Annotated in this window: 54 protein-coding genes (2 of these 54 running past the window's edge); all 54 read right to left on the bottom strand. The window is 52.6% G+C overall.

The window, feature by feature from the left end:
- Window positions 1-1,437: the 5' portion of a lysine--tRNA ligase gene (gene lysS / locus LOK74_RS21795; protein ID WP_230044067.1), read on the bottom strand. It extends 105 nt beyond the left edge of the window; 1,437 of the gene's 1,542 nt are visible here — the first part of the coding sequence; the start codon lies at window positions 1,435-1,437; its stop codon lies beyond the left edge, outside the window.
- Window positions 1,438-1,525: 88 nt separating this feature from the next.
- Window positions 1,526-2,002: a transcription elongation factor GreA gene (gene greA, locus LOK74_RS21790; RefSeq protein WP_230044066.1), complete on the bottom strand. Its 477-nt coding sequence runs from the start codon at window positions 2,000-2,002 to the stop codon at window positions 1,526-1,528.
- A 203-nt stretch (window positions 2,003-2,205) separates the two neighbouring features.
- The gene (dusB, locus tag LOK74_RS21785; protein WP_230044065.1) at window positions 2,206-3,234 is read right to left on the bottom strand and encodes a tRNA dihydrouridine synthase DusB; all 1,029 of its coding nucleotides are present in this window, start codon (window positions 3,232-3,234) and stop codon (window positions 2,206-2,208) included.
- Window positions 3,235-3,278: 44 nt separating this feature from the next.
- Window positions 3,279-3,500 carry a helix-turn-helix transcriptional regulator gene (locus LOK74_RS21780; protein WP_230044064.1) on the bottom strand — a complete coding sequence of 74 codons (222 nt, stop codon included), beginning with the start codon at window positions 3,498-3,500 and terminating at the stop codon, window positions 3,279-3,281.
- Window positions 3,452-3,982 (bottom strand): 2-amino-4-hydroxy-6-hydroxymethyldihydropteridine diphosphokinase, encoded by a 531-nt coding sequence (gene folK / locus LOK74_RS21775; RefSeq protein WP_230044063.1) that lies wholly within the window; start codon window positions 3,980-3,982, stop codon window positions 3,452-3,454. Before folK ends, LOK74_RS21780 begins: the two co-directional genes overlap by 49 nt.
- Window positions 3,979-4,353 carry a dihydroneopterin aldolase gene (folB, locus tag LOK74_RS21770; protein WP_230044062.1) on the bottom strand — a complete coding sequence of 125 codons (375 nt, stop codon included), beginning with the start codon at window positions 4,351-4,353 and terminating at the stop codon, window positions 3,979-3,981. Before folB ends, folK begins: the two co-directional genes overlap by 4 nt.
- On the bottom strand, window positions 4,334-5,551 hold the full coding sequence (folP, locus tag LOK74_RS21765) for a dihydropteroate synthase (protein WP_230044061.1): 1,218 nt from the start codon (window positions 5,549-5,551) through the stop codon (window positions 4,334-4,336). The genes folB and folP overlap by 20 nt, the downstream gene beginning before the upstream one ends.
- 41 nt (window positions 5,552-5,592) lie before the next feature.
- The gene (gene pabC, locus LOK74_RS21760; RefSeq protein WP_230047095.1) at window positions 5,593-6,438 is read right to left on the bottom strand and encodes an aminodeoxychorismate lyase; all 846 of its coding nucleotides are present in this window, start codon (window positions 6,436-6,438) and stop codon (window positions 5,593-5,595) included.
- A gap of 36 nt (window positions 6,439-6,474) precedes the next feature.
- Window positions 6,475-7,221 (bottom strand): twin-arginine translocase subunit TatC, encoded by a 747-nt coding sequence (tatC, locus tag LOK74_RS21755; RefSeq protein WP_230044060.1) that lies wholly within the window; start codon window positions 7,219-7,221, stop codon window positions 6,475-6,477.
- A gap of 123 nt (window positions 7,222-7,344) precedes the next feature.
- A complete protein-coding gene (gene tatA, locus LOK74_RS21750) occupies window positions 7,345-7,596 on the bottom strand; it encodes a twin-arginine translocase TatA/TatE family subunit (protein WP_230044059.1) in 252 nt (83 codons plus the stop codon).
- Between the two features lie 13 nt (window positions 7,597-7,609).
- Window positions 7,610-9,286 (bottom strand): PhoX family protein, encoded by a 1,677-nt coding sequence (locus tag LOK74_RS21745; protein WP_230044058.1) that lies wholly within the window; start codon window positions 9,284-9,286, stop codon window positions 7,610-7,612.
- A 442-nt stretch (window positions 9,287-9,728) separates the two neighbouring features.
- A complete protein-coding gene (gene pabA, locus LOK74_RS21740; protein ID WP_230044057.1) occupies window positions 9,729-10,319 on the bottom strand; it encodes an aminodeoxychorismate/anthranilate synthase component II in 591 nt (196 codons plus the stop codon).
- A gap of 13 nt (window positions 10,320-10,332) precedes the next feature.
- Window positions 10,333-11,826: an anthranilate synthase component I family protein gene (locus LOK74_RS21735; RefSeq protein ID WP_230047094.1), complete on the bottom strand. Its 1,494-nt coding sequence runs from the start codon at window positions 11,824-11,826 to the stop codon at window positions 10,333-10,335.
- Between the two features lie 102 nt (window positions 11,827-11,928).
- Window positions 11,929-12,861, bottom strand: coding sequence for a cysteine synthase A (gene cysK, locus LOK74_RS21730; protein ID WP_230044056.1), 933 nt, complete (start codon window positions 12,859-12,861; stop codon window positions 11,929-11,931).
- A 70-nt stretch (window positions 12,862-12,931) separates the two neighbouring features.
- Window positions 12,932-13,825 (bottom strand): peptidyl-prolyl cis-trans isomerase, encoded by an 894-nt coding sequence (locus tag LOK74_RS21725; protein ID WP_230044055.1) that lies wholly within the window; start codon window positions 13,823-13,825, stop codon window positions 12,932-12,934.
- 176 nt (window positions 13,826-14,001) lie between these two features.
- Window positions 14,002-14,880 carry an Hsp33 family molecular chaperone HslO gene (gene hslO / locus LOK74_RS21720; RefSeq protein ID WP_230044054.1) on the bottom strand — a complete coding sequence of 293 codons (879 nt, stop codon included), beginning with the start codon at window positions 14,878-14,880 and terminating at the stop codon, window positions 14,002-14,004.
- 234 nt (window positions 14,881-15,114) lie between these two features.
- Window positions 15,115-16,767, bottom strand: coding sequence for a gamma-glutamyltransferase family protein (locus LOK74_RS21715; protein WP_230047093.1), 1,653 nt, complete (start codon window positions 16,765-16,767; stop codon window positions 15,115-15,117).
- A 422-nt stretch (window positions 16,768-17,189) separates the two neighbouring features.
- The gene (locus LOK74_RS21710; protein ID WP_230044053.1) at window positions 17,190-17,639 is read right to left on the bottom strand and encodes an Lrp/AsnC family transcriptional regulator; all 450 of its coding nucleotides are present in this window, start codon (window positions 17,637-17,639) and stop codon (window positions 17,190-17,192) included.
- A gap of 150 nt (window positions 17,640-17,789) precedes the next feature.
- Window positions 17,790-18,320, bottom strand: a complete 531-nt coding sequence (locus LOK74_RS21705; protein WP_230044052.1) for a chromate transporter — start codon at window positions 18,318-18,320, stop codon at window positions 17,790-17,792.
- Window positions 18,317-18,895 carry a chromate transporter gene (locus LOK74_RS21700; RefSeq protein WP_230044051.1) on the bottom strand — a complete coding sequence of 193 codons (579 nt, stop codon included), beginning with the start codon at window positions 18,893-18,895 and terminating at the stop codon, window positions 18,317-18,319. Before LOK74_RS21700 ends, LOK74_RS21705 begins: the two co-directional genes overlap by 4 nt.
- Before the next feature lie 424 nt (window positions 18,896-19,319).
- Window positions 19,320-20,264, bottom strand: a complete 945-nt coding sequence (locus tag LOK74_RS21695; RefSeq protein ID WP_230044050.1) for a sigma-70 family RNA polymerase sigma factor — start codon at window positions 20,262-20,264, stop codon at window positions 19,320-19,322.
- A 246-nt stretch (window positions 20,265-20,510) separates the two neighbouring features.
- Window positions 20,511-21,101, bottom strand: a complete 591-nt coding sequence (locus tag LOK74_RS21690; protein ID WP_338148626.1) for a hypothetical protein — start codon at window positions 21,099-21,101, stop codon at window positions 20,511-20,513.
- An 81-nt stretch (window positions 21,102-21,182) separates the two neighbouring features.
- Window positions 21,183-21,596, bottom strand: a complete 414-nt coding sequence (locus LOK74_RS21685; protein WP_230044049.1) for a hypothetical protein — start codon at window positions 21,594-21,596, stop codon at window positions 21,183-21,185.
- Window positions 21,596-21,748, bottom strand: coding sequence for a hypothetical protein (locus tag LOK74_RS21680; protein WP_230044048.1), 153 nt, complete (start codon window positions 21,746-21,748; stop codon window positions 21,596-21,598). Before LOK74_RS21680 ends, LOK74_RS21685 begins: the two co-directional genes overlap by 1 nt.
- Before the next feature lie 3 nt (window positions 21,749-21,751).
- On the bottom strand, window positions 21,752-22,162 hold the full coding sequence (locus LOK74_RS21675; protein WP_230044047.1) for a hypothetical protein: 411 nt from the start codon (window positions 22,160-22,162) through the stop codon (window positions 21,752-21,754).
- A 40-nt stretch (window positions 22,163-22,202) separates the two neighbouring features.
- Window positions 22,203-22,346, bottom strand: a complete 144-nt coding sequence (locus tag LOK74_RS21670; protein WP_230044046.1) for a hypothetical protein — start codon at window positions 22,344-22,346, stop codon at window positions 22,203-22,205.
- On the bottom strand, window positions 22,347-22,550 hold the full coding sequence (locus LOK74_RS21665) for a hypothetical protein (protein WP_230044045.1): 204 nt from the start codon (window positions 22,548-22,550) through the stop codon (window positions 22,347-22,349).
- Window positions 22,550-22,720, bottom strand: coding sequence for a hypothetical protein (locus LOK74_RS21660; protein WP_230044044.1), 171 nt, complete (start codon window positions 22,718-22,720; stop codon window positions 22,550-22,552). Before LOK74_RS21660 ends, LOK74_RS21665 begins: the two co-directional genes overlap by 1 nt.
- A gap of 10 nt (window positions 22,721-22,730) precedes the next feature.
- Window positions 22,731-23,570: a hypothetical protein gene (locus LOK74_RS21655; protein WP_230044043.1), complete on the bottom strand. Its 840-nt coding sequence runs from the start codon at window positions 23,568-23,570 to the stop codon at window positions 22,731-22,733.
- Window positions 23,571-24,476 (bottom strand): hypothetical protein, encoded by a 906-nt coding sequence (locus LOK74_RS21650; RefSeq protein WP_230044042.1) that lies wholly within the window; start codon window positions 24,474-24,476, stop codon window positions 23,571-23,573.
- On the bottom strand, window positions 24,473-25,822 hold the full coding sequence (locus LOK74_RS21645; RefSeq protein WP_230044041.1) for an ATPase, T2SS/T4P/T4SS family: 1,350 nt from the start codon (window positions 25,820-25,822) through the stop codon (window positions 24,473-24,475). Before LOK74_RS21645 ends, LOK74_RS21650 begins: the two co-directional genes overlap by 4 nt.
- A complete protein-coding gene (locus LOK74_RS21640) occupies window positions 25,822-26,961 on the bottom strand; it encodes a CpaE/TadZ family protein (protein WP_230044040.1) in 1,140 nt (379 codons plus the stop codon). Before LOK74_RS21640 ends, LOK74_RS21645 begins: the two co-directional genes overlap by 1 nt.
- The gene (locus LOK74_RS21635; protein ID WP_230044039.1) at window positions 26,958-27,752 is read right to left on the bottom strand and encodes a CpaB family protein; all 795 of its coding nucleotides are present in this window, start codon (window positions 27,750-27,752) and stop codon (window positions 26,958-26,960) included. The genes LOK74_RS21640 and LOK74_RS21635 overlap by 4 nt, the downstream gene beginning before the upstream one ends.
- 77 nt (window positions 27,753-27,829) lie before the next feature.
- The gene (locus LOK74_RS21630; protein WP_230044038.1) at window positions 27,830-28,732 is read right to left on the bottom strand and encodes a P-loop NTPase family protein; all 903 of its coding nucleotides are present in this window, start codon (window positions 28,730-28,732) and stop codon (window positions 27,830-27,832) included.
- Window positions 28,733-28,737: 5 nt separating this feature from the next.
- Complete coding sequence (locus tag LOK74_RS21625) at window positions 28,738-29,520, bottom strand: hypothetical protein (RefSeq protein ID WP_230044037.1); 783 nt, start codon at window positions 29,518-29,520, stop codon at window positions 28,738-28,740.
- Between the two features lie 183 nt (window positions 29,521-29,703).
- Window positions 29,704-29,985 carry a hypothetical protein gene (locus LOK74_RS21620; RefSeq protein WP_230044036.1) on the bottom strand — a complete coding sequence of 94 codons (282 nt, stop codon included), beginning with the start codon at window positions 29,983-29,985 and terminating at the stop codon, window positions 29,704-29,706.
- A 129-nt stretch (window positions 29,986-30,114) separates the two neighbouring features.
- Complete coding sequence (locus LOK74_RS21615) at window positions 30,115-30,753, bottom strand: DUF4046 domain-containing protein (RefSeq protein WP_230044035.1); 639 nt, start codon at window positions 30,751-30,753, stop codon at window positions 30,115-30,117.
- A gap of 103 nt (window positions 30,754-30,856) precedes the next feature.
- Window positions 30,857-31,354 (bottom strand): DUF2188 domain-containing protein, encoded by a 498-nt coding sequence (locus LOK74_RS21610; protein WP_230044034.1) that lies wholly within the window; start codon window positions 31,352-31,354, stop codon window positions 30,857-30,859.
- Window positions 31,347-31,772, bottom strand: a complete 426-nt coding sequence (locus tag LOK74_RS21605) for a TadE/TadG family type IV pilus assembly protein (protein WP_230044033.1) — start codon at window positions 31,770-31,772, stop codon at window positions 31,347-31,349. The genes LOK74_RS21610 and LOK74_RS21605 overlap by 8 nt, the downstream gene beginning before the upstream one ends.
- A complete protein-coding gene (locus LOK74_RS21600) occupies window positions 31,763-32,260 on the bottom strand; it encodes an A24 family peptidase (protein WP_230044032.1) in 498 nt (165 codons plus the stop codon). The genes LOK74_RS21605 and LOK74_RS21600 overlap by 10 nt, the downstream gene beginning before the upstream one ends.
- On the bottom strand, window positions 32,257-32,436 hold the full coding sequence (locus LOK74_RS21595; RefSeq protein ID WP_230044031.1) for a Flp family type IVb pilin: 180 nt from the start codon (window positions 32,434-32,436) through the stop codon (window positions 32,257-32,259). The genes LOK74_RS21600 and LOK74_RS21595 overlap by 4 nt, the downstream gene beginning before the upstream one ends.
- Before the next feature lie 131 nt (window positions 32,437-32,567).
- Entirely contained in the window at window positions 32,568-33,473 is a 906-nt protein-coding gene (locus LOK74_RS21590; protein ID WP_230044030.1) for a type II secretion system F family protein, read from the bottom strand.
- Window positions 33,473-34,369 (bottom strand): type II secretion system F family protein, encoded by an 897-nt coding sequence (locus LOK74_RS21585; protein WP_230044029.1) that lies wholly within the window; start codon window positions 34,367-34,369, stop codon window positions 33,473-33,475. The genes LOK74_RS21590 and LOK74_RS21585 overlap by 1 nt, the downstream gene beginning before the upstream one ends.
- A gap of 28 nt (window positions 34,370-34,397) precedes the next feature.
- Window positions 34,398-35,894 (bottom strand): TadA family conjugal transfer-associated ATPase, encoded by a 1,497-nt coding sequence (locus LOK74_RS21580; protein WP_230044028.1) that lies wholly within the window; start codon window positions 35,892-35,894, stop codon window positions 34,398-34,400.
- A 10-nt stretch (window positions 35,895-35,904) separates the two neighbouring features.
- Window positions 35,905-37,317, bottom strand: a complete 1,413-nt coding sequence (locus tag LOK74_RS21575; RefSeq protein ID WP_230044027.1) for a CpaE/TadZ family protein — start codon at window positions 37,315-37,317, stop codon at window positions 35,905-35,907.
- A complete protein-coding gene (locus tag LOK74_RS21570) occupies window positions 37,314-38,057 on the bottom strand; it encodes an RcpC/CpaB family pilus assembly protein (RefSeq protein WP_230044026.1) in 744 nt (247 codons plus the stop codon). Before LOK74_RS21570 ends, LOK74_RS21575 begins: the two co-directional genes overlap by 4 nt.
- A 319-nt stretch (window positions 38,058-38,376) precedes the next feature.
- Window positions 38,377-39,915 (bottom strand): esterase/lipase family protein, encoded by a 1,539-nt coding sequence (locus tag LOK74_RS21565; RefSeq protein WP_230044025.1) that lies wholly within the window; start codon window positions 39,913-39,915, stop codon window positions 38,377-38,379.
- Between the two features lie 429 nt (window positions 39,916-40,344).
- Complete coding sequence (gene rsgA, locus LOK74_RS21560) at window positions 40,345-41,415, bottom strand: ribosome small subunit-dependent GTPase A (RefSeq protein WP_230044024.1); 1,071 nt, start codon at window positions 41,413-41,415, stop codon at window positions 40,345-40,347.
- A gap of 584 nt (window positions 41,416-41,999) precedes the next feature.
- Window positions 42,000-43,757: a methyl-accepting chemotaxis protein gene (locus LOK74_RS21555; RefSeq protein ID WP_230044023.1), complete on the bottom strand. Its 1,758-nt coding sequence runs from the start codon at window positions 43,755-43,757 to the stop codon at window positions 42,000-42,002.
- Between the two features lie 173 nt (window positions 43,758-43,930).
- A complete protein-coding gene (locus tag LOK74_RS21550) occupies window positions 43,931-44,698 on the bottom strand; it encodes a type III pantothenate kinase (RefSeq protein WP_230044022.1) in 768 nt (255 codons plus the stop codon).
- Window positions 44,699-44,712: 14 nt separating this feature from the next.
- Window positions 44,713-45,558, bottom strand: coding sequence for a carboxylating nicotinate-nucleotide diphosphorylase (gene nadC, locus LOK74_RS21545; protein ID WP_230044021.1), 846 nt, complete (start codon window positions 45,556-45,558; stop codon window positions 44,713-44,715).
- Window positions 45,548-47,167: an L-aspartate oxidase gene (locus LOK74_RS21540; RefSeq protein ID WP_230047091.1), complete on the bottom strand. Its 1,620-nt coding sequence runs from the start codon at window positions 47,165-47,167 to the stop codon at window positions 45,548-45,550. Before LOK74_RS21540 ends, nadC begins: the two co-directional genes overlap by 11 nt.
- Before the next feature lie 316 nt (window positions 47,168-47,483).
- Window positions 47,484-48,401: a DUF7916 family protein gene (locus tag LOK74_RS21535; protein ID WP_230044020.1), complete on the bottom strand. Its 918-nt coding sequence runs from the start codon at window positions 48,399-48,401 to the stop codon at window positions 47,484-47,486.
- Between the two features lie 62 nt (window positions 48,402-48,463).
- On the bottom strand, window positions 48,464-49,383 hold the 3' portion of the coding sequence (gene nagE / locus LOK74_RS21530) for an N-acetylglucosamine-specific PTS transporter subunit IIBC (RefSeq protein ID WP_230044019.1). Its footprint extends 526 nt past the window's final position; 920 of the gene's 1,446 nt are visible here — the last part of the coding sequence; its start codon lies beyond the right edge, outside the window; its stop codon occupies window positions 48,464-48,466.

Genomic DNA, 49,383 nt, shown 5'->3' with positions numbered 1-49,383 from the left:
CAATCCACCGGTTGGCGGCATCCCATATTCTAGTGCTTCGATAAAATCCTCATCCATCTCATGCGCCTCATCGTTGCCAGCCTCTTTTTCCAGCAGCTGAGCTTCAAACCGTTGACGCTGATCGATCGGATCGTTCAGCTCGGTAAAGGCATTGGCGTGTTCTCGCGCCACGATAAACAATTCAAACCGATCCGTAAAACGAGGATCTTGCTCATTTTTCTTGGCCAGTGGTGAAATCGCTACAGGATGGCCGTAGACAAATGTTGGCTGGATCAATGTTTCTTCTATCTTCTGTTCAAAGAACTCGTTCACCACATGGCCAAAGGTATGATGCGGCTCAACCGTAACTCCATGTTCCTTGGCAAGCTGACGCGCTTGGTCATCCGACATCTCCTGCCAGAAATCAATGCCGACATGTTCCTTGATCAAGTCAACCATGTGAACGCGTCGCCATGGCGGTGTCAGATCAACCTGATGTCCTTGATAGGTAATCACCGTCTTGCCCAAAACCTCTTGCGCGATGTGAGCGATCAGGTTTTCCGTCAGTTTCATGATGTCCTCAAAATCAGCGTATGCTTCGTACAGTTCGATCATTGTAAACTCAGGATTATGGCGCGTGGAAATACCCTCGTTGCGATAAACGCGACCGATTTCATACACTTTTTCCAACCCGCCGACTATTAACCGCTTCAAGTGCAGCTCAATCGCAATGCGCATGTACAACTGCATGTCCAACGCATTATGATGGGTGATAAACGGACGCGCCGATGCACCACCGGCAATGGCGTGCATAGTTGGCGTCTCCACTTCCAGATAGCCCATGTCGTCCAAATAGCGGCGCATCGCCGACACAATCCGGCTGCGCGTAATAAACGTTTTCCTCACCTCAGGGTTTACAATCAGGTCAACGTAACGCTTGCGGTAACGGGTTTCCACGTCTTTCAGTCCGTGGTATTTCTCCGGAAGCGGGCGCAGTGATTTGCTGAGGAAGGTGAGCTCGTTTGCCTTTACGCTCAGCTCTCCCGTCTTGGTCTTAAAAACAGTCCCCGACACGCCAACGATGTCGCCAATGTCGCACAGTTCAAATACTTTGTACGCTTCATCTCCAACCGTATCTTTGCGCACGTAGATCTGAATCTGTCCACTCACATCGAGGAGTTGTCCAAAACTGGCCTTCCCCATCTCCCGCTTGGCCATCAGGCGACCGGCAATGGTCACGGCATTGTTTTCCTCCGCCAACTGCTCTTTTTCCTTGTCTCCGTGCAAAGCGATAATCTCTTCAGCGTGATGGGTCTGTGCAAACTTTCTGCCGAACGGATCAATCTGCCAATTGCGCAGCTGATTCATCTTGTCGTGACGAACCTGCAGAAGTTCGTGCATGCTCTGTTCTTGCTGCTCGCTTTGGTCCTCTTGCTGCAAATCTTCTTCCCGTGCCATGCCAGTCATCCACTCCTTGCAAACAAGTCTAATCCCTCATCTATAACGACAGGGGCGTACCTCCACATGCAGGTACGCCTGGGTCCTGTTACAGGTTGATATCCAAAATCTCGTACTTGATCACACCAGCAGGAACCTGTACGTCGACAACAGCCCCTTTGGTCTTGCCCAGCAGCGCCTGCCCAACAGGAGATTCATTGGAAATCTTGTTGTTCAAAGGATCTGACTCAGCCGAGCCAACGATCGTATATTCGACGATGTCTCCGAACTCCAGATCTTTGAGACGAACGGTGGAACCGACGCTGACCATGCCGGTATCGACATCTTCGTTGGTGATGATGCGGGCATTGCGCAGCATTTTCTCCAGAGTTAAGATTCGACCTTCAATAAATGCCTGTTCGTTTTTTGCTTCTTCGTACTCCGAGTTCTCGCTGATATCTCCATAGCTGATTGCTTCTTTAATCCGTGCGGCTACTTCTTTCCGTTTCACCGTTTTCAGATCTTCCAGTTCCTGTTCCAACTTGGCCAGGCCCTCAGGCGTGAGAATAACTTCTTTTTCCGACATCTTCTGATTCCCCCGTTTATAGTATTTGCTATCCCGGTGCAAAAAGTACACAGGATTATATGTAGATGTCCCCATCATTATACGAAAGGGACGGACAGTTTCCAAACGGTCATAGGGAAAGCTGCCAGGCTACTGGCAGCTCTGATGCGATAATACGACGTATTATAGGATATGAAGGTAGGGTTGTCAATGATTGGATTTGCTTAGTAATTGGCAACCTGAACCTCTTCCTGTTCCGCCGATTCTGCCTGATCATCTGGCCTGCGCTCCACCCATTCGACGTAATCGAGCAAGGCACGGCGCAATGCTTCTTCTGTCTCCACTTGGTTAATCACGTTTTTCGTGTGGGTTGAGCCCGGCAGTCCTTTTAGATACCAGGCTGCGTGCTTGCGCATCTCCAGTACCCCTACGCGCGGTCCTTTTAACTGGATCAGCCGCTCTGCATGCAGCAGACAAATCTCCACTTTCTCGCGCGGCGTCGGCTCCGACGGCAGTTCACCTGTCGTCAGATACTGGATGGTTCGGTACAACATCCACGGGTTTCCGAGTGCGGCGCGTCCGATCATCACACCGTCACACCCCGTTGTGTCCAACATGTTGCGGGCGTCTTCTGGTGTGGCGACATCCCCGTTGCCAATCACGGGTATCTTTACGGCCTCCTTCACCCTGCCAATCCAGTTCCAATCAGCTTTTCCCTTGTACATCTGCACGCGGGTACGGCCGTGTACGGCAATCGCTTGAGCCCCGGCCCGCTCGATCGCCTGTGCGTTTTCAATGGCGTACAGGTGCTCATCATCCCAGCCGAGCCGCATCTTCACCGTTACAGGTTTGTCGACCGCATCGACGACCGCAGAGACGACTTCATAAATCTTATTCGGATCCAGCAAAAGTCGTGCACCCGCTTCACAGTTGACGATTTTCGGCACGGGACATCCCATGTTGATATCGATGATGTCAGCGTTGGTGTGTTGGTCTACATACTTGGCCGCTTCCACCAACGTTTCCCTGTCACCGCCAAAAATCTGCAGGCTGAGCGGTTTCTCCCGTTCGTCCACGAACAACATATCCATCGTCTTCTTGTTTCCGTGCACAATTCCCTTGTCGCTAACCATCTCAGCACAAACCAGACCGGTTCCAAACTCTTTGGCAATCAGACGAAACGCCGGATTGCATACCCCGGCCATCGGTGCTAGAACAACATTGTTTTTCAGTTCAATCGTCCCGATTTTCATCGCAGGTTGCACGCCTCCTTTCCAGAGAATATATCACGTTTTATTTACAAACCCTTTTTATCAGTTATAGCACACAATTCCTCTAGTTCGACCTGTAAAGTGCTGGCGATCTTGCGCAAGACTCTCTCAGATGGTGTTTTGGTTCCCCTTTCCAGCGATCCAACAAGCGCAAGCGAAACACCCATTTCCTCTGCCAACGATTGTTGGGTATATCCTTTCAGCTTGCGGAAGGCCCGGATCCGGTTCCCCAGTCGAGCGTCCCCCATACGTGCACCTCCTTGTCCAGTGCAAGAGTCTCGATATACTCCTGCAGCGGCTTGTCAAAGAACGGCAGTACATCTTCTTCTCCCCATACATCGCGCAGCGGAATCAGGACGAATCCACGTTCCGGCATGCGCGGATGGGGGATCTGCAGATTAGGCGAGTTGACGGTTTCCCGTCCGTACAGCAGGATGTCAATGTCGATCAAGCGCGGCCCCCAACGAATGGTACGGACCCGTCCCATCTGCGTCTCAACGGCGAGCACTGCTTCCAGCAGTTGAGATGGCGTCAGTTCCGTGTCGGCCGCAATCACCATATTAAGAAAGGCGGGTTGTTCCTCGTACCCGACTGGCTCTGTCTCGTAGACGGCTGAGAGTTTTTGTACCGAGATGGTTTCCGTCGCATCAAGCAGTTGAACCGCTCGACGAAGATTTTGTGGGCGGTCTCCGATGTTCGATCCCAAAGCGAGGTAAACACGCACCGTCATTTCGTCTGCCCATCCCCGCGTCTGCGTACCATCTCAATCGCAACCGACTCATAATGGCCGTTAATCGGCGGATTGGGCTTGGTTACAGTTACCTTGGCCTCTGCAAGTGGAAAGGTGGCGAGCAGTTGTTCGGCAATGCGCTGGGTCAGCTTTTCGATCAACTGATAGCGCTCCTCCTCGACGATCGCTCTCACCTGCTCAAAGATCTCGGCATAGTTGACCGTATCCTGCAGATCATCACTGCTGCCCGCCCGAGAGAGGTCGAGCGACAGTTCCAAATCGACATAAAACCGCTGCCCAAGCTGTGCCTCCGCAGCAAACACACCATGATAGCCGTAGAACGACATGCGGTTAAAGTACAGCTTGTCCAACGGGATGGCCCCCTTTTAGCATCGCATCCATCATCGTGACGACTCGTTTCATCTGTTTGACGTCGTGGACACGTACGATATGGCAGCCTTTGGCCGCACCGAGGGCGACAGTCGCCGCCGTCCCTTCCAGCCGTTCCTCCACCGGCAGATCAAGCACACGGCCAATCATCGATTTGCGCGATGTGCCGAGCAGAACCGGATAACCCAAGGAGACAAGATCGTCAAGGCGACGCATGGTCTCCAAGTTGTGCTCCAGCGTTTTGGCAAAACCAATGCCGGGATCAAGGATGATCTGGTCGTCTCTTACTCCGGCTTCACGGGCAACCTGCACCGATCCCCGCAGATCGCGAACCATGTCGCTGAAAAAATGGGTGTAGTTCATATCCGTCCGATTATGCATCAGGATCAAGGGAACGTCCAAACGGGCCGCGACCGCAGCCATCATCGGGTCTCGCTTTGCTCCCCACACGTCGTTGATGATGTGGGCGCCGGATGCGACTGCCTGTCTGGCTACTTCTGCCTTGTACGTATCGATGGATAGGGGAACAGGACACTCGCGGGCAAGCGCCTCAATGATTGGCAGTACGCGTGCCAGCTCCTCCGCCAACTCAACGGGTTCCGCTCCCGGACGAGTTGACTCGCCGCCGATGTCAATGATATCTGCTCCCGCTGCCACCAGTTCGTGAGCGTGGGCAAGTGCACGGTCAAGAGCGGCAAATCGTCCTCCGTCGGAGAACGAATCCGGCGTGACATTGAGGATGCCCATCACCAAGGTTCGCTGTCCAAGCGGCAGCGTGTGCGGCCCACAGACAAGCTGCCGGCGCTCACGCAACTGCTGCCTGCGGTGAAACAGCTCGGCAATCTCCATCCCTAGTCGGTCCAGGCCATGTGGTCGGCTGTGCAGCTTGTCCAACAGATCGTCCCACTGTTGGCGGGTGGCTGTCAGCAGAGCGCTCCACTTCTCCCCATCCATGTCCGTCCATGACTCCTGGATGATCCCGTCTCCTCCGCAATCCCGAATCGTCTGTTGAAGCAGCTCGGCCGCTTGACGGGACATGTTTTCCACATGGATCAGCCGTGTTTCTCCCTTAGCGGTCAGCAGTGCTGTTTGGTCGGCAGCAATGCCGGCTTGCCTCAACTCAGCCGCAACCGAATCCTGGGTCAGTTCGTGTACGGGGTAAGGATTGTGCATCATCATTCTGCGTCCCTCTCTTACATGTTGTCGATAGCATACCACAATTACCCAAGCAATTCTACCGATTGACGATATGCCTGGCGCAACTTGAGCGTAATCGGTCCTCCAGTACTAGTCAGAGGAGATTGATTGATGTGACTGACCGGAACGATTTCCTGGATCGAATTGGTCAGAAATGCCTCGTCTGCTGATCGTAACGCTTCGGGTACATACTCTCCTTCCCGCACTTCCAGTCCCTGCTCGCAGGCCAAATCGATCACAAAGCTGCGGGTAATCCCGGCGAGAATCCCAGTCGACAGTGCCGGCGTATACAGCCTATTATGTTTTACCCAAAAAATGTTGCTGACAATCCCCTCGCAGACAAACCCCTCTGTGGTGAGAAAAAGTCCTTCCACACCGGGATCGGAGCCGACCTCCAGCTTGGCCAGGACATTGTTGACAAACGTATGCGATTTGTAGCGCTGTTTTCCTTCCACCGTCTGGCGGGGAATGGAGACGATCTGCAGCTTCTTGGACGATGGCGGTTCGGCAATCGGCGGCACCGGCTTGGCATAGACCAGCAGAGTGGGACGAGTGTATCCTTCCGCGATGAGCCCCAACCCTTCCGGACCGGCTGTGATATCGAGCCGGACATAAGCATCGCGCAAACCGTTGGCGTCAACCGTCTGTTCCACCGCTTGCAGCAGCTCTTGATCGGTCCAAGGAAGGCGAATCTGCAGCGCGTCGAGCCCCTGCTTTAACCGATCGAGGTGGCGTTCCCACAGAAACATTCGCCTGTTGTAGACCCGCATGGTCTCAAAAAGTCCCACCCCGTACAGAAAGCCGTGGTCAACTGCCGATATCCTGGCCTCTTCGATCGGGACAATCTGACTGTTTAGGTACACCAACATCTCTCTCACCGTCACATGGTAGTCTCATTGTCTGTATCATACCATGCTTTCCCCGGAAAGGGCAGTCTCCGCTTGCTGTTTCAGCCGCTTTCCATGGATCAGTCGGGAGAGGGAGATGCTGATCTCGTACAGCGCGAGCAGCGGAACAATCACCAGTACGTCAGAGACAAAATCAGGCGGTGTAATCGTGATGGAAATGACGCATAGCAAAAAGTAGGCCGGCTTGCGCAACTTTGCCAGCCGATGCGGGTTGAGCAGTCCGAGGTGGCTTAAAAACAAGACCACAACCGGCAGTTCAAACAGAAAGCCAAACGGCAGAGAGAGGTTAATCATAAAACGGAAATAGTCGTTAGCGGTAATCACCAAGTCAAAGTTGCCGTTTGAGAGTCCCAGTACAAACTGATACGTCATCGGAAACAGCACAAAATAAGAGAAACTAAGTCCCGCCACAAACAACAAGAACAAAGCGGGGACATACATCAAGGTTACTCTCCGCTCTCGCTCCGTCAATGCCGGCTCCACAAACCGCCACATCTGATAGGCAGCGACTGGAATCGTAAAAGCAACCGCACCGATACCAGCCAGCTTGAGATAGATCGATAGGATATCGGTCGGACCGAGGATGGCCAGCTTCTCTTCGGAACGATTGGCCAAAAAGTGATAAATATGGTCAACAAACAAGAAACAGATGATCAGGCTGACAAAAAAGAAGCCGATCACGATGATCAGACGCTTCCGCAGGTCGCCGAGATGCTCGATCACGTTCATTTTACGCTGATCCACCGCACATTCTCCTCTCCTCATGCATCTACTAATTCCACTCCTGTGTTTACCAGAACCAAATCACCTTGCTGAAACGACGAAGGCAGCGCGCTGTCCGCACTGCCCCGTCTCCTCCTATGCAGCTTAGTTGACCCGCTTAGCGATTTCCGCAGATCCCTCGGTCAACACGGCTGTCTCTGTCCGTGAACTTGTTTCGACAGGTTTCTCCTTCTTTTCATCCGCATCATCCTTGGTTAAATCTTTGGCTGCCGTCTTAAACTCCGTCAGTGTGCGCCCAAACGCACGTCCGATTTCCGGCAGTTTGCTGGGACCAAAAATCACAAGGGCGATGATCAGGATGAGGATCAAACCGGGAATTCCGATGCTGGATAACATAGTCGCTCAACTCCTAAAATTTGAAACCGGTAATGGCGACGACAGCAGGGCGGGGAATGGTATCCCCAGGACGATGCGGCCATTTACTGGTCAATTCGTTCAAGCTGTCAGACTGCTCACCTGGATGCTGTACAGCCAAGAACAGTGTTTTTTCATCCGGCGTAAACCAGGGACCGGTCAATTCTGCATCTACCGGAGCGGAAGCGAATTGGAACGCTTCTCCCTGATGATCACCCGACGTTGGAATCACATACATGCCGTTGTTGGCAAACGGCACGAATACGCCTTTGTTCATGCTGCTGCCGGAGATGTCCGTAACGGTCCAGAGGTTGCCGTTGCTGTCGAAGGTCAGGTTGTCGGGCGCACTAAACCCGCTCTGACGGCCGCCTGCCGCAAAGATCTCAAAGTTGAACTGCATCGCTCCCAGATCGCCGTCCTGTTCGAAGAAGCGAGTGATGTGACCATGGATGTTGCCGTGTTTATCATTGTTGGTATGAGCGATGAAGATGGTGTTGTCAAACGGACTGATCTCTACATCTTCCGGACGGTCAGTCGGCGTAGCGCCGAGGATCATCGCTGCTTCGTGCGTGTGGACCAAAACATCGGCCTGTGTCTGGAACATCGCGACCAACTCTTCTTTGCTGTAGCCGACATTGTACGGAACTTTAAACGACTCGCTGGCCAATGCCTTTTGCACCGCTTCGATGGTCAGCTCTACCCAGACGCCTTTTTTCAGATTGGCGGCGTAAAGCGTTCCCTCTTCCAAGAGAGCGGAGTTTTTCAAGCCGGCCGCTTCATCGTATTTGCCTTTGGAAATAAACTTGTACACACCCGCATCTTTTTTGTCATCACCCATGTAGACAGCGACACGGCCATCCTTGGTGAGACCCATCGCAGTGTTCTCATGGTTGAACCGACCGAGTGACGTATGTTTGCGTACCGCGAAAGATTCATCAAACGGCGCCACTTCCACTACCCAGCCGTAATGGGTTGCATCAAGCCCGGCATCCTTTGCCGTATACTCGTAGTTCTCCTCACAGGAGAGCACCGTGTTCCACAATGTCTTGCCCCCTGAACAGTTGGCAAACGTTCCTTGCGCCTTCGTGGCTCCATTCACCGCTTTCGATCCTGCGGCCGGACCGGTCAGTTGGAAAGGTGTGAGACCGGTAATGCGGCGGGCGTGCTTGGAGCTGGTATCCATCTTCCATACGCCGTCGCTGTCGCGATATACTTCGATGATTGAGCCACCCTGGTTGTACAGCAGTTGTTCGATTTGCTTCGCGGTGTACTTGCCGCCTTGTTTTGGCCCTTCTACAAACATTGGATTGGTGTATTCGTGATTGACCCAGAGCAGGCCCCGCTCGCTGGAGCCGTCGATCGGGAAGTAAAGGGTGAAGTCGTTGTTAAACCCAAAGGTGTCGCCCTTCTCGTTGATCTTGTCTCCGAAAGCAGCAACCACATCGTATTTGAACCCTTCTGGCAGCACGAGATCATCTTTGGTGGTATGTTCGATCGGTTTAAAAAAACCAACGGTCTTCTTGGTCTTCTTCGTCTTTTCAAAACCGAACAGATGGTCTGCCGTCTTTGCTTCTGCCTGTCCGCTCAAACTGCCCAGACCAGCAGAGGCGACGGCCAAAGCGGCTGCCCCTTTCCCCAGGTAGCCCAAAAACTGTCGACGATTTACTTCCATTCGCTCATCGCTCCCTTTTCTCAATCGGATGATAACGAGACCATACATCCTTGATTGTACGGGCCTACTTTTTACCATCCGTAAACGGGAGATAAAGTTGTTGTGAATTCCAGCTTTTCTGAAAACAAATGAGGGGTAGCGGGGGAAGTCGCGTCGTTTCTGGCTTTTGGCCGGCAGATGCAAAGCGATATGTAAAAGGGGTGTAAACATTTGGTCGATGATGCAAAGATGGAGGAGTAATCAGGAGATTGACGTCTTTCGTTCCGAGCTGCGCAGCATGGAGGAGATTTGATGATGACACGATCGGGGTACTACGGCAAACTAAACTGGGACCAGGTGCTGCTTGGTATGAACCCGGCAAAAACGAACAGACACCTGAGCGTCAACGGCTAGGTGTCTGCTTTATCTTTATGATCAACGTATTTGTGTGCCCGGTCCGATATTAGATCGCCTGGCTCCGTTCCCTGGAATATGTCGACAGGAAGTTTTGAAGCAGTTGTTTGCCGTACTGCGTGATGATCGACTCAGGGTGAAACTGGACTCCTTCTATCGGGTAGATCTTGTGACGGACGGCCATTACCTCTCCCTCTGCTGTCCGTGCCGTTACTTCCAGTACATCCGGGATGCTGTCCGCCTCCAGGATCAAGGAATGGTAGCGGGCAGCCGTAAACGGTGAGGGGATACCTTCGAAAAGGGTCTTTCCGTCGTGATATACCTCTGAGGTTTTGCCATGCATCAAACGCTGGGCACGGCTGACGGTTGCGCCAAACACCTGGCCAATCGATTGATGTCCGAGACACACGCCGAGAATCGGAATCTTTCCGGCAAAATGACGGATCACGTCCACGCTGATCCCCGCTTCGTTGGGAGTGCAGGGTCCCGGGGAAATCATCAGGTAATCAGGGGCGAGAGCCTCGATCTGCTCCACCGTAATCTTGTCGTTGCGATAAACCAGCAGTTCTTGGCCCAGTTCACCGACAAACTGCACCAGGTTAAAGGTAAACGAATCATAATTGTCAATCATCACGATCACAACTCTTCTCCTCCTAGCTCTTCATTCTCAACTCACTCAGCTCCAACGCCTTCCACAATGCCTCTGCTTTCTTCAACGACTCACGGTACTCTGCCTCAGGAGACGAATCAATCACAATGCCGGCCCCAGCCTGAACATGGGCTAGTCCATCCTTGACAATCATCGTGCGGATTGCAATATTCAACTCTACGTCTCCATCAAATCCAAACCAGCCGATCGAACCGGTATAGACGCCGCGGGTAACCGGCTCCAGTTCGTCGATGATCTCCATCGTTCGCACTTTTGGCGCGCCCGTGATCGTGCCGCCGGGAAAAGCAGCCGCTATCGCCTCGTATGCATCTTTACCCGCTGCCAGCTGACCGCGAACGTGGGAAACGATGTGCATCACATGGGAGTACTTTTCGACAACCATGAACTCACTTACTTCCACGCTCCCGTATCGACAGACGCGCCCCAGGTCGTTGCGCTCCAGGTCCACCAACATCACATGCTCCGCCCGTTCCTTTTCATTGTCGATCAGTTCTCGGGCGAGGGCTTCGTCCTCTCGTTCATCTCTTCCGCGCGGGCGAGTGCCAGCGATCGGTCGGGTGCTGACCCAGCCGTCCCTCACTTTGATCAGCAGTTCTGGTGAACCGCTCACCAACTGGAACTCCGGGAAGTGGAGGTAGCCCATGTACGGTGACGGATTGAGCCGCCGCAGCACCTCGTATATCTGATCGGCGCTTGCGTCTACCGGTTTCGATTGCCGCACGGACAAGTTCACCTGAAAGACGTCCCCTTGCGCAATGTACTCTTGCACGCGGCGGACAGCCGCTTCGAACTTCTCCTGGTCAAACGACACCGCTGCCGGCTTGTCGGACTGCAGTGGGTGTTTGCGAAGCTCTTCCCAATCTGCCGTCGGCTCATGGGTGACGAGCTGTGTGAGCTGATGCAGATGTGTCATCAGCCTGTCCGCAGCTACCTGATACGACTCTTCTGTCAGACTGTCGGCGGCAAGATGGGTGAGGCAAATAAGTTCCCGCTGCTCGTGGTCAAAGATGAGCAGATCTTCGTACATCATAACATAGAGATCGGGCAGTCGTAAGTCGTCGTCTGCCGTTTGCGGCAGGGTAGGTTCAAAAAAACGGTTCATCTCATAGCTTAGATAGCCGACTGCCCCCCCTGAAAAATCGGGCAGCCCAGCCAGTTTCGGCGCCCGATAGGACTTCATCAGCTCACGAAGGACGGTCAACGGTTGGCTGTGGGTGACTGTCTCCTCCGTGCCGTCGGCGTAACGGATGGTGGCCGTGCCTCCTTTGCTGCGAAGGCTAAGGATCGGCTGCCACCCCAGGTAGCTGTATCGCCCGGCACGGCCGCTCTCCAGGAGAGCCGCCCCTTCCAGAGAGGAAGCAAGCTGTTTGAGCAGATGAAAAGGATCAAGCGAATCCGGCCAGCTTACTTTTGCCGCTAAAGGAAGACGTGGATACTCGAAACTGTAGTTCTTTACTTCTGCAAAATCAGGCCAGATCAACGCGATTCACACTCCGGTCAGTACGTCAATGAAAGACTCTGTCCACCCCATCATAGCATGGAAAAGAACCGCCTGCGAGAGGCGGTTCTGCCGTTTTTCTTACTCTTCGAACTGATAGAGTGGCGTGGACAGGTAACGTTCGCCGTTGCTTGGGATCACGGCAACCACTTTTTTGCCGGGGCCGAGGCGTTTGGCTACTTGCAGAGCAGCAAAGATGGCCGCTCCCGACGAGATACCCCCTAGTACACCCTCCTGCCGGGCGACACGGCGGGCTGTATCAAACGCTTCCTCGTTTTCTACCTTGATGACCTCGTCGTAAACCTCCGTATCCAAGATTTCCGGTACAAATCCCGCACCTATGCCCTGGATCTTATGCGGACCTGGCTTGCCTCCGGACAAGACAGGTGAAGCAGCTGGTTCTACTGCGACAATATGCGCGTTGGGGTAGACTTCCTTCAGCAGCTGACCTGCCCCGGTGATGGTACCGCCCGTCCCGATCCCTGAGATAAACGCATCGATCCCACCCAATTCCTTGGCCTGCTCCAAAAGCTCTTGACCCGTGGTGTCGCGATGTACCTTGGGATTGGCTGGATTGCGGAACTGCTGCGGCATAAAGTAGGCAGGGTTGGCTCGTACGATCTCCTCAGCCTTGCGAATCGCGCCGCCCATACCCTCGCTTCCGGGCGTCAGTACCAGTTCCGCCCCATATGCACGAAGCAGGTTGCGGCGCTCCATACTCATCGTGTCAGGCATGACCAGAATCGTACGGTACCCTTTGGCCGCCGCTACCATCGCTAGGCCAATCCCGGTATTGCCGCTGGTCGGTTCAATGATCGTATCTCCTGGTTTAAGAATTCCTTCCTGCTCGGCAGCTTCAATCATCGCCAAAGCAATCCGATCCTTTACGCTGCTGCCGGGGTTAAAGAACTCCAGTTTGAGATAAATGTCAGCCATATCTGCCGTAACAACCCGGTTCAACTTGACCAGTGGGGTATTTCCAATTAAATCGGTAATCGACTGAGCTACTCGCATAATCCGCCTCCTAAATACCGAGTAAGTAACTAGGTTTTATAGGTATTATAGCAGATGGAGAAAAATTTCGTCAATCCATTGTTTCGCCAGGTCGTTCCACTCCAACCGCTTGTTTCAAGCGTTCCAGCACTTCGTCGAGCGAAACCTGTGAGAGTGCGATTTGCTGACGGATTTGTTCTCGCGCCTGTTCAAACGACAACTCCACCGCTTCCTTTCGGTCGATAATGCGAATGATCATATATCCCTGGTTGACCTGTATCGGTTCACTGTCTGTGCCCAGTTCGATGGTCGACGCCACCCGGGCCGCATTCTCCGGCAGCAAGCCGCTGTTTAGATCCACCCAGCCCAGGTCTCCACCCGATGCCGCTGTCACCATATCGATCGAGCGCTCTTTGGCCAAGGTATTGAAGTTGGCCCCATCCCGCAGTTCCTGACGCACCTGCTGAGCCTCTTCCAAGGAAGCTGCCACGATCTGCCAGACCTGTGCCTGGGCAGGCTGGGTGAACTCATCCCGGTGCTTGTTGTAATATGTGCGAAGATCCTCCTCGTCAACGGCGATATCCTTGGTCGCCACCTCCTGCAGCAAGAAATGGTAGCGGATCTGCTCACGCAGGGCCTGTTCACTGGTACCGATCTCCTCCTGTAGGGCTTTGGCAAATGCCTGTTCACCGCCAAAGTTGGCTTTCATCGTCTCCAACTCCTGGTCGATCCGTTTAGGATCGATCGTGATCCCCAGCTGCTCCGCACTTTGTTGGACTACTTCGCGATTGATCATCTCTTCCAGTACCTGTTGTCCGTATTTTCGCTTCAGTTCAGCCACCCAGTCTGTTTCACTGATCGCCTTGTCGCCAATCACAGCAACCGCCTTAAAGGTGCTTTCCTGCTTGTACCACGACCAGGTAACAACTGACAGCAGCAGCAGCAGGGCCCCGATCAGCCCCCACAACAGCCTTGCATTGGTCACAGTCTCCCTCTCCTTTATGCCCTGTCCCCGGGCTCTTCTCTATTCTGTTCCTTATGCTCTATTCTCTACGCCCTCTGCTTTTGTGCTCTTTCGCCCCTACCTACTTCCTGCTCTTCCTGCTCTTCCTGCTCTTCCTGTGTCTCCTGTGTCTCCTGTGTCTCCTGTGTCCACTGCGCCTACTGTTTCAACTCACCCAGCATCTCCTGCAGCTTTTCTTTATCGTAATGATAGCGCTGGTTGCAAAAATGGCAGTGAACCTCTGCTTCTCCCTGCTCATCAATCATACCGCTCAGTTCTTCTCTACCCAAGCTGTACAGAACTTCTCCGACCTTTTCCTCCGAGCAGGTACAGGAGAAGGTAATCTCCATTCGGCTTCCAATCTTCGGCTGGTCGAGAATTCGCTCCAGCATCTGTTCCGGAGTCAACCCTTCCCCGATCATGCGAGATACCTGGGGCAGTTTACTGATCCGCTGTTCCAAATCATTCAGCACCTGATCAGGGGCACCTGGCATCACCTGTACGATAAATCCGCCGGAGGCCAACACAGCCCGATCCTCTGGGTTGACCAGGACGCCTACCCCTACCGCCGACGGCGTCTGTTCCGACACCACGAAGTAATAGGTGAAGTCCTCTCCTATCTCTCCAGAGACAAGCGGCGAGCTGCCTTGATAAGGTTCGCGCATTCCCAGGTCTTTCACCACATACAGGGTGCCGTTGACACCGACAGCACGGGCCACGTCCAGCTTCCCGCGATCGTTCAATTCAAAGTGAACGTGCGGATTGCTGACGTAGGCGCGCACCTCACCTTTGGCGTTAGCCTCTGCCACAATCTGGCCAATCGGCCCCCCGCCCCTGATCTTGACGGAAATCCGCTCCTCTCCCTTTAACATCGCCCCCATCATCGCAGTCGCGGTAAGGGTCCGCCCCATCGCGGCAGCAGCCGTATTCCACATATCGTGACGACGGCGGATTTCCTCTACTACTTCTGTCGTCCGGGCGGCAAAAGCCCTCACATGTCCGCCAAACCCGGTGGCACGTACCAGATAATCTCTCAATGTTGTAACCCCCCTCGGGATATCCTCTTTTTCGACTGGTTAGGATCTTGGAAATGGGAATCCGAAGTTAGTGTACCACAAGTGGGGGCTGCATCCACAACTGAAGGTGCTGGTTTGCGAACTCGCGCAGACTGATGGAGAGTTAAAGAGGAGGAAGGGGGTACAAAGGCAAAAGGCCACCGCTGCGGTGACCTGCACTTGCGCTTTTCAGGTTTATTAGATCATATGGGTTTCTTACCAAACAGCAACATGGCCGTCGGTCCGCGGTTCTGTTCCCCCGACAAGCACACCGTCATCCAGTCGCCAGATGATCTGTCCCCGCCCAAATTCTCCAGAGTCGAGCGCTACGCGAACATGGTGGCCACACCGAGCCAGCGCTTCTGCAATATGGGTGGGAACGGACTGTTCCAACTCCACTACTTTTCCTTCTTTCCACTGCCAGCGTGGAGCATCGAGCGAAGCCTGAGGGTTGAGACCAAAATCTACTGTGTTCATCACCATCTGCACATGCCCCTGCGGCTGCATAAATCCCCCCATCACGCCGAAGGGACCAACTGGGCTGTCATCTTTGGTGAGAAATCCGGGAATAATCGTGTGATACGGTTTTTTCCCCGGTGCCAGGCAATTGTCGTGAGCAGGGTCAAGCGTGAAGTTATATCCGCGATTGTGCAGGGCGATCCCGGTACCCGGTACGACCAGACCGGAGCCAAACCCATAGTAGTTGCTCTGGATAAACGAGACCATATTGCCTTCACCATCCGCGGTACACAGATAAACGGTTCCGCCGCGCAGCGGCTGGCCGGGCAAAGGCTCCAGCGCCTCTGTACCGATCAGGCGACGGCGCTCTTCTGCGTAACCGTCTGAGAGCAGGTCCTCGACCCGTACAGACATGAAAGCAGGATCAGTGATGTACTTCCTCCCGTCCGCATAAGCCAGCTTGATCGCTTCAAGCTGCAGGTGATACGTCTCTACCGTATCCCGCTGATCAAACCAGAACCCTTTCAGGATATTCAACGCCATCAAAGCTACCAAACCGTGTCCGTTGGGCGGGATTTCCCACACATCGTAGCCCCGGTAATGGAGGCTGATCGGTTCCACCCACTCCGGCCGATAGGCAGCCAGATCTTCCGCTCGCAGATAGCCGCCATGTTGTTTGGAAAAATGGTCGATTCTCTCTGCCAGATCCCCGCGGTAAAACGACTCGGGACCCGTTTCCGCAATCGCCTGAAGCGTACGAGCGTGATGAGAAGAGCGCCAGATTTCGCCAACCCGAGGCGGTCGTCCCTCTGGTGCAAACGTGTCAAACCAACTGCGAAACTGCTCTCCTGCTAACTGTTGGCGATAGCTGACAAACGCTTTCTGCCAGTTGCTGGCCAGCACCGGAGAGAGCGGATAGCCGTCTTCGGCGTACGCAATAGCCGGTGCCATTACCTCGGTTAATGGCAGCCTGCCGAAGCGTTTGGACAACTCGGCCCAGGCAGAAGGGGCACCCGGAACCGTAACAGGGGCCCAACCGTATCTGGGCATTTCTTTGATGCCGGCTCGCTCCAGAACCTCCCGAGAGATACCACGCGGTGCAGGGCCGCTCGCATTCAGACCGTGCAGCTTCCCATCGGTCCAGATCAGCGCGAATGCGTCCCCACCAATCCCGTTGGAGGTGGGCTCTACAACGGTCAATGCGGCAGCCGTCGCGATGGCGGCGTCGATCGCGTTGCCCCCTTTCTTGAGAATCTCGATCCCCGCCTGGGCAGCAAGCGGTTGTGATGTTGCCACCATGCCTTTCCTCGCGTAGGTGACGGTGCGACGAGATGCATAGGGGTAGTACAGCGCATCGAACTTCACCGTGACTTCTCCTCCTTTTGATTCTGATTGAGAACCCGGACCCATGCGACCAAGTAGAGTTAACAGGTGGATGTGAACAAATCGTGTGATCAAATCATGTAACTAAATCGTGTGAGTAAGTAGATCTCAGCAAGCAGATGTCAAGCAACCGAACGGCGATCAAACAGGTCGCATAGTAAGGGTTGTTCATGCCCGCGAAAACCTATTCGGAAAAATTTTTATATATTTCATTCCCTTTTGAAATAATATACAGCAATTATTCATCTCATTCAACAAAATACCGTAGTTTCACCGTTCGTTTTGTTTCCATCCCTCAACAACTAAAGACTACGGGCATCGCTCTGGTACGGAACGGAGGGGAGAACAACGATAAAACAACGATCCCGTACCACAACAAGCTCGATTGTCATGATACGGGATCGTGTTCGGCTTTGCGATCTTTTTCGACAACAGCAGAACCCTACCGACTACAACTTGAGCCCGGTTCTGCTCTTAAACCGACGCAGCAGGACGTGGCTCTCCACCCGAACAATCCCCTTGAGCGCATACAGCTCATTGTTAATGAAGTGTTCCAGCATGGAAAAGTCCTCTACCAGCACATGGGTATGCAGGGTACTGGGACCTGTCATCTGATAGATACTGGCCACGCGCGGATTATTGGCCAGCGTAATCGCTACCTCCACCAGGTGCGCTGGTTCCACATCCACTTCAAAAAAGGCGGAGACTTTCTTGCCCACCTTTTCCGAGTTGATCACAACCGAAAACTTTTCGATGACACCTGCCTCTTTCAGGTTGTTGATCCGCTCGCGGACCGCCACCCTGGACAGATTCAGTTTGGCACCGAGATCCACATAAGAGGCACGCCCGTCTTCTGACAACAGCTCCAACAGCTTCCGATCAATATCATCCAGTTTCATCATCCGCCACCCTTTTGGACATTCTTACCACTCATTATAGTAAGTTGCTGAATGAAACAAAAGGGAAAGCGCAGAAGAATATTTGTACAAAAGGAAAGGGGACAGCAGTTTGTCTTCACTCCCGTCTTCCTTTTTGTCACGTTGATCCCGTCAGGACAGAACAAAAGCCCCGTACAGCAACGAGAGGCCAATCATCCAGACCGGGTGCAGCTTCCATTTCTCTAGAACGACCCAACTAACAGCACCAATCATCAAGGTCTGCACCATACCGACCGAATCGATCGACACGACAAAGAATTGTATCCCGACAACCAACAGCAGAATGGCGACCGTAGGCTTCACCAGTTGCGTGAACGATTTCGCTTTGGGTGAATCTTTAAACCGATACAACAATCCCAACAGCATGATCATGGCTGCAAGCGAAGGAGCAACCGTGGCAAACAGAGCCACCACCGCTCCCCAACCGCCCGCCACTTGGTAGCCGATATAACCCGCCAGTTTGGTGGCGATCGGTCCGGGCAGAGCATTGGCCAAAGCAAGGATTTGTCCAAACCCTTCCATCGTGAGAAAGTGATAGCGATCCACTACTTCGTGCTGGATCAGCGGGATGGCGGAGGGACCGCCTCCATATGCGACAATACTGGGGACGAGAAACGCAAGAAACAGATACCACAGAGTCATGCCTGTTCACCCTTTTTCGCAGCTTCCCTCCGACTCGTCCCCTGCTGACTGATCAACACGTATCCCAGGATCAGCAAGATCAGGATAGCGGGATGGACACCCAGCAGCTCCAATGCGATTAGGTTTGCAGCAAGTATGAGTAGACTGGGAAGCGTCCCCCTCTTGCTCTGATCTTGCTTGTAATAGCTGTATGCCAAAGTGAGCAGCATGACGCCGATAACGGGACTGACAGAAGCGGTCATCCCTCTGATCTTGTCGGGATCGATGTAGGTGTTGACCAGTTCCAGTAGAAGGATTAGCGCCAGGACAGTCGGTACGACCGTTGCTACGATCGCATTGATCATCCCTCCGATACCGGCTAGTCGAAACCCGATATACCCCGCCATCTTAGTCGCAATCGGCCCCGGCAAGGTGTTGCCTAGTGCCAATACATCGGCAAATTCCTGATCGGACAGCCATTTGTACCGTTCTACCACTTCTTTATGGACGAGCGGGATGGTAGACGGCCCTCCTCCGTATCCCAACAGGCTGGAGCGAAAAAATGCGATAAAAATGTGCAGATGCAGATGAAGCAATATGCTGCCTCCTCTCTGGTTTGGACAAACAGACAAACAAATAGAAAAACCAAAACGAAACCAATGATTTATGTTTTAATATATTACGGTAGGTATTATACATTATTGCGTCGATATGTTCATTTATTTCGTAATTTTATTTCTAAACGGAATTATAACCGGTTCAGATCCCCCCGTTTTGTGCACATAAAAAAGGGACGCTGGCTAGCATCCCGGTGTGTTTACGCGAAGGAAACGGCTCCGATCAGCCCGTCTCCGGTTTTATTGATATCTCGCAGGCATATCTCATAGGTATATCTTAAAGGTATATCACTTTGATATATCTCCTTTTAGATATAGATGTATCGCTGTGCATATATAAGGAAGTCTGCATCGCATTTTGTGAATCTTCATCATGCTTTGCTCTACAGCAGCAATCGAGCTGTTAAGACAAGTATTCCATTAAGGAACGGGACACTTTCTGCTGGCGCAGCCGATCAATCGTGGTTGCTTCGATCTGCCGAATACGCTCACGCGTCAACCCAAACATTTTGCCCACTTCCTCCAGCGTGTAGACCTGATCGTCATACAAACCGTACCGCATGGCAATGATCTCTTGTGCCCGCGGATTTAACTGGCCAAGCGCCGCCTGAACCTGCATCCGTAAATCCGATTTTTCTATCCATTCATCAAGTGAGGTGTCTCCATCTTCAACTATTTCCGCGTAGCTTAGCTGCTCATCATCCAAACTGGACTGAGCCATCTCAGCGAACGGGTTCTCGTCAAACGATTCCATCTTCATCTTTAGGGCATACTCAATCGTATCCACCTTTGACACCGGAAGATCTAGTGCCTCGGCGATCTCGTGTCGTTCCGGATAACGGTTGAGCATATGGGCCAGCTGCAAGACCAGCTTTTGATACTGGCGAATCTGCTCATGCATATGCACCGGAATCCGGATCAGACGCCCTTTGTCGCTGATGGCGCGGGTAATCGCCTGTGAAATCCACCAGTGCGAATAGTGGTATAGACGAACTCCACGGGACAAATCAAACTTGTCAATCGCTGTAAATAGACCGATTGTCCCTTCCTGGATCAGATCGAGAAATGGCATCCCTTTTCTCAGGTGCCGCAAAGCCGTAGCGACCACATACCGCAGATACGCTTTCACCAGACGCTCTCGAGCATCCATATCGCCGTCCTGCTGATAGCGGAGCAATAACTCCAGTTCTTCATCTTTGTCCAACATAGGTGTTGCTGCGACGCTTTCCAGGAACAATAGTGCTGAAGTGTCAAACCTGAGTGATCGAGGAATGACGATTCCCAATTGCTTCTCGACATCCCGCCAGCGGCGGGGGCTACCTTGGAAAGAGGAGTCCCTCACGGTCATTCGCAACCCTCACTTCATTCAAAATGAAAAATATTCAGTTAATTATATTGTAAGCATATTTCGACAAAAGGGGGTGAATTCCTCCCGCTTTTACAGAATATTAACGAAGCGTTCGTAATAATAGATGGGTATGAACCCGATTTGTGGAAATGATGAGTCGCGAACAGCATGTCGATTTTTATATCAATTCGACATTTTTTTACAAAATGTGAGCAATTGAAAAAGGAGGCTCTACTGAAACCTCCCTTACCATTTCAACTCCTCCACACTAACCACCGGAAAAGCATGTCCGGACAGCAGTGGAGTAAACGGCTGTTCATCCACGTACGCGACCACGACCAGTGAAGGACCAACCATCCGCTTGGGTGACAGCTGAAGTATCTCCCCGTCTTCAGTGGTGATCTCAACCTCGACATATCCTCCCTCCGGGCGCATGATGTCACCATGCTCTGCATGTATCAGCTGCAAGTTGTGCACCTGGTCCTCGTCATAGCGCAGAGAAAATGAAACGTCTCTCTGCCAATGCTGAAAGTCGATATAGTAGTAAGTAAACGACAGTGGGTCAGAGGTAACACTTTCCCTGGATGGCTGCAATAGAGCACCCTGCCGGCTGTACCCACCGTTCTCCTCCATCCGCCGCTCAAAGCGGTCCATTGCTTCATCCAGATTCAGGTCGATAATTCCCTCCGTCTTGAGCGCCTGGTTGACCGCAAAGGTGGCATCATGGTTGGCTAGTTCCAGTAGGGATTTCACCTCCAGCTTTTTGTGCATCGCCAGATCAGCATCAAACACGACTAGCCCGAATAATAGAAACAACAGCATGGCCGATATGGACAAGAGTTGAACCCCCGTTGCTCTCCCCTCCTAGCACTGTCTTGTACTGCTCCCTCACCTTTTAGCCGAACTAGGCCTACAAATCTACAAATCGTAATCCATTACGTTAATCGTTCCGATCCTGCTGACGGTGATCCGTTCCCTCTCCAAGAACAACCTGGTGATAGAGGGATAGGGTACCCCGATCAGCAGACGAAACTGATCTTCGTGACTCCACAGCAACGGATCGGCGGCACTTAGTCGACTGACCTCAACCGTCACGTCGGCCGCTTGAATACGAAATCCTTTTCCGGTTAGCTCTTGCTCAATGAAGCTGCGGACAGCCTGTTCTACGTCCTGCTGGTTTAATCCGCCGCGGTTGCTGATGTATTTGGATGCGGAGATACTAATATCTGCCAGTTCACTCTGTACCTGCATCACAATATGTACCTGTACCACTCCCAGTGGGACCACCAACAGAACGGCCACACAGAGAAAGGTTGTGATCAACTGCCCCATCAGACCACTCCAAAGCTTGTCGCCCGCTCCAGCAGCTTCTCAAAAAACGTTTGACAAGCATCCAGCAGATTGTCAGGTCCGGTCATCAACACAGTTGCGGACAATGGGACGACAATCACCGTCAGAGCCAATACCGAGATCAGTTTGTTCATACGTTACCACTCCGGACTAAAGTATTCGGAGGGGCGGCTGCCTGTAAACAAGAAGTCCCTCTCCCCCTCCTGAAAATAATGAAGCCACTGAGAAACCTGTGAAGGACGAATCCGCACAACGAGCAAAACATGTTGGTTCTGTTCCTTTTTTGCCCGGGCTGTAGCAGTTCGCGGCAAGGTACCAGTAAAATAATCTGCATCAAGAGGCTGCCAGCCAAACGAGTCGAGTTTTGCGGTATAGTACTGTTCAAGACGACTGTCCAGATATCCGATATCCTGCATGTCATCCAAGATGTCAGAATAAAATCCGCGAGCCATCGCCCGCTCCAATGAGTAGATCTCGATGCAGACGATCATGGAAAAGATCGTGATCAATACTCCTAAGCAGATGATAAAAACAGTCAATTTGTTCATCGCCGATTCTCCATGCCGAGTCGTTTCCGATACCGACCCGTTAGTGAAAGATTAGGGTGGAAGCTGTATGCACACGCACCTGCTGGCTCTGGTTTACTTTTTCCACCGGGCCCAGTGCCCATAGGGCGGTGGACAGCATCCCAACCATGACGACAATCACGAAAAGGGAAATTACGTGCGTCATTTAATCCCCACTTGTGTAGCTGGTGCCGTTTTGCATGGTAAACTGGACGCGCGCGTTTCGGGTGTCGTAGTTGAGTGAGGATACCGAGTCATTAATATTTTCCGCAGAGTTGATTGCTGAGGGAGACAATTCGTTGCCGTACGAGCTTACGCCAATCCCCAACACCATCACACATGCGAGAAAGATAAAGAACATTTTGGACATTACTTACCACTCCCATTCGAATTATTTGGTATTGCTTGATCGATCCAAGTGACCGCTTTGTCGCGAAGTCCGTTTTCCTTCACGATCGATTCGTTGATTTCACTCATACTAGCCACCACAATTCCCAAGGTAAAGACGATGCACATAATAATCGCAAATAGTTTTGTCATAATCCTTCTCCTACGTCAGATATTTGTCGAGGATTTCCGTCAACAGCTTGTACCAGGGGAACATGGCTACAATCAGTCCGATGTAAAAAGCAGGGTAGACGATGATACTGTAGCCAATTCCCAACGATTTGAGCTTTTTGCGGTGACGATGCATCCTTCTGTTGTCCACCGTCCACTCCAGACGATGCATCGTCAGGGCAATCATGTCCGGGGAAAGCTGTTCCACCGTCCGCATGTTGGAGACAAGCATAACGGCATCGTCAATGCCTAAATCCCTCTTGAGGCGCTCTAACGCCTGGAAGCGATCGCGATTCCATTCCGATAAAGATGGAATATAGTGCTTCAGTTTTCGCGTAGGCCGCGCCGCTTTTACCATCGCATCGTATGGCGGAACCTGGTTTTCCAAGAGGTTGGCATACCGGTTGACAAATCGGGCAATGTCCAGACTAAGCGTCTCCTCCCGAATACCGGCCCACCCTTTCAGGATCAGGTAGGGGAAAAAGTACCCGATACAGGGAATTAGGCAAATGAAAAGGAGCGATAGGGAGGCCGCACGACTTAGCACAGCCCACAACAAGAGAATAACGAGCAAGCCAACCCCCGACATCCATTGAACGCCTATCCACTCCGCCTTCCCCCAACCAAACAGTCGCCCCGACCTGTTAAGCAGACGTTCCCAGTGCTCGTCCTCCTCCTTTTCCACTGCTTCTCTCCATGTGTTCAAAAGTCCGGTTGGGATCAGCAGTTTCCTGCGCCGTGTACCAGCTAGCTGGACCCCCCAGAGGAAAAACGAAACAAATAGACAAATGCCTCCAAGCGAGACGAACAGATACAGCAGGTTGATCTGCATCTAGCCATGCCTCCTCCCCCAGATAAATGCCAGCAGGATTGATAAGGACCACACGGTAACAGCGAGCGATAGTAGGGCTTGTCCATCAGGGGTCAAAAAGTACAGGCGATACGTGTCCTTCAACAGAGTGTGATTGTAGGGAATCAACAATAGAGAAATGATGATCACCAAAATCAAGCTGATCCAGATACCGTAGATTTCACTCCGCCTCTCTTCCCGCTCTCCCTGCTCAATAAACATCTCGCTGGTCAAGCGGTTTAATGCACTTTGAATATCAGCCGTCTCCCCTTCCAAACCACTCGTGATGTACATCGAGAAATCATGTGCCCACACATGGTTGATCCGCTCGGCAAACGATTCGATCGCTTTTAGCGCACCTGTTCCGTCTGCCATCGTATTGTTGAGCAGGATGAGCTCTCCCTGTAGGTCCTTCGGACAATCAGCTACCATGTCTCGAAATGCCAGCACGATGTTTTTGCGACTGCTGTAATGCCTGGTGAACAGGTCGACAAAGTGAGCAAATGAACGGATCATTTTGTTGACCCGGACGATATATCTGGCAAACAGAATCAGGGTTGGACTGATCAGCAGAAGCACGAACAACGACAGCGAAACCACAATATTGCCGATCAACAGCCCTGCCCCAAAACCGATGACCGAACAGCACAATGACAGCAGGGCGTATCCTTCTGGTGTCATCCTGCTATCGGTCACACTGCACCAAATCGCGTAACGCTGATACAAATACCTTCCGTTTTTGTCTTCCAGCAGCTTGGAGCGGAGTGCCGCAACCGTCTTGGAGTATAACACATTGGGGGCTGACCAGTTTTTCTGTAGAACTACACCTGCTGTCAAAAAGGCGACCACCAGGCAGATGCCCGTCGGGATCAGCAGCAGTGTAATCATAACTGCCTCCCAATATCCGTTACGCCCAATTCCTGCAAGACGGAAAGGTTTGCTTCCCCCATATGGCACATATACTCGACCAACTCGCCAGAGAGCTTCTTACCTGTCCATTCGTACTCGCCCGTTGCCACATTTCGTACAACCAGAGGGACTGACTCTACCCGCTGCATCTCTTGATTCCACTGCGTCGTATTGATTGCATCGATAAAACGGTGTCCATCGTTGCGATATTTCAGCGAATTGATGAAATTGACTGCCCGGCTGATCCGCTCTTGCGTCAACTCGATGCTGCGCCCTCCATACTGGTAAACCAGATCCGTCAAATCGTTTAATGCCTGGTGGGGAAACCGCTCGTGCAGGGCGGCGATCGTCGCATCGGTCCCACGAATCCCCGCGTTGATAAAATGATGGGCTTCGATTGGCTCCCTGATCTCACCGATCAGCACAGTATTGGCCGTCGATCGGTATACGTCTTTAAATGAACTGGTCAGGTCGATACCGATCTCTTCAACGTTTTGGAGTTCAATCACTTCTCCAGGCCATACGTCGCCGAAGCGCATCTCATGCTCGCTCTCGTAGATCGTCACGTATTCCTTGGCCGGATTTTTTAGCTTCAGCATGCAGATCATCAATGTCGTTTTCCCTGCAGCCATCGGACCGATCACCAGCAGATTCCCCCGACCGTACACCTGCTGCTCCAACAGGGCCTGCACCCTCTCATCGAATGTAGGATGCTCCTGTGTACGCAGCTGATCAAGTGAAAAGCTTACAGTCGTAAAGCGTCTGACGATAAGTGTCGGCATCCGGGAGTATGGATAGGTAAACATCGTCAAACGAGCTTTTATCTTTTCCAGATAGCCGCTTAATCGCGGCTTTTTCTCGTGAAAAGTTAAGCCGGCTGCATTGCTCAACTTTTGCTGGAGAATCTCTACTTCCCGCCAGCTCGGCTGGTAGGGAAAAAACTTTTTGATCCCCTTCTCTAAATAGGCAACTGGTTTTCCAGCGGTTATGCGCACCTCTTCCACCCATGGTGAGAGCTGCAAAATGACATCAAGGATGCCCCATCCATAGGTGGCATACGTTAACCCCTCATAGACATTAACCTTAGGCAGTACTTGCTCAACGATCGGCCTGTCCAGAATCTCTTCAAAGTAGTGCTGCAGCCGCAGAATGATATGTTGTTGACTCTCCCTGTCGCCATGCTCGGCAAGCGTCAGGATGCGCTGCATCTCCAGACGTTCTTCTCTACCTTTGCCATAATGATTCAGATAGTCCCTAGCTGCCTGCTTGATGTCCTCGATACCTCGTATCTGGCTGGCTTCCCAGCGCCTGGCTTCCGCGATCATCAGGATACCGTCACCCCTTCCCTGTTCACCATCTCCTCAGCCAACCCCCGTAAGCTGTTGATGTACTCTCTCGGAGGGAACAATTCTTCCACCAATACGCTGCGGGTCAGCAATGATTGAACCAGTCTGCCGGACGGAAGCCGCGGGATCGACCAATACAGCGGAAGCAGCGATACCTCCTTGATCCTCCTGATGCTGATGGCATCCCGCTCGTAGCTGCTGACCAACAGACACAAGTTGGGCATAAGAGGTTGCCACCGCTTTGCCCAGTTGGATGCACCCGATAGACTAAAGGGATCGGAGCGGGCGAAAAACAGGTTGCAGTCCGCTTCCTGCATGAGTCGGTGCAAAGCTTCCGTCTCAGGGAAGCAGCAGCCATAATCGACAAAGATGAAATCAAACCGGCTACGCAAAACAGCAAGCAGCACCGAGATCTCATGGCTTCTCCACCGGCTGATCCCGCTGGAATAGAACAGGTTGGGAATAAAATCGCTCGGTTTGAAAGCCAAATACCAATCCCTTCTCTCGGCCGCCGCCAAACTGATCAGATCAGGACGAAACAGGGAAAGCTGATGCCGATCCAAGGCGAAAAAGTGGGTCAGGTCAGGCTTTTCCACACTCAAGTCGATCACCGCAACAGATAGGCCCGGGTTTCGTCGGGCCAGAACCGCAGGGTAGTTAATGGCAAAAGTGGTCACACCCGCCCCACCATGGCTGCATAGGGTATATACTTTCCCCTCTTTACCTCGTTCAGTCTGCTTCGTCTGTACAGAATCATGCGCGGACAGACCCAGCACGCTTTCCAGCTGCCTGCTGATTTCCTGATATGTCAAGCTGGCAGGCAGCACATATGTATTGGAGAAATGCTCATCGGCAACCATCCTTTTCATCATCTGCTCGTCTTTATGGAGCGGGACGATAATTTTGAGCATCTCCGCAGGCAGCTGTGACCTAAGAGAGGGCATCCATTCCCATAACGGCTGGTCAAACATCTCCGAAAACAGAATTACTGCATCAGGCCTATATAAGGCGGCCAGCGCGAAGCACTCCTCCGGCTGATCAGTGGACAAAACCTCACATGCAGGGGGCATGAACGTCCCCACCATGGACTTCATAGGGAAGCAAACGATCGTCTTCAAGAAGCTTGATCCCCCTTTTCTCGCAGAACGTAGCCGATCTGAATGGTGCCGTACTGCATCGCTTCGATTAATGTCTCGTACTGTTTGTCCGTTAAGTTAAATCCGATAAATGCCGGGATGGAAGTTGGCTGAGCCCGGTAATCCCGATACCTCCGCTCATCTCCGGCCGGCCTCCTGTTCTCTGATGCATGAAAAAATGCATCTCCCATTGACGTTCCACCAGGCAGCAGTTGAGGCTCCAGCGTATAGATCTCAGCTCCATTGCTATCTTTTACGCTAACCAATTGGGTCTCGAACAACTTCTCGGCCGATGGGCTGTTTATCTGAAAAGTTGCTGGAGGGGGCAGCAGCTCCAGTTGATCCTGTGATTTGTAGCGAACCCATACCTTGACATGATCCCCTTTACGCAGTTCTGTCACAGGCAGGATAGAATTGAGCGGAAACTCGTATCTCGCCTTTCCCGGATCAGGCAGCAGGTACGCATCGGATAGTTTTTGTCCAACGATTTGTTCATCGGCGAACAGCATTTGTATGCTGTACTTTCCCACCACCTCCTCCAGTGATGAGAAAGAACCCTCCAGCAACTCGTCCACCTCTTCCTGTACCACCACCACATCGTTTTGAGTAATCGGCTCATAAGGCGCGATCACTCTCCCCTCCGCTACTTTGACAACCGGTGCAAACAACTTTTCCTGTGCCAATACCTCCAGATATCTCGTCGCTCCATAGAGCGAGCCGCCTGCAAGCAAGAACGAGATCAGGCTGATGATTAGCAATGTCTTCTTTTTCATAGATCCTCTCCCTTGTCTATTGCGGTCTGACTACATAGGCCTTGTATCTTCAGACGCTTTCTATCCTCCGTCATCACTCAAGCGTGATCGATGTTTGCGGGGCAGTTGACCAGCGGTTCAAACCACTTGGCATGCTCCGCAAACATCTCCAGCAGCAACTTTCCTTTGATCTGAGCGGCACTAACTTCTGCCCCATCAAACGCTGGCAGATGGGCACTTGCTCCCGTAGGGACTATCCCTTCCCCCCATAGCGAAAGGGTACCCTCCACTTTTTTTAAAACGGAGGACCGACCAAGCGTTGGGTTCCATTTGTTTGCAATCAGCCGGATTTTTTTCCGATTGCTTTTCCAGATCACCGGAAACGGTTCTGTTATCAATTGGCGGGTGAGCCGGGGCAGATCAGAATCAAAGACGAGCCATAGTTCATCAGACCAATCCGCGATCCAACCAGCCACCTCCTCTCGCCAATGTGACGAAAGATCTATGATCAACAACGGCGATTCCCTGCGACAAGACAAAAACCAATTGACGACATCGGACTGCGTCACCTGACGCGAAACAGCCGTTGGAAGAGTCACCCATACTCTCAGCATTCCGCCTAGTAAATGGATCAGCCTCGTATCCCGCCCAGTTCCGTGATGATCCGACTCCACAGAACTCCCTCGTCGTTCACTGTCAAAGGAAAAGTAAAAATAAGATGTTTTTGTTGGATTCTCACACAAGGTGGTCTTGATTTGTCGTTCGGCAAAAAGTAAGGCAGCGTTGCTAGAGACAAAGCTGGCTCCCGCCTGGGAGTATAAACTTGCCACAGCAATCGTGCGAGGCATCTGATGATGGTCTGCAGCAGCAGGCTCGCTGGGGGCGGCAGCCAGACGCTCCTTTAGATGATGCCAGCGTCGCTCTTCTTCATCCGTCATCTGAAAGGTTTTTTCCTCCAGTTGACGAAAATGAGTGATAAACTTCTGAACATCTTTACGCATCTCGATCAGCCCACGTGTGGTGAGTCTGCAGTTTTGCGAGAATCCTCACTCTTCTCTTCTGTCGCTCTCATGGAGACGTACTTCTCAACCTTCTCGGCCATAGCCGGTATGGACAAGGTGTGGCGATGATAGTAAAAAATTTTGCGTACTCGCTCTCTCTCCTGAGGAGTTAGTTCTGGCTTCATCTCGTATGCTTTCTCCATCAATTGAGACAGTTCCAGATTGTTGGGGCGCCCTCGCCGCGTCGGCTTGGCAAAATACGCCTGCTGCTGTTTGTCAAATGCCGTCGGATATTCGATCAACCAAACATCGATCAACGCCTCAATATCTTGATAAACATGAATCCCCATTTTGTGTAAGTGGCGATAGTACATAAAAGTGTTACGCTCCCCCCCTTTTTTCCAACGCAGCATGTACCCGTCAGCCGAAGTAAGAAATACGGTTAACTCTTTTACCAACTCATCACGCGAACTCGGCTTGCGAGTTGCGATCGTTTCTTTCACCAACCCGTATAGCACCGGATGAAAGCTTGCATCTGCGGATGGATTGCTGCATTGGGCCGCATACCATTGTTCAACCGCACTGTCAAAATCGCGCCGGCAGTTGGACAAGTTCAGTTCATCGAGGTGCCGGTAGAATTCGTCGATATTGTACTCGCTCAGCACTTCTTCCTGATACGAGGTGAAAACATAATCGATAAATGCCTGTTTCAACTCCTCTTTACCCAACAGCCCATTCTGCCGTTCATGGCAGCGTTCAACCAATTGGAATGAATTTTCAACCAGCATGTATGATTCCCCCTCAAAGTTACATAATTATGAAATTTATGATTAGATTCTGTATGATGCCAGAAACTCGTAAGCATAAATCCGTGCGTAACCGGTTCATGCAGGTCATTTGATGGGCAACCGGTACGAGATACAGGAATCCCGCCCCGCACCCAGTGGTGCAAGGCGGAATGGTCGGGAGAGCTAAACGTAATAGAAGTACAATTCCTCTCCCGTCGGAAAGAGAAGAGCAATTCTTCCCCTCCGCTCCATGACGGTTGGAGCAGTCTCCATCACAATCATTCCGTCATTTACTACAATCCGGTTCCCAAATCGATGAATGGACTCGATTTGAAAGAACCCTGCGGGCACTCTTTCCACTGAAAGAGATTTGCCCGGCTTGTGCTTTTGGTAGCGTACGCGCCTGCCCAAAAGCGCCTCCACCGTCATGGTGGAAGCATGGTGAGCTTCTACTGTTGTTGCCATCCGCAACGCCTCCTTTTCTCACCACAAGTTTTACGGCCGTTTCATACTGCTTATAAGCATATGAAACTACTATCACCGTAAAAAAAGACAGAGGCGTCTGCAAATATTTTTCTTATAATCATTTTTTTGTCATCCAATCTCGATCTCCACTGCCTCCTCCATCCACAAAGCGGGATCAGCCAGTGCTGGATACAACTCCGTAATCAGGTCGTAGGGCGAAAAGTAGAGGGTATCGACCAGTATTTTCAGCTTGTAGGTTCTAAGAATCCGGTAGGCTTGTTCCGTTTTTGAGAAAATTTGCGGGAGCATGCGCTCATCTTGAATATTTAGAATGTTTTTCCATAGATGGTCAAAACAAATCCGGGCCCGTTCTTCTCCCTTCACACTCTGAAAGTAATGTGGGGGAAAGTGCCTGCGTACTCCTGCCAGCACCTCCTGATACACCCACATCACTTTCTGTTCTTCTGTCGGTCTCGGTAAATAGGGATAGGCGTACTCCACCAGGTAGTACACATCGTTAGGTTTCGCTTCTACGGGGGGTTCAATGTACTCGCGGACGAGGTGCAGCTTTAGTTCCTTTACATCCTTGATGCTTAATCGTTCCCGGGCTTGTTCCGGCGTCCACTGCCTCACATGCTCAATCGCGTAACGCAAAACGAGTTGAATCTTTTTTTTGCGGTACTGAATGTCTTCAAACTCATATGGGGAAAAACGTTTTTGTTGGCCATTTAAGATTCTTTTATACCGTTCTATGATGGTTGAAGGCATTTCCTGTTCCTCCTGCCATTTCCTTTTACTCTACCCTAACACGACAAATTAGGACAAAAATAATAGGACTATTTGCGGATAACGCCTTCATGCGACACGTTGGCTACAAACCTGACTGGGACACGCGGTGCAGCCCTGTCGAAACAGACTGCCAAAATAAGCTCCAATCACTTTCCAACTGCAGCACAATGTGGTAGATTCCCTGTCGGTAAAGGTAGCGTCGTTCCCCTTTTTGGTGGATGGCCGACAAATTCTTTACCGATTGTGGAAACCCGGCTCTGTTGCGGCTAAGCAAAATCGCTGCTTCCTCTCTGGCGCCGCGCACGATCTTTGCTCCATGCTGTATTGCCTCCAGCTTCGTCGCAAATAATATCGTTCGCCGCTGCCCGTCTTCCGCCGTATAAGTCCATTTGCCGGCCGCGCGAGCACCTTTGCTGACGAGATCGGCTGTCTGCTGCGCTCTCATCTCTACCAATCCTGCCTGTCCGACTAGCAGCAGCAGTGAGCAAAAGCCGCCTAGGCACAAAAAGAAAAAGAGCGCGGTGACAACTACCGTTCCCCGCTCTTCCATAGCCAGATGAACCAGTGATTTTCTAGTCACGGTCAAAACCCCCCGCATTCTCGATCATCATATGGTAGGATTCGACGATGCGCTGCTCTCCTCCAGATGCAGGCTGCTTAAAAGTAAGAATGGCCACTGCTTTGATGTGGTTCCCCTTCCGCCATCTCCCTTCCGGTACAATCCGAATCTCCGCCTGTTCAGCACCGATCGTATCGTCCAGCTCTGCAAGCCCTCTCTGTTCGGCGTGATAACGAGCTAAACCGAAGTTAGGCTGCAGACACGCGATTCGCCCTGCTTCATATGCAGCTGCCAGTACTTTTTGCCGGTTGTACAGCAGGGAAAACTGGTCAACGGCGAACAAGAACAAAAACCAGAGCAGCGGCATGACAAAGATGAACTCCAACAGCTGACTTCCCCGCTCAGATCGAAGCAGTCGGCTGAGTTCTCTTACCCCCATCCTGCGCCCTCCCAGCTCCAGAGGCAGAAGGCAAGAAACAGACAGACGGCATAGGGCAAAGCCATTGCTGACTGCTCATGGCTCGGCAGCCAAATCTGACGATGAGCCAGCCATCCTGCTGACAATCGCAACAAGTTGTCATGCAGCGATCGCCACCGATGCGGACGACACAGCAGCAGGCACATACCGATCAAAAGGGAGAGAAGAAACAACGTGTACACAACCTGCCCGCTTGTCCATGCTCCAACAGCCATCAGCAGTTTTTGATCTCCCATGCCCATGCTGCGGAGTACAACAGGCAAAAAGCTGAGGACAAAGGCGATGCCAACGCCCCCTGCGGACCGCCACCCTCCTCCAATCCATATCTGGTAGCTGATCCCCAGCAGCATGGAGGGAAAGAGCAATGCATTGGGTACCTTTCGAAACCGCCAATCCCAACACGCTGCAACCAGTAAGAACCCAAACAGGTAGACAGCCGGAATCGTCACTTGCTGATTTTTTCTTTCAGTTCTTTCAGTTTTTCGTCCTGTGCCTCCCCGAGCTCGGCCAGAGTGGGAATCAACAGGATCAAGATGACGGCGACGATAATCACCATCTCTACAATTGTCACGGCCTCCTCTTCTCGATAGAAACGACGTACGTAAGCGGCGACAGCATGCCCCATCATTCATCCTCCTTTCTTGTTACTCCCAATCTCCCAAAAGATAGAGAGTCTCGCAAAATATTTTTGCGGGGTACAAATCCATTGTAAAAATGGCAGGTGACTAAGCTGTCAGCACGACCCCGTTTTCCGATCTACAACTGCTCGCGAATGCCGATAAATGACGGCCCCATTACCAAAAACAACAGCGGTACACCCATGCACACAATCAGCAGCGGCAAAAGCCGAACCGTCAGACGATTTACCTGTGCCGCCGCTTCGTCTTCCTGCTGCCGCAGATGCTCTTCTATATGCATGGCAAGCAGTTCAGAAATACTCGTCCCTTTTGTAATCGCTTCATCGATATCGGCTGCAATCGACATCAGGCTGTCCACACTCCAGCGAAAAGCCAACTCCTCCAATGCCCTGCGCCAATTGCCGTGCCGCTTTTCGGCCAGTTCCAGCGAAGCCAATTCCCGTCCCAACCTGCTGCGGGCCCGCTTTGCCGTGGCCATCACAGCACCGTAAATCGGCATCCCCGCTTCCACCAACGCTTGCACAATACTAAAAAAAGCAGGGACTTGTGAACGAATCTGCCGTTTCGCCCGATCGTCCAACCGATTCAACAGCCACGTGGGACACAAGAAAAAACCCAAGCCGCCCAAAAGCGGAAGCACGTCCACTGTCGATATCGTTTTCTGCCAACTGTACAAAGCAGCCGTATAAAACAGCAGTCCGAGCAGGATGATCGATCCTCCCAGACGGACAAGCAGAATTTCTTCCACACTGACCGCCAACCGCAAGCGCGAGAGCGTATCGGCCGTACGTTCCAGATCCAATCCGACGAGACGGGATAGCTTTTCGCGCAAACGTTGGTCTTTGCGCAAACGGATCATCCACGGCCAGCTTCGCACGGAAGCGTCTTTAAACAACTGCGTAAACTGCTGTACCTGTTCCGACTCGACACGATCCAACAACCTCTGGTACTCGTTCCTCTCTGTCAGGCAGGATGGACCAAACCATAACAGCACACCCAATCCAATCAACCAACTCGTGAGCATCACCACTCTCCTCTCTGCCGAAACGGACGAAGCGCCAAAAAACGAATCAGTTCTCCTCCCAGCAAAATCGACAGGAAACATCCCAATACCGCCAGCCTCCCGCCTATTGTCTGCGTAAGAGGCTCAAAGTGGGCCGGGTTGTTCAGATAAAGCGTAATCACAAAGAGAAACGGCATAGTGCTGAGCAGATTCACCTGAGCCAAAAGCTGCGACATCGCCGCCCGTTGCCTCCGCTGCAGCTGCTTCCTGCGCAAGATGGACGATGCCGCCAAATCCAGCGTTTTCGCCATATCTCCTCCGCTGTCCCGCTGCACGAGAACAATCGTCGCCAGATAGCCGATATCACCGGAACCCGTACGTGCTTGCAGATCTTGCAGTGCCGCCTCCAACGGCACTTGCCCGCTTACCAGCTCTACGATTCGAGCGTACTCGGTCCGAACATCCTTCGGTACATAGGGACTGCAGGCAATCATTTCAAATGCCTTCCGATAAGAAGGTGAGGTGCGGAGCGAACTGGCCATGATACGCAGGGCACGGATGTTGCCCTCTTCGAACCGCTCGATGCGTTTGGCCTGTCGGATCCCGATCAGCCGCTCGCAAATCAGAATTCCGGCCAAAAAAGTAGGCAGGCTCATCCACCAAGACTGTAGAATGAGCAGTGATACATAATACGTACCTCCACCTGAGAGCAGGCACAAAAGCAGGTATTGCACGGCTGAAAAGCCAGCCCGCCTCTTTTCAAGCCACCATGCAAATCGTTCAGCGGCACTTTTTCGCTGCCTGAGCAACGCATGGACTGCGGTATGCTCTCCCATCACCTGTCGACCTAACATGCGCTTGGGAAGCATCACTATGGCAGCAGAAAGGCCGATGATAACCGATAACATGCCAACCATCGCTGCTGCTCACCCCTCTTTGCATTCCTCACACCCGGACCGGTGTGGAAAAAAAGACCTGATCGGCCTCCTCACGGGTTAGACCCTTGGCAAGCCACTTGCGGATCATTCGCTCCGGTTTGTAACCCGTCCATCTGTATTCCCCTACCACTTTGCCTCCGACGAGCCCGGTCGGTTGAAACACGTAGATATCCTGGAGATAAACCCGATTGGGAACGATCTGCTTCACGCTGCCGGCGCGACGTATCTGCTCATCATGTGCACCGCCTGTTCCGATCACCTCTGTAACCGCCACCACTTTGCGGCTGCCGTCCTCTTCAAACCGCTTCACCTGAACAATCAGGTCGAGCGCAGAACCAATCATCAGGTTTCGCTCGTCGCTGTTGTAGTGTTCATCAGCCTTGGCAAACAAGATCGGCAGAGTGGAATCGATTAACGCACGGGGTGAGTTGGCATGGGCGGTACTCCAGCTCCCCGGATGATCGGTGTTCATCGCCCATAGAATATCGACGATCTCGGCGCCGCGCGTCTCCCCCACCACGATTACATCCGGTCGCTTTCGCAGGGAGAGACGAACACAGTCGCGAATGGAAAAGCCGCCCTTGCCCTCATAGTTGGCAGGTTTGGAGAGAAAACGCCGCACATACGGATGTTGAAACTGCATTTCCAATACGTCTTCAATCGTAATCACACTCAAGTGCTCGGGGATAAAGTGGGACAAGAGGTTAAGCAGATGGGTTTTGCCAGACCCGGTGCCGCCGCTGACGATACCGGAAGCACGAGCCAGCCCGACCGACCATTTTAAGAATTGCAGTACCGGCTCACAGATGGAGCCCAACTGCAGGTATTCGGCTTCTGTTAGCAGGTGACGATGCTTGCGGACCGTCAACATATGCCCATCGGGCGAGATCGATCGGTGAACGGCAGCGATCCGTGAACCGTCGGGTAGTTGGGTATGCATTTCCGCTTTGCTCTCATTAAATTCCCGACCCATGGTGGCAGCGATATGTTCAATCAGCCGCAGCAATTGTTCCTCATCGCGAAACAACTGCTGCTGCAGTCGTTCAATGCGTCCGGTGCTCTTTCGTTCCACCACCACATAGTCATAGCGATGGATCAGGATTTCCGATATATCCTGATCTTCCAGCAGCCCATCAAGCGGGCCCCAGCCGATCAGTTCGTGCAACAATCGCTTCCCCTCTACATCCAACTGATGACTGGTCAGGGTTGTTCTCATCTCCAACAACAGGCGAATCTCCCCCGCTATCTCTTCCAGATACGACTGATTCTGCTTCTCCTCCCACAGCCTCCGACCGTGCTTTTCCACGATCTGCATCTTGATCTCGGCAAGCTGTTCGGCGGATAGGTGCCACATCGTATTGTCTGCCGCTCCTGTATCACTTTGCAGTCTGTTGGCGGATTTTTGCTGGGCCCGCGCCTCCTCCCCCGCTGAACGACGAATGTCCGAGATCGTGGCACGGACAGGCGGATGGAGACCAAGCAGGCTTTTGCGGTCAAACGTCATAGGTTCCCCCTTATCTTTGAAACAGTTTGAACAAAAAAGAGCGCTCCTTCGGTTTGCGCGATTTCCCTTCGACCCTTTCATCTTGCCTCTCCGCAAGGGAGGGAATCAACGAACGCCCCAGTTCGGCCACCGCTTCCCTTGCTGCGGAACGGCCGGAGGCAAGCAGCAGTGGTATGCCGGTGTTGATCGTACGTTTCACCTCGGCATCATCCGGTATGGTGTAGAGCTCCTTTCCGGGATGAAGCTGAAAATAGGCTCTGATTTCCTCCAGCGTAAACATCTCTTTGCGCTGCAGACGGTTCATGCATATCTCAATCCGCTCCTCGGGGTAATCGGCTTCCCTTAGCAGCTTCAGCATGCGCTGGATGTTTTCGATCGCATCAACGACCGGATTGCCTACCATCACTACCCGTTCGGCAAAAAACAGCGCTTGGATGGTCGCGTCCGTCGTGTCCGGCGCCGTGTCGATCAGGATCACGTCGTACTCGCTTTGCTTCAGTGTCTCCAGGATGATATACAAGTGGTAGTCCTTAATCTCAAAGCTGTGGCGGATATCTCGGGGTGAGGTGAGCACATGGAGCCCTGACTCGGGATGAGTCACGACATACTGTTCCACATCTTCCGGAGAAAGGCGCAAGAGCGCACTATACTCCTGCCACTCACCGTGGGCCACCTCAGTAGGGTCACGCCCTTCCTTCTTCACCATTTCAATCAACTGTTCATCGATATTCTGCACCCAGTTGTAGAGATTGGGGCGGCGAGCAAGATTGAGCGAAGTAGCAATCGTGCCAAGGTCCAAGTTGAAATCGACGGCCAGCACCTTCAACCGGCGTCCGTTCACTTTTTGCAAGGAAAAAAAGATCGCCAACTCCCGTGATAAAAACGTCTTGCCGACGCCTCCTTTGGGTCCGTACACAGTAATCAAATGCTTCTCTTTGGATGGTTTGGGAGGTAGGGTGGCAGGCATCCCCTGGTCGATGGTTCCCCAACTGCCCGCGGCTTGCTGCCCAAGTGTTGGAGTGGACGGCAGTGAAGGCTGGCCGGTTAGATCATGGTTTCTAGACAGGTGGACAGCCATCATCTCCAATTGGGCAGCCTGTACCGGCTTGCTGATCACCCATACCCCGAGATTTCGCAAAAACGGCTCCCAGTGCGACTCCCGAACGGAACAAGCGGCGATACAGACGATCTGGGGGTAGAAAAAACGAATCTGCTGACAGAGAAAACCGAGATCCACGTCGGTCAAACTGCCTACCATCACGACCTCTGGCTGTCCTCTTTGTATCGCTTGAAGCAGATCATCAGACCGCTGTACCTCTCCGCACACTGCCAGATGTTCGCTCTCTGCCAGCTTCTGCTTCAACTCGCTGATCATCACAACGTCCTGATCAATCAGCAACAATCGACGTCGCTCAGTGTTCATTCCCCATCTCCTCCTGTACGATCCCAGCGTTTTTGCGTCCTTATCAAAGCCGCCGCGAATGTTCTGTCACCGATGCCGGGCCTTGCTTGCTCCCGTACAAATGCCTTGCCGAGCCGGATCTTCCCATAGTGCAGCGCATGTGTTAACAGCACAGCCTCCTCTTGAGTGAGCGCGATCGTCACCGCCGCCAGCTCCGTTACAGCACCATCCCACTCACGCTGAACAACCATCACCGGCATATCTTGCAGCAGCAGCCCCGTATGAGCGCCCTGCTCGTCTTCAAATGAGGCGTATACATGGACTCTGTCGCCAACGGCCAGCTGCGGCGTCACTCCGATCACATTGTCGACCGGGATGCTTAGCCCGGTCATCGACTCGTCGGCAACCAGATCCAGCTCATCTCCTCCCGCTGGAATAAAGTCACTGATCAACAACGGCGAGGCTCCATGTACCCGCCGATTTAGCGCCAGCTCCAGATACTGCTCCGCCTCCGACCACGGAATCAAGCCTGGCGGCAACCCGCTGTGATCGACAAACAATCCGCCTATCGTAAGCACACCCTCCTCGAGCTGTTCCCACTGCAGCGTTTGGCCAGCCTCTACCGTCACACCATCGCGTACTTTGACATACGAAAACGTCTCTGGCCGCAGGATCTGGTAGCTGGCCAGCGAGATCGCTCCAGCAAGCAGCAGCACAGCAGCGATCCGAACCGGGTGAACCACAGGCATATTGCGATGCAAGGTCCTTCCTCCTTTTGTTTATCCTGTTACTGGAAGGATACATGAGGGTGATAGGACAAAAAAAAGAGCCGCAACGGGCTCAAGATGGATGAAAAGAGAAGTTGGATTATTTCTACTTCTACCCAGTCCAAGCGAATCATGATCCCATATGAATGATGATGTAAGGTTCTAGAAGGAAAAATAGTAAAATCCAATGAAAAAAGGAAGGGGAGTCCCCTCCTTGGTAATCATATTTATGCAGGCGGTAATATCAGATTCTTTACGTCACCCTTGTTTCCGAACCGCATCACAGCTCTAGGGTTAGACGCCACTCTTCCCTCTAATACCTGTTGCCTTTCTCATCGACGTACACGTTTTCCAGAATCGTTCGTGCAAAGGGCACACCTTCTGCCGTTACCCCTTGAATATCAACGGTTACATTGTAGATCCCCGCTTCCCCCTGCGCGAAGGAGATTCCCTCTTCGCCGCTGAACCGTTTGCTGATCCTCTTTCCAAAGCTTCCTCTCTGCTTTTCCGGTCTAAACTCTACTCGGTACTCCGCAACCACCTGATCATCTCGAACAACGCTATCGTCAGACTGGACGCTCCACTTATTCCCCTTTTTCGAAATGTTGATCTTTTCAGACAAATCGGAGTCGTAGTGAACCGTCATCAGATACGCGTTGTCCTCCGAATTCGGTGCTGTAACGCGTATTCCCCATTCCCCCTGCCCAGGATTTTTGATTTTCACCACGTGGTGCCAGGCACCTTTAAACATCATATCGTCTTGAAACGACTCCACGTCAGCCTGACTACGCTTTCCTTCAGGAGTAATCAGCTCAATCTGCTCCACAGGATGAGCGCTTAGCCAATCGATCGTTACTTCGTTAACGTCGTTTTCGACCAAAAACACCTCCTCCACCTCACCAGAAAACTCCCCGCCGCGTACAAACAGATCGCTGGTCACCGCCTTGTGAAGCTTGCTTTTCCTGACCGCTGTCTGCTGGTCGCTCATCACACCGATCCCAGTGACGTGCGGCTCAAACAGGGCAAAAGTCTCGCCGCCCTCCTTGATTTCCGAATGGTTCCACGAACCGATCCGCAGCATGTTGCCATAGGGGAGATGGGCGCTCTCGACCGTAACCAATCCGTCGTTGTCACCGTACGCCGACAGGTACAAGCCCCCCATAAACAAGGGGTCGAATATCGATGAGTACCAGTTGTCTCCAGCCAGTGTGTAATAGGAGTTCTTGCTTCTGTTCTCGTGCGAATCGGTTACCTCGCGGAAGTAGTTCATATAACCGGTTTGCAGCGAATACGTCGCTTCATTCTGCTGCCCGATCAAGTCGGCAAGCCATCCTGCCCATGAACTGTAGGCGAGGTTGGCCACTTGCGAACCGTGATGCGGGCTGCCCAGAGTGATCACCCGTGAGACATAGGGATGGGCTCCGTAGTGAATCAGTGCTGCTTGCGTATCAATGCCTCCCTTGCTGTGGGCCACGATCACAATCTCCTTTTGAAAGTAGTCGCTCACCTTTTGGATCAATTCGGCCAACAGCAGCCCATTGTTCCACATGTTTTTTGGCGTACCTGCCGAATCATTCAGCTCCACAAACGCAGTCTGATACCCGGATTCGTAAGCGGTTTCATACATGTCGTTGTTGTCCCACCACGTGCTGGCTGCGGAATTAAGCCCCTGTACGAACAGGAGCACAGGTTTTGTGGGATCAAGGTTGGCAGGTGTTTCCCCCGCGTACCAGGTTCCCGGAACCCCTGGCGTGCCGATGATGATTCGAACTGAGCCGGCAAATACCGTTGAGGATACGAGTACCAGGGTGAACAAAAAGGTAAACAACAGGACAGCGCTTTTTCGCAACATGCCAATCTCCTCCCTCAATCAAGAGTACTGGTCACCATCCCTCACAAACAGGCATTCCTTTGTAAAATCCTGAACTTTCACACCCCCTCGACAGCGGTTTTGCGACGCATCAACAATACGGAAGCAGAGCATTAGATGGAATATTCAAATAATTATTGCGAAAAAGAAGCAGAGGCACGCCTTGTCCACAAGGATAATTACTCCTATACTTCCAAATATATCTTATTATGATTTTTTCTGGTTCGTCAATCCCTTTATACCTGCGTAGTCTTCTCCCATATCTCTCGTCCATCCGCTGCACCAGACCCGCTGTGCACTGCATGTGGTTCGACCACGTTGTGCGCTGTTGTCGCTTGGAACTTCTCCTACGAACGGAAAAACCCTTCCTAATCTGCTCGGAGAGCCGATTTAAGAAGGGCGTAACACTTATTACTGATTCCGATGCGGTTTTTGCTGCTTCAACTGCTGAGACACTTTTTTCCACTTCTCCCTCTCGGCAGCCTGCGCTTTGCGATCATCTTTTCTCGCCAGATAAGCCAATTCCCGCTGCAGTTTGCGGTAGCTGTCCAATCGTGAGCGCTCCAGACGCCCATCCTCAATCGCTGCGTTGACCGCACAGCGCGGTTCGCTATGGTGACTGCAGTCGCGGAAGTAGCACTCAGCAGCCAGTGCCTCTATGTCTTCAAAGGCGTCGCCAAACCCCTCATCCGCATCCCAGAGCTGCAGCTCACGCATACCTGGCGTATCGATCAACAGTCCGCCGCCAGGCAGCAAAATCATCTCCCGATGCGTCGTGGTATGACGGCCGCGGTCATCCTTCTGCCGCACCTCCTGCACCTCTTGGATCTCTTCTCCGTACAGTCGATTGACCAGTGTCGACTTGCCTGCGCCGGACGAACCGAGCAGTGCCACTGTCTGCCCCTCCTGCGCATAGGCAAACAGCTCGTTGATCCCCTCTCCGCTTACGGAACTCACTAAATGAACCGGGACACCAAAGGCGATGCTGTTTACCTCTTGCAGCCGCTGTTCCCGCTCAGCGCATAGGTCAGCCTTGCTCAACACAATGACTGGATTGGCTCCGCTCTCCCAGGCCAGGATCAGGTACCGCTCCATCCTGCGCAGATTGAAATCATGGTTTAGCGCGTTGACCAGAAAGACCGTGTCTACATTGGCCGCGACGATCTGCTCTTCCAACGTCCGCCCCGCTGCTTTGCGCGAAAACTTGCTGATGCGCGGCAGAATCGCCTGAATCGTCGCCCGCTGTTCCTCGGGACGTGCACGCAGCACGACCCAATCTCCGACAGCAGGGTAATCCTCCCGCCCGCTGGCCATATGTCTTATCTTTCCGGCGATCTCCGCCAGCAGTTCTCCATACTCGCTATAGACACGGTACAGGTGTTGATGCTCCAACGCTACCCTGCCTGGGACGAAGCCCTGCTCCTGATACGGGGCAAACGCTTGTTGAAAAAAGTGACTCCATCCTAACGTCCGCAATTCCACTGTGGATTCCTCCTTGAGTTTCTTGGGTTTGCAAGTGATGCTTCGTTTTTGCAACGAAGTGAGCTGCCGCTTTTCGATCTATGCAAGCTTCCATAAAACCTCTCCCCTTTCTAAATGATGAGTGAGACTGCTTTTCCACGAAAAAAACCACGAGTGTATAACCGTGGCTTATCGTTTACGAAGGAGTAGGACTGTCAGTCTGTCCTCTCCCGCTCTCCTTCACCCTGGTTTCCCAAAAAAGTGTTGAACGGATCAAGATGAAGTAGAACGGATGAGGAGGACGGAAAGACTGTAATCCTCCCTTCCATATAAAAAGCCATGGGCATCGCTGCCCATGGCCTGCAGATAATCGATGAAACACCTCTGTGAAAGGTGGATCACACGTTTTGTCCAGTCGATGCAATCGTGGGCAGCGAAAAAGCAGTTGTATATTGGTTTCCTCCAACAATCACCTGTGCGTTTTTCATCATGCCCACCTCCCGATGCGGGATTATACCCGAGATTGTTTGTGATGTGGTTATCATATCATATTCATCCATGGTCGTCCATGCCAGTAACGAATTGGTTATCGCACGCTGCACCTGTCAACTCACTCTAAATCGACCGACCAGTCTACCCAGTTCTTCCGCCATCTGCGCCAATGTATGGGAGGACGACGTAATCTCCTCCATCGATGCCAACTGCTCTTCTCCAGCAGCCGCCACATTTTGGGCGCTGTCCGCCGAATCGCGCGCAATGCGGGTGATCTCGCCTACTGTTGCCGAGACATGCTCGGTGTTGGCAGACATCTGTCCGGCAACGGCTGAGACCTCTTTGACCTGCTCCGATACTTGCTGCAGCGATTCTACGATCGCCCGGAACTTTCCTTCCGTGTCGCTCACGGCTTCCATACCCTGGCCTACTTCCTGCTGGATCTGCCCCATAGAGACGGCGGAGGCTGACGTATCCTCCTGAATCTCATGGATCAGATCGGCGATTTTTTGTGACGACTGCTCGGACTGCTCGGCCAGCTTGCGCACTTCATCGGCAACCACCGCAAATCCTTTACCCAGCTCACCAGCCCTCGCCGCCTCGATCGCCGCATTCAGCGCCAGCATATTGGTCTGTCCAGCAATTCCGCGGATCACTTCCAAGATCTCACCGATCTCGGCAGAGCGCTCCAGCAGACGCATGATCGTATGATCCGACTCCCCTACCAAGCGGGTGATCGACTCCATCTGCTGAACCACTTTTTGCAGGGAGTGATTTCCTGCCTCCGCCTGCACGGCGGAATGGGCGGAAGCTTCGGCTACAACTGCAGCCGTCGTCGCGATATGTCGGATGCCGTCCGTTATTTCGTGTACCGCCCGTTCCGTTTTCTCCACACCTGACAGTTGAGTCTCCGAACCTGTCGCGATCTCCTGGATCGACTGGGTAATCTGTTCCGCTGCCTTTCCGGTCTGCTCTGCCGAGGCGGACAACTGCTCTGATGTGGACGCCACGTGGTGCGTAGATTCTACGACCTTTGTAAGCAGGTCGCGCATGTTTTCCATCATGGTGTTGAAACCGCTCGCAAGTTGACCCAGTTCATCTTTTGAGGCTACCTTTAGGGGCTCAACGGTTAGATCTCCCTCCGAGACGCGTTTGGCTGCGGCCGACATCTGAATCAATGGCCGGGAGACTTGTCTGGAAAAGAGAGAAATAAAAATGATGCCGATCAGCAAGCAAACACTCAGCACGACCAGTAAAGCATACAGTACCGCGTCGGCTCCCGAATTGTAATCCATCATGTAGGAACCGGAAACCACAACCCAGCCCCAATACGGATCCTGTGCGGAATAGACGATTTTGGGAGCGATCTGCCGCTGCTCTATAGCGAGGTCGCTTTGCCCGGGAAGTTCCCAGGGGTAGTGGGTGAATCCGCCTCCGTTTCGAGCTTGTTTGACCACTTCCTGTATAAAAAAGGTTCCATCTGCGTCCTGCAACTCCCACAAGCTCTGTCCCTCCAAGGATGGATGAGCCAACAGCAGCCCTTTTTCATCAAGAATATAGAGGTAGCCATTGGGTCCAAGATTGATCTCTTTCTGAATGGGCCGCTTGCCATCTGCTGTTTTCTCGCCCAGGATGGCTACCTTTACTCTTTCCTGCGCTTCCTCAAGTGAGATATGTCCCTCTTTTACTTCCTCATCAAGCGCTTTGATCAGCCCGATGGTTTGTTTGACCGCGTTTTGCAAGGTTACTTGCCCCATCTGATCAAGGGCGTATTTGGACTGCTGATAGCCAATCATTCCAACAATCAGTGTAGGCACAACTAATAAGAGTAATGAGATCAAGAATAATTTGCTGCGAATGGATAGATTCACTACGACATTCCCCCTTTAGTTAGGAGATACCCATTTTGACAATTTTCCAAACTATCTAATAATTATTGGTCTAGATGGAAAAGAGGTTGACATGCCTATTATGAATACAAAAGCTGCAGCTCATATAGCTGCAGCCACCCTACTTGTCTTTGGTGAGGGGAAAAAAGGAGAAGCTACGATTTGTTTCGCTCGTAGATCAGCCGCAGCCCCTTCAATGTCAAGTTAGCGTCCACTGTGTCAATACAGTCGGTCTCACTGCCGATCAGATCAGCTAAACCGCCCGTTGCCACCACATGCGGTTCCCGGTTCGCCTCTGCCTTCATCCGCCTGACAATGCCCTCCACCTGACCGATAAAGCCGTAGTAAATCCCCGACTGCATCGAAGCGACTGTGTTTCGGCCAACAACACTGGTCGGCTTTGTCAGTTCGATCCGCGGCAGTTTGGCCGCTCGGCTGACCAATGCTTCTGTGGAGATCCCGATGCCGGGGGCAATCGCCCCACCTAGATAGCGAGCATGTTCATCGACGTAGCAGAAGGTCGTCGCCGTGCCGAAATCGACGACGATCAGCGGGGTCCCGTAGTAGTGGATCCCGGCAACTGCGTTCACAATACGGTCCGCCCCTACTTCACGGGGATACTCTGATTTGATATTGAGACCGGTTTTGACCCCTGGTCCCACGATCAGCGGCTTCTGGTGGAAATACTTCGTGCACATGCGTTCAATCGCATGATTAAGCGGCGGTACGACAGAGGAGACGATTACGCCTTCCACTTGTGCAAAAGAGAGGCCGACACTGCCAAACAAGCTACGCACCAACATGCCGTACTCGTCTTCCGTCTTGTTGCGGTCTGTCGCCATCCGCCAACGATAGCTCAATTCTTCCTCTATATACAAACCTAACACCATGTTGGTATTCCCCACGTCGATGACCATCAGCATCGTTGAAAACCCCTCTACCGCTTCCTCTGATTTAAGTCAAGACTAATGTCAAGGGCACGAACCGAATGGGTAAGCGCTCCGACTGAGATCACATCAACACCCGTCTTGGCTACCGACTCGATCGTTTCCAGGGTAACCCCTCCAGATGCTTCCACTGCCGCCCGGCCGTTTATTAGTTGTACGGCCTCTTGCATCACGTCAGTCGGCATGTTGTCCAGCATGATGATGTCAGCTCCGGCATCGAGCGCCTCCTGCACCTGGGTCAGCGTCTCGGTCTCCACTTCAATCTTCATCGTGTGCGGGATCGCTGCTCGTGCGGCCAAAACCGCATTGCCAATCCCGCCTGCCCCTTTGATATGATTGTCTTTGATTAATACGGCATCGTATAAACCGTAGCGATGATTATGCCCGCCGCCGACACGGACGGCATACTTCTCCAACATCCGCATGCCCGGTGTCGTCTTGCGAGTGTCAACCAGCCTTACTTTGGTACCGGCAATCGCCTGTACATACTGATGGGTGCGGGTTGCTATACCGGACAGATGCTGCAGCAGATTAAGAGCTAGCCGCTCACCGCTGAGGATGGAGCGAACCGATCCCTCCACTTCGGCTAGAGAAGCTCCCTTTTCCACCCAGTCTCCCTCTTCTGCCAGCCGGCGGAAAACCAGCGACGAGTCGATCAGATGAAACACCTGCTCTGCAACAGCAAGCCCGGCAATCACTCCCGATTCTTTGGCATAGATGATCCCTGTACCCTGCTCCTGTTCAGGAATCGTGCTATTTGTCGTGATATCTCCAAAACCGATATCTTCCTGAAGCCACTCTTCCAGTTTGCGCTGCAGCTCCCACTTACTCCACATGACCTATACTCCCCTCTTCTCGAACCCCGTCCTTGATCGATTGAATAATGTGCTTGCGCCAGATCAAATCATCTTTTTGCGGAAAATCACTGCGATAATGGCCGCCGCGACTCTCTTCGCGAAGCAGAGCTGCATGAGTCGTGAGCAATGCCGCATTGAGCAGATTGAGGAATTCAAATGCTTCCTTGGTGTGGTGTTCATAGTGGAACAACCGCTTCATCCGCTCCATTTCATGACTTGCTTTACGCAGCCCCTTTTCGTGCCGCTTCAAACCGACATGGCGCAGCATCAGCTTCTGCAGTTTGACACGCTGCTGCATCGGATTGGAAGGGCGATGCTCACGCGGTTGTTCAAACCGGATCGGCGGCAGCGACTCCCGTGGTGCGAGCTGCTTGATCCGTTCGGCAATCCGGTGGCCAAACACAACGGCTTCCGATAACGAGTTGCTGGCCAGCCGATTTGCTCCATGCACCCCTGTGCAGGAGACTTCGCCGCAGGCAAACAGACGGCTGGTCGCGGTCTCTCCGTGCAAGTCGGTACGGACACCTCCCATGATGTAGTGGCAGGCCGGAGCTACCGGAATCCAGTCCGTGACCATATCCAATCCGTACTGCAGACAGAATTTGTAAATCGTTGGAAAGCGATGCTTGATCAATTCTTCCGGCTCGTGAGTAATATCGAGATAGACGTAAGCGGAGTTGGTCTTCTCCATCTCTGCCACGATCGCCCTCGCCACAACATCGCGCGGCGCCAGCTCTTTTTGCTGGTGGTATTGCTCCATAAAGCGTTCCCCGTTGATGTTGCGCAGGATCGCTCCCTCGCCGCGAACAGCCTCGGAGATCAGAAAACGGGGTGCACCCGGATAGTAGAGAGCGGTCGGATGGAACTGGATAAACTCTACATCCTTGATATCGGCTCCGGCGCGATAGGCCATCGCGATCCCGTCAGCAGTGGCAATATCGGGATTGGTGGTATAGCGGTACAACTGGCCTGCGCCGCCCGTAGCCAGGACGGTCGCATTGGATTGGATAAAAAACATCTCGCCGTCCGGCGGTATGGCCAGGACGCCGACACACTGTTCCTCATGTGTGACGACATCGACTACAAAATGATCTTCCAGCACGGTAATCCTCGGTGTCTCCCGCACCCGCTCTGAAAGGGCGCGGACGATCTCCGCTCCCGTCGCATCTCCCTGCGCATGCAGAATACGCCGCTTGCTGTGGGCTCCTTCGCGTGTCAACTCATAGCGCCCCTGATCGTCCTTGTCAAACTGTGTTCCGTATTCGATCAGTTCTTTGAGCCGCTCCGGTCCTTCGTGGACCAGTACTTCGACCGCTTCGTCGGAACAGAGTCCGGCACCAGCGACCAGCGTATCCTGCCGGTGCAATGCCGGCGAGTCTGATTTGGCTGTTACGGCGGCGATCCCGCCTTGCGCCCATCTTGTATTGCTGTCATCCAGTTTTTTCTTGCTGATCAATATGGCATCCGCATACGTACTTACTTGCAGCGCCGTATATAGGCCCGCGATCCCTGCCCCGACAACAACGACATCTGTTCGCTCCCGGCGCATGCGGTCTAGATCAAAATTGACAAGGTATCTCGGTATCATCATCGCGTCCTTCTCTCTTCACGGTGGTTGATGCTGCACTCATTATAGCAAATCTGCACCAAATGATCAGCTTGTGAAGATCGGTACAAGCAGATTCCAGCCTAGGAGAAAAAACGCCAGGGGAAAACTTGGACTTACGCTGTCGGGGGGTTTGCTTTGGACGAACCATAGTGGGGGGCGAAAGAGAAAAACAGGTTCGCTCCGCTCGTGCCAGTGCCAGCATAAGAAGCCGTCAAGACCGTCTCCGCTCCAATACAAAAAACCTCCCTTTCCTACACTCGTGTTGGAAAAGGGAGGAATCAATGCGGGCTTCTGACTATCGCATCACAGACGAGGCCATCCTTACGTAGGTATGGCGTCGGCCGCGGACGACGATGGAGTACTGCATGATGTTCTCCGGAACCGCAATTCCCATGTAGCCTGCGTCTCCGATGTGGTAGAGGTCAGCACCTGCCATCTTGCTGTAGAGGGCAATCTGCCGTATCGTCTGCTCGTCAGAGCCTTCCTGGCTGGTACCGGTGGCCGTGATGGCCAACGCACCGTGTCGGTGCACCGTGCGAACCATCTCCCGGCACACCTCCAACGTGATCCCAGGGATCGTGCCCGGTGAAGGGAGCAAAATCACATCGGCACCTGCCTCGACAAACGAGACGATATCAGCTTCACCAACCAGCGATTCGCCCACTTCCGCATCAACACCAGCACCATGCATCTTGCCTGCGATAATCAAGGTGTCGTCTCCCATCACCTGCCGCGCTTTGGCAATGGCAGCGGTGATCTCGGCATTTGTCACTCCCGTCTTGGGATTGCCGGTCAAACAGATGAAGTCAAAGCCCAATTGCTTGGCCTCGGCAAATGATCGCTCGCTGGCGACTCGACCGGGCGGCAGTTGATCAAAACGGGACGCTGCTGACAAGGTAAGGTCCACCGGTTCCAGATTGAGTCCGATCGGCCGTCCTGTGTACTGCTTTAAGCGCTGGACGACCGTTTGCGGATCGTCCACTTCCAGACCTGCCACCGACGGAGCAAATACGTCGAAGATGTTGAGCAGAATCAGATCAGCTCCAAAGGCAGCAGCTATCTCGGCGTTCGTCACCCCTCCGTACAAGGGGGGAACGGCGCCAATCACTTCAGCCAGCAGCACTCTTCCTTCCGCCGCCTTAATCGATTGTTTCAACTGCTGACCGTTCATCTTCTGAAAATCGGACGCTGTACAATCCAACAATCGTTTCATCTGCTTGTCTGCACCTTTCCGTAGGATTGATTACCACTTGCTTGGACTTGCTTCATACTAGCTTACATCAGCTTGAGAATCTCATCTTTCAGCATCTCCGACTGGGTGCCAAATACAACCTGCACGCTGCCTTGGCCCAGCTTGAGCACTCCGGCTGCACCCAGTGCTTTCAATGTTTTCTCATCAACCAGCGCATCGTTATGCAGAACCAGACGCAGTCTGGTGATGCAGGCATCGACGTCCTTGATGTTCCCTTTGCCGCCGATTGCCGCCAGCACTTTGGCAGCCTTCTCAGTCAGACCGGTTACACCAGCGGCGCCGTCCCCAGCGGTATCCGCCTCATCGTCGTCACGACCGGGCGTCCTGAGGTTCAGCTTGACGATCAGGAAGCGGAACAGGAAGTAGTAGACGACCGCAAAAGCGAGACCGATCGGAATGATCATCCACGGATTCGTGGCCAACGGCATGTTGAGCAGGTAGTCGATCAAACCGGCCGAAAAGCCGAATCCATGCTTGATGCCCAACATCGTGACCAGGAATGCCGACACCCCTGTCAGTACGGCGTGTACCACGAACAGCAGCGGCGCGACAAACATGAAGGCAAACTCGATCGGTTCGGTGATCCCCGTCAGGAACGAAGCAAGCGCCGTACCGATGAAGACCGAAGAAATGGCCAGCCGCTTCTCCGGCTTCGCCGTATGAATAATCGCAAACGCGGCAGCAGGCAGAGCGAACATCATGATCGGGAAGAATCCAGTCATAAACATACCTGCTGTCTTGTCGCCTGCGAAGAAACGATGAAGGTCACCATGCACCACATTGCCTGCGGCATCGGTAAAGCTGCCGATCTGGAACCAAGCAATCGCGTTTAAGACATGGTGCAGACCAAACGGAATCAACAGACGGTTAAAGAAGCCAAACAATCCGGCGCCGACAGCACCCAGTCCGACAATCCAGTTTCCGAAAGCGTCCAATGCTTCCT

Origin of the sequence: Brevibacillus humidisoli (genome assembly GCF_020923435.1) — a bacterium.
In the GTDB taxonomy this organism is placed as follows: Bacteria; Bacillota; Bacilli; order Brevibacillales; family Brevibacillaceae; genus Brevibacillus_E; species Brevibacillus_E humidisoli.
The sequence above is the reverse complement of the archived record's forward strand: the minus strand, read 5'-3'. Positions and strand labels throughout refer to the sequence as shown.

Excerpts from the sequence above, each read along its gene's own strand:
- greA (WP_230044066.1), bottom strand. The coding sequence starts at position 2,002 with ATGTCGGAAAAAGAAGTTATTCTCACGCCTGAGGGCCTGGCCAAGTTG.
- dusB (WP_230044065.1), bottom strand. The coding sequence starts at position 3,234 with ATGAAAATCGGGACGATTGAACTGAAAAACAATGTTGTTCTAGCACCG.
- LOK74_RS21780 (WP_230044064.1), bottom strand. The coding sequence starts at position 3,500 with ATGGGGGACGCTCGACTGGGGAACCGGATCCGGGCCTTCCGCAAGCTG.
- folK (WP_230044063.1), bottom strand. The coding sequence starts at position 3,982 with ATGACGGTGCGTGTTTACCTCGCTTTGGGATCGAACATCGGAGACCGC.
- folP (WP_230044061.1), bottom strand. The coding sequence starts at position 5,551 with ATGATGATGCACAATCCTTACCCCGTACACGAACTGACCCAGGATTCG.
- pabC (WP_230047095.1), bottom strand. The coding sequence starts at position 6,438 with ATGTTGGTGTACCTAAACAGTCAGATTGTCCCGATCGAAGAGGCCAGG.
- tatA (WP_230044059.1), bottom strand. The coding sequence starts at position 7,596 with ATGTTATCCAGCATCGGAATTCCCGGTTTGATCCTCATCCTGATCATC.
- LOK74_RS21745 (WP_230044058.1), bottom strand. The coding sequence starts at position 9,286 with ATGGAAGTAAATCGTCGACAGTTTTTGGGCTACCTGGGGAAAGGGGCA.
- cysK (WP_230044056.1), bottom strand. The coding sequence starts at position 12,861 with ATGCGAGTAGCTCAGTCGATTACCGATTTAATTGGAAATACCCCACTG.
- LOK74_RS21715 (WP_230047093.1), bottom strand. The coding sequence starts at position 16,767 with ATGGGTCCGGGTTCTCAATCAGAATCAAAAGGAGGAGAAGTCACGGTG.
- LOK74_RS21710 (WP_230044053.1), bottom strand. The coding sequence starts at position 17,639 with ATGAAACTGGATGATATTGATCGGAAGCTGTTGGAGCTGTTGTCAGAA.
- LOK74_RS21705 (WP_230044052.1), bottom strand. The coding sequence starts at position 18,320 with ATGACTCTGTGGTATCTGTTTCTTGCGTTTCTCGTCCCCAGTATTGTC.
- LOK74_RS21695 (WP_230044050.1), bottom strand. The coding sequence starts at position 20,264 with ATGACCGTGAGGGACTCCTCTTTCCAAGGTAGCCCCCGCCGCTGGCGG.
- LOK74_RS21685 (WP_230044049.1), bottom strand. The coding sequence starts at position 21,596 with ATGGGGCAGTTGATCACAACCTTTCTCTGTGTGGCCGTTCTGTTGGTG.
- LOK74_RS21680 (WP_230044048.1), bottom strand. The coding sequence starts at position 21,748 with ATGAACAAACTGATCTCGGTATTGGCTCTGACGGTGATTGTCGTCCCA.
- LOK74_RS21675 (WP_230044047.1), bottom strand. The coding sequence starts at position 22,162 with ATGAACAAATTGACTGTTTTTATCATCTGCTTAGGAGTATTGATCACG.
- LOK74_RS21670 (WP_230044046.1), bottom strand. The coding sequence starts at position 22,346 with ATGACGCACGTAATTTCCCTTTTCGTGATTGTCGTCATGGTTGGGATG.
- LOK74_RS21665 (WP_230044045.1), bottom strand. The coding sequence starts at position 22,550 with ATGTCCAAAATGTTCTTTATCTTTCTCGCATGTGTGATGGTGTTGGGG.
- LOK74_RS21660 (WP_230044044.1), bottom strand. The coding sequence starts at position 22,720 with ATGACAAAACTATTTGCGATTATTATGTGCATCGTCTTTACCTTGGGA.
- LOK74_RS21655 (WP_230044043.1), bottom strand. The coding sequence starts at position 23,570 with ATGCAGATCAACCTGCTGTATCTGTTCGTCTCGCTTGGAGGCATTTGT.
- LOK74_RS21650 (WP_230044042.1), bottom strand. The coding sequence starts at position 24,476 with ATGATTACACTGCTGCTGATCCCGACGGGCATCTGCCTGGTGGTCGCC.
- LOK74_RS21645 (WP_230044041.1), bottom strand. The coding sequence starts at position 25,822 with ATGATCGCGGAAGCCAGGCGCTGGGAAGCCAGCCAGATACGAGGTATC.
- LOK74_RS21635 (WP_230044039.1), bottom strand. The coding sequence starts at position 27,752 with ATGAAAAAGAAGACATTGCTAATCATCAGCCTGATCTCGTTCTTGCTT.
- LOK74_RS21630 (WP_230044038.1), bottom strand. The coding sequence starts at position 28,732 with ATGCGTAAAGATGTTCAGAAGTTTATCACTCATTTTCGTCAACTGGAG.
- LOK74_RS21625 (WP_230044037.1), bottom strand. The coding sequence starts at position 29,520 with ATGCTGGTTGAAAATTCATTCCAATTGGTTGAACGCTGCCATGAACGG.
- LOK74_RS21620 (WP_230044036.1), bottom strand. The coding sequence starts at position 29,985 with ATGGCAACAACAGTAGAAGCTCACCATGCTTCCACCATGACGGTGGAG.
- LOK74_RS21615 (WP_230044035.1), bottom strand. The coding sequence starts at position 30,753 with ATGCCTTCAACCATCATAGAACGGTATAAAAGAATCTTAAATGGCCAA.
- LOK74_RS21605 (WP_230044033.1), bottom strand. The coding sequence starts at position 31,772 with ATGGGGGTAAGAGAACTCAGCCGACTGCTTCGATCTGAGCGGGGAAGT.
- LOK74_RS21595 (WP_230044031.1), bottom strand. The coding sequence starts at position 32,436 with ATGGGGCATGCTGTCGCCGCTTACGTACGTCGTTTCTATCGAGAAGAG.
- LOK74_RS21590 (WP_230044030.1), bottom strand. The coding sequence starts at position 33,473 with ATGCTCACGAGTTGGTTGATTGGATTGGGTGTGCTGTTATGGTTTGGT.
- LOK74_RS21585 (WP_230044029.1), bottom strand. The coding sequence starts at position 34,369 with ATGGTTGGCATGTTATCGGTTATCATCGGCCTTTCTGCTGCCATAGTG.
- LOK74_RS21580 (WP_230044028.1), bottom strand. The coding sequence starts at position 35,894 with ATGACGTTTGACCGCAAAAGCCTGCTTGGTCTCCATCCGCCTGTCCGT.
- LOK74_RS21575 (WP_230044027.1), bottom strand. The coding sequence starts at position 37,317 with ATGAACACTGAGCGACGTCGATTGTTGCTGATTGATCAGGACGTTGTG.
- LOK74_RS21565 (WP_230044025.1), bottom strand. The coding sequence starts at position 39,915 with ATGTTGCGAAAAAGCGCTGTCCTGTTGTTTACCTTTTTGTTCACCCTG.
- LOK74_RS21550 (WP_230044022.1), bottom strand. The coding sequence starts at position 44,698 with ATGCTGATGGTCATCGACGTGGGGAATACCAACATGGTGTTAGGTTTG.
- nadC (WP_230044021.1), bottom strand. The coding sequence starts at position 45,558 with ATGTGGAGTAAGTGGGAGCTGCAGCGCAAACTGGAAGAGTGGCTTCAG.
- LOK74_RS21540 (WP_230047091.1), bottom strand. The coding sequence starts at position 47,167 with ATGATACCGAGATACCTTGTCAATTTTGATCTAGACCGCATGCGCCGG.
- LOK74_RS21535 (WP_230044020.1), bottom strand. The coding sequence starts at position 48,401 with ATGAAACGATTGTTGGATTGTACAGCGTCCGATTTTCAGAAGATGAAC.